General features: G+C 64.6%; 59 protein-coding genes and 5 pseudogenes (1 of these 64 running past the window's edge). 32 read left to right on the top strand and 32 right to left on the bottom strand.

Features of this window, described 5'->3' with window-relative positions:
• The 6 genes in view from LKE06_RS21030 to LKE06_RS21005 are tightly spaced (at most 53 nt apart) and all read right to left on the bottom strand, a layout consistent with a single transcriptional unit that may run on beyond the window.
• On the bottom strand, positions 1-488 hold the 5' portion of the coding sequence (locus LKE06_RS21030) for a hypothetical protein (protein WP_228001042.1). The gene continues 94 nt to the left of window position 1, outside the view; the window shows 488 of its 582 coding nt (coding positions 1-488); it begins with the start codon at positions 486-488; its stop codon lies beyond the left edge, outside the window.
• Positions 489-514: 26 nt separating this feature from the next.
• Entirely contained in the window at positions 515-997 is a 483-nt protein-coding gene (locus tag LKE06_RS21025; RefSeq protein WP_228001041.1) for a hypothetical protein, read from the bottom strand.
• A gap of 53 nt (positions 998-1,050) precedes the next feature.
• Positions 1,051-1,269: a hypothetical protein gene (locus LKE06_RS21020; RefSeq protein ID WP_228001040.1), complete on the bottom strand. Its 219-nt coding sequence runs from the start codon at positions 1,267-1,269 to the stop codon at positions 1,051-1,053.
• On the bottom strand, positions 1,262-1,597 hold the full coding sequence (locus LKE06_RS21015; RefSeq protein WP_228001039.1) for a hypothetical protein: 336 nt from the start codon (positions 1,595-1,597) through the stop codon (positions 1,262-1,264). The genes LKE06_RS21020 and LKE06_RS21015 overlap by 8 nt, the downstream gene beginning before the upstream one ends.
• Positions 1,594-1,836 (bottom strand): hypothetical protein, encoded by a 243-nt coding sequence (locus tag LKE06_RS21010; protein ID WP_228001038.1) that lies wholly within the window; start codon positions 1,834-1,836, stop codon positions 1,594-1,596. The genes LKE06_RS21015 and LKE06_RS21010 overlap by 4 nt, the downstream gene beginning before the upstream one ends.
• Positions 1,833-2,312, bottom strand: a complete 480-nt coding sequence (locus tag LKE06_RS21005) for a DNA-directed RNA polymerase subunit beta (RefSeq protein WP_228001037.1) — start codon at positions 2,310-2,312, stop codon at positions 1,833-1,835. Before LKE06_RS21005 ends, LKE06_RS21010 begins: the two co-directional genes overlap by 4 nt.
• Positions 2,313-2,784: 472 nt before the next feature.
• On the opposite strand from LKE06_RS21005, the gene LKE06_RS21000 reads away from it, so the two are divergent.
• From LKE06_RS21000 to LKE06_RS20990, 3 genes are all read left to right on the top strand, one after another.
• Positions 2,785-3,669 carry a helix-turn-helix domain-containing protein gene (locus tag LKE06_RS21000; protein ID WP_228001036.1) on the top strand — a complete coding sequence of 295 codons (885 nt, stop codon included), beginning with the start codon at positions 2,785-2,787 and terminating at the stop codon, positions 3,667-3,669.
• Positions 3,666-3,872, top strand: a complete 207-nt coding sequence (locus LKE06_RS20995; RefSeq protein WP_228001035.1) for a DUF397 domain-containing protein — start codon at positions 3,666-3,668, stop codon at positions 3,870-3,872. Before LKE06_RS21000 ends, LKE06_RS20995 begins: the two co-directional genes overlap by 4 nt.
• Positions 3,873-4,461: 589 nt before the next feature.
• Complete coding sequence (locus LKE06_RS20990; RefSeq protein ID WP_228001034.1) at positions 4,462-5,403, top strand: SLAC1 family transporter; 942 nt, start codon at positions 4,462-4,464, stop codon at positions 5,401-5,403.
• A 532-nt stretch (positions 5,404-5,935) separates the two neighbouring features.
• Here LKE06_RS20990 and LKE06_RS20985 read toward each other — a convergent pair.
• Complete coding sequence (locus tag LKE06_RS20985) at positions 5,936-6,385, bottom strand: hypothetical protein (protein WP_228001033.1); 450 nt, start codon at positions 6,383-6,385, stop codon at positions 5,936-5,938.
• Between the two features lie 571 nt (positions 6,386-6,956).
• On the opposite strand from LKE06_RS20985, the gene LKE06_RS20980 reads away from it, so the two are divergent.
• Both LKE06_RS20980 and LKE06_RS20975 read left to right on the top strand, forming a co-directional pair.
• On the top strand, positions 6,957-8,021 hold the full coding sequence (locus LKE06_RS20980; protein ID WP_228001032.1) for an IS110 family RNA-guided transposase: 1,065 nt from the start codon (positions 6,957-6,959) through the stop codon (positions 8,019-8,021).
• Positions 8,022-8,139: 118 nt separating this feature from the next.
• Positions 8,140-8,398: pseudogene (locus LKE06_RS20975) on the top strand (IS3-like element IS987 family transposase); the annotation flags it as partial.
• 103 nt (positions 8,399-8,501) lie between these two features.
• On the opposite strand, the gene LKE06_RS32660 reads toward LKE06_RS20975, so the two are convergent.
• Both LKE06_RS32660 and LKE06_RS20970 read right to left on the bottom strand, forming a co-directional pair.
• Positions 8,502-8,636, bottom strand: coding sequence for a hypothetical protein (locus LKE06_RS32660; protein ID WP_255649616.1), 135 nt, complete (start codon positions 8,634-8,636; stop codon positions 8,502-8,504).
• Positions 8,637-8,793: 157 nt separating this feature from the next.
• Entirely contained in the window at positions 8,794-9,360 is a 567-nt protein-coding gene (locus LKE06_RS20970) for a peptide deformylase (protein WP_228001031.1), read from the bottom strand.
• 46 nt (positions 9,361-9,406) lie between these two features.
• On the opposite strand from LKE06_RS20970, the gene LKE06_RS20965 reads away from it, so the two are divergent.
• Positions 9,407-9,949, top strand: coding sequence for a PadR family transcriptional regulator (locus tag LKE06_RS20965; RefSeq protein WP_228001030.1), 543 nt, complete (start codon positions 9,407-9,409; stop codon positions 9,947-9,949).
• 230 nt (positions 9,950-10,179) lie between these two features.
• Here LKE06_RS20965 and LKE06_RS20960 read toward each other — a convergent pair whose 3' ends face one another.
• Positions 10,180-10,674 (bottom strand): ribonuclease H family protein, encoded by a 495-nt coding sequence (locus LKE06_RS20960; RefSeq protein ID WP_228001029.1) that lies wholly within the window; start codon positions 10,672-10,674, stop codon positions 10,180-10,182.
• A 167-nt stretch (positions 10,675-10,841) separates the two neighbouring features.
• Here LKE06_RS20960 and LKE06_RS20955 point away from each other — a divergent pair, with 167 nt between their 5' ends.
• On the top strand, positions 10,842-11,924 hold the full coding sequence (locus tag LKE06_RS20955) for a Gfo/Idh/MocA family protein (RefSeq protein WP_228001028.1): 1,083 nt from the start codon (positions 10,842-10,844) through the stop codon (positions 11,922-11,924).
• A 151-nt stretch (positions 11,925-12,075) separates the two neighbouring features.
• Entirely contained in the window at positions 12,076-12,870 is a 795-nt protein-coding gene (locus tag LKE06_RS20950; RefSeq protein WP_228001027.1) for a M50 family metallopeptidase, read from the top strand.
• A 126-nt stretch (positions 12,871-12,996) separates the two neighbouring features.
• On the opposite strand, the gene LKE06_RS20945 is transcribed toward LKE06_RS20950, so the two are convergent.
• Positions 12,997-13,956, bottom strand: a complete 960-nt coding sequence (locus LKE06_RS20945; protein WP_228001026.1) for a helix-turn-helix transcriptional regulator — start codon at positions 13,954-13,956, stop codon at positions 12,997-12,999.
• Positions 13,957-14,017: 61 nt separating this feature from the next.
• Between LKE06_RS20945 and LKE06_RS20940 the strand changes: the two genes are divergently transcribed.
• The 4 genes and pseudogenes from LKE06_RS20940 (at position 14,018) to LKE06_RS33280 (ending at position 16,759) form a co-directional block, all read left to right on the top strand.
• A complete protein-coding gene (locus LKE06_RS20940; RefSeq protein ID WP_228001025.1) occupies positions 14,018-14,590 on the top strand; it encodes a DinB family protein in 573 nt (190 codons plus the stop codon).
• Position 14,591: 1 nt separating this feature from the next.
• The gene (locus tag LKE06_RS20935) at positions 14,592-15,029 is read left to right on the top strand and encodes a VOC family protein (RefSeq protein ID WP_228001024.1); all 438 of its coding nucleotides are present in this window, start codon (positions 14,592-14,594) and stop codon (positions 15,027-15,029) included.
• A gap of 154 nt (positions 15,030-15,183) precedes the next feature.
• Positions 15,184-15,828, top strand: a pseudogene (locus tag LKE06_RS20930) (IS630 family transposase); the annotation flags it as partial.
• Between the two features lie 457 nt (positions 15,829-16,285).
• Complete coding sequence (locus LKE06_RS33280) at positions 16,286-16,759, top strand: GNAT family N-acetyltransferase (protein WP_372477401.1); 474 nt, start codon at positions 16,286-16,288, stop codon at positions 16,757-16,759.
• A 261-nt stretch (positions 16,760-17,020) separates the two neighbouring features.
• On the opposite strand, the gene LKE06_RS20920 is transcribed toward LKE06_RS33280, so the two are convergent.
• Complete coding sequence (locus LKE06_RS20920; protein WP_228001283.1) at positions 17,021-17,848, bottom strand: class I SAM-dependent methyltransferase; 828 nt, start codon at positions 17,846-17,848, stop codon at positions 17,021-17,023.
• Positions 17,849-18,060: 212 nt separating this feature from the next.
• A complete protein-coding gene (locus LKE06_RS20915) occupies positions 18,061-18,654 on the bottom strand; it encodes a TetR/AcrR family transcriptional regulator (protein WP_228001022.1) in 594 nt (197 codons plus the stop codon).
• A gap of 167 nt (positions 18,655-18,821) precedes the next feature.
• Here LKE06_RS20915 and LKE06_RS20910 point away from each other — a divergent pair, with 167 nt between their 5' ends.
• Positions 18,822-19,766, top strand: coding sequence for an alpha/beta hydrolase (locus tag LKE06_RS20910; protein WP_228001021.1), 945 nt, complete (start codon positions 18,822-18,824; stop codon positions 19,764-19,766).
• On the opposite strand, the gene LKE06_RS33275 is transcribed toward LKE06_RS20910, so the two are convergent.
• The gene (locus LKE06_RS33275; protein WP_372477409.1) at positions 19,753-19,935 is read right to left on the bottom strand and encodes a shikimate kinase; all 183 of its coding nucleotides are present in this window, start codon (positions 19,933-19,935) and stop codon (positions 19,753-19,755) included. The genes LKE06_RS20910 and LKE06_RS33275 overlap by 14 nt on opposite strands.
• A gap of 298 nt (positions 19,936-20,233) precedes the next feature.
• Between LKE06_RS33275 and LKE06_RS20900 the strand changes: the two genes are divergently transcribed.
• Positions 20,234-21,154 (top strand): LLM class F420-dependent oxidoreductase, encoded by a 921-nt coding sequence (locus tag LKE06_RS20900; RefSeq protein ID WP_228001020.1) that lies wholly within the window; start codon positions 20,234-20,236, stop codon positions 21,152-21,154.
• A gap of 133 nt (positions 21,155-21,287) precedes the next feature.
• Positions 21,288-23,051 carry a serine/threonine-protein kinase gene (locus LKE06_RS20895; protein ID WP_228001019.1) on the top strand — a complete coding sequence of 588 codons (1,764 nt, stop codon included), beginning with the start codon at positions 21,288-21,290 and terminating at the stop codon, positions 23,049-23,051.
• Between the two features lie 9 nt (positions 23,052-23,060).
• Here the strand turns inward: LKE06_RS20895 and LKE06_RS20890 are convergent, their stop codons facing one another.
• A complete protein-coding gene (locus LKE06_RS20890; protein ID WP_228001018.1) occupies positions 23,061-24,875 on the bottom strand; it encodes an ABC transporter ATP-binding protein in 1,815 nt (604 codons plus the stop codon).
• An 85-nt stretch (positions 24,876-24,960) separates the two neighbouring features.
• Between LKE06_RS20890 and LKE06_RS20885 the strand changes: the two genes are divergently transcribed.
• The 3 genes from LKE06_RS20885 (at position 24,961) to LKE06_RS20875 (ending at position 27,545) form a co-directional block, all read left to right on the top strand.
• Positions 24,961-25,410, top strand: a complete 450-nt coding sequence (locus LKE06_RS20885) for a MarR family winged helix-turn-helix transcriptional regulator (RefSeq protein ID WP_228001017.1) — start codon at positions 24,961-24,963, stop codon at positions 25,408-25,410.
• 304 nt (positions 25,411-25,714) lie between these two features.
• Positions 25,715-26,476 carry an alpha/beta hydrolase gene (locus LKE06_RS20880; protein ID WP_228001016.1) on the top strand — a complete coding sequence of 254 codons (762 nt, stop codon included), beginning with the start codon at positions 25,715-25,717 and terminating at the stop codon, positions 26,474-26,476.
• Between the two features lie 166 nt (positions 26,477-26,642).
• On the top strand, positions 26,643-27,545 hold the full coding sequence (locus LKE06_RS20875) for a dienelactone hydrolase family protein (RefSeq protein ID WP_228001015.1): 903 nt from the start codon (positions 26,643-26,645) through the stop codon (positions 27,543-27,545).
• A gap of 101 nt (positions 27,546-27,646) precedes the next feature.
• Here the strand turns inward: LKE06_RS20875 and LKE06_RS20870 are convergent, their stop codons facing one another.
• A complete protein-coding gene (locus tag LKE06_RS20870) occupies positions 27,647-28,909 on the bottom strand; it encodes a PucR family transcriptional regulator (RefSeq protein ID WP_228001014.1) in 1,263 nt (420 codons plus the stop codon).
• A gap of 363 nt (positions 28,910-29,272) precedes the next feature.
• On the opposite strand from LKE06_RS20870, the pseudogene LKE06_RS20860 reads away from it, so the two are divergent.
• Positions 29,273-29,701, top strand: a pseudogene (locus tag LKE06_RS20860) (proline dehydrogenase family protein); the annotation flags it as partial.
• A 156-nt stretch (positions 29,702-29,857) separates the two neighbouring features.
• A pseudogene (locus LKE06_RS20855) lies at positions 29,858-31,293 on the top strand (amino acid permease).
• Here the strand turns inward: LKE06_RS20855 and LKE06_RS20850 are convergent.
• Positions 31,290-31,661: a hypothetical protein gene (locus LKE06_RS20850; RefSeq protein ID WP_228001013.1), complete on the bottom strand. Its 372-nt coding sequence runs from the start codon at positions 31,659-31,661 to the stop codon at positions 31,290-31,292. The pseudogene LKE06_RS20855 and the gene LKE06_RS20850 overlap by 4 nt on opposite strands.
• A gap of 413 nt (positions 31,662-32,074) precedes the next feature.
• Here LKE06_RS20850 and LKE06_RS20845 point away from each other — a divergent pair, with 413 nt between their 5' ends.
• On the top strand, positions 32,075-32,587 hold the full coding sequence (locus LKE06_RS20845; RefSeq protein WP_228001012.1) for an Lrp/AsnC family transcriptional regulator: 513 nt from the start codon (positions 32,075-32,077) through the stop codon (positions 32,585-32,587).
• Positions 32,588-32,593: 6 nt separating this feature from the next.
• Here the strand turns inward: LKE06_RS20845 and LKE06_RS20840 are convergent.
• The 7 genes and pseudogenes from LKE06_RS20840 to LKE06_RS20805 form a co-directional block, all read right to left on the bottom strand.
• Positions 32,594-33,270, bottom strand: a pseudogene (locus LKE06_RS20840) (alanine dehydrogenase); the annotation flags it as partial.
• A gap of 157 nt (positions 33,271-33,427) precedes the next feature.
• Complete coding sequence (locus LKE06_RS20830; RefSeq protein ID WP_228001011.1) at positions 33,428-34,009, bottom strand: LppP/LprE family lipoprotein; 582 nt, start codon at positions 34,007-34,009, stop codon at positions 33,428-33,430.
• Positions 34,010-34,013: 4 nt separating this feature from the next.
• Positions 34,014-34,466, bottom strand: a complete 453-nt coding sequence (locus LKE06_RS20825) for a hypothetical protein (RefSeq protein WP_228001010.1) — start codon at positions 34,464-34,466, stop codon at positions 34,014-34,016.
• Between the two features lie 215 nt (positions 34,467-34,681).
• A complete protein-coding gene (locus LKE06_RS20820; RefSeq protein WP_228001009.1) occupies positions 34,682-34,915 on the bottom strand; it encodes a hypothetical protein in 234 nt (77 codons plus the stop codon).
• A 49-nt stretch (positions 34,916-34,964) separates the two neighbouring features.
• On the bottom strand, positions 34,965-35,939 hold the full coding sequence (locus LKE06_RS20815; RefSeq protein WP_228001008.1) for an NAD(P)H-dependent flavin oxidoreductase: 975 nt from the start codon (positions 35,937-35,939) through the stop codon (positions 34,965-34,967).
• 57 nt (positions 35,940-35,996) lie between these two features.
• Complete coding sequence (locus tag LKE06_RS20810; protein ID WP_228001007.1) at positions 35,997-36,815, bottom strand: SAM-dependent methyltransferase; 819 nt, start codon at positions 36,813-36,815, stop codon at positions 35,997-35,999.
• Positions 36,815-37,039, bottom strand: coding sequence for a hypothetical protein (locus LKE06_RS20805; protein WP_228001006.1), 225 nt, complete (start codon positions 37,037-37,039; stop codon positions 36,815-36,817). Before LKE06_RS20805 ends, LKE06_RS20810 begins: the two co-directional genes overlap by 1 nt.
• A gap of 199 nt (positions 37,040-37,238) precedes the next feature.
• Here LKE06_RS20805 and LKE06_RS20800 point away from each other — a divergent pair, with 199 nt between their 5' ends.
• From LKE06_RS20800 to LKE06_RS20790, 3 genes are all read left to right on the top strand, one after another.
• Positions 37,239-38,807, top strand: a complete 1,569-nt coding sequence (locus LKE06_RS20800) for an amino acid permease (RefSeq protein ID WP_228001005.1) — start codon at positions 37,239-37,241, stop codon at positions 38,805-38,807.
• Between the two features lie 175 nt (positions 38,808-38,982).
• On the top strand, positions 38,983-39,204 hold the full coding sequence (locus LKE06_RS20795; RefSeq protein WP_228001004.1) for a hypothetical protein: 222 nt from the start codon (positions 38,983-38,985) through the stop codon (positions 39,202-39,204).
• 10 nt (positions 39,205-39,214) lie between these two features.
• Positions 39,215-40,633, top strand: coding sequence for an amidase (locus LKE06_RS20790; protein ID WP_228001003.1), 1,419 nt, complete (start codon positions 39,215-39,217; stop codon positions 40,631-40,633).
• A gap of 238 nt (positions 40,634-40,871) precedes the next feature.
• Here LKE06_RS20790 and LKE06_RS20785 read toward each other — a convergent pair whose 3' ends face one another.
• The 6 genes from LKE06_RS20785 to LKE06_RS20760 form a co-directional block, all read right to left on the bottom strand.
• Entirely contained in the window at positions 40,872-42,056 is a 1,185-nt protein-coding gene (locus tag LKE06_RS20785; RefSeq protein ID WP_228001002.1) for a cytochrome P450 family protein, read from the bottom strand.
• A gap of 571 nt (positions 42,057-42,627) precedes the next feature.
• Complete coding sequence (locus LKE06_RS20780; RefSeq protein ID WP_228001001.1) at positions 42,628-43,491, bottom strand: LLM class F420-dependent oxidoreductase; 864 nt, start codon at positions 43,489-43,491, stop codon at positions 42,628-42,630.
• 36 nt (positions 43,492-43,527) lie between these two features.
• A complete protein-coding gene (locus LKE06_RS20775) occupies positions 43,528-44,148 on the bottom strand; it encodes a GTP-binding protein (protein WP_228001000.1) in 621 nt (206 codons plus the stop codon).
• Positions 44,123-44,473, bottom strand: coding sequence for a DUF742 domain-containing protein (locus LKE06_RS20770; RefSeq protein ID WP_228000999.1), 351 nt, complete (start codon positions 44,471-44,473; stop codon positions 44,123-44,125). Before LKE06_RS20770 ends, LKE06_RS20775 begins: the two co-directional genes overlap by 26 nt.
• Positions 44,470-44,904 carry a roadblock/LC7 domain-containing protein gene (locus LKE06_RS20765; protein WP_228000998.1) on the bottom strand — a complete coding sequence of 145 codons (435 nt, stop codon included), beginning with the start codon at positions 44,902-44,904 and terminating at the stop codon, positions 44,470-44,472. Before LKE06_RS20765 ends, LKE06_RS20770 begins: the two co-directional genes overlap by 4 nt.
• Positions 44,904-46,397 carry an ATP-binding protein gene (locus LKE06_RS20760; RefSeq protein WP_228000997.1) on the bottom strand — a complete coding sequence of 498 codons (1,494 nt, stop codon included), beginning with the start codon at positions 46,395-46,397 and terminating at the stop codon, positions 44,904-44,906. The genes LKE06_RS20765 and LKE06_RS20760 overlap by 1 nt, the downstream gene beginning before the upstream one ends.
• Before the next feature lie 467 nt (positions 46,398-46,864).
• On the opposite strand from LKE06_RS20760, the gene LKE06_RS20755 reads away from it, so the two are divergent.
• Entirely contained in the window at positions 46,865-47,296 is a 432-nt protein-coding gene (locus LKE06_RS20755; protein ID WP_228000996.1) for a type II toxin-antitoxin system Rv0910 family toxin, read from the top strand.
• 15 nt (positions 47,297-47,311) lie between these two features.
• Here LKE06_RS20755 and LKE06_RS20750 read toward each other — a convergent pair whose 3' ends face one another.
• Positions 47,312-48,847, bottom strand: coding sequence for a DHA2 family efflux MFS transporter permease subunit (locus tag LKE06_RS20750; RefSeq protein ID WP_228000995.1), 1,536 nt, complete (start codon positions 48,845-48,847; stop codon positions 47,312-47,314).
• A gap of 94 nt (positions 48,848-48,941) precedes the next feature.
• On the opposite strand from LKE06_RS20750, the gene LKE06_RS20745 reads away from it, so the two are divergent.
• The 7 genes from LKE06_RS20745 (at position 48,942) to LKE06_RS20715 (ending at position 56,212) form a co-directional block, all read left to right on the top strand.
• A complete protein-coding gene (locus LKE06_RS20745) occupies positions 48,942-49,424 on the top strand; it encodes a MarR family winged helix-turn-helix transcriptional regulator (RefSeq protein ID WP_228000994.1) in 483 nt (160 codons plus the stop codon).
• A gap of 31 nt (positions 49,425-49,455) precedes the next feature.
• Positions 49,456-50,781 (top strand): FAD-dependent oxidoreductase, encoded by a 1,326-nt coding sequence (locus tag LKE06_RS20740; RefSeq protein ID WP_228000993.1) that lies wholly within the window; start codon positions 49,456-49,458, stop codon positions 50,779-50,781.
• A gap of 60 nt (positions 50,782-50,841) precedes the next feature.
• Positions 50,842-51,765 carry an LLM class flavin-dependent oxidoreductase gene (locus LKE06_RS20735; protein ID WP_228000992.1) on the top strand — a complete coding sequence of 308 codons (924 nt, stop codon included), beginning with the start codon at positions 50,842-50,844 and terminating at the stop codon, positions 51,763-51,765.
• A 147-nt stretch (positions 51,766-51,912) separates the two neighbouring features.
• Positions 51,913-52,056, top strand: coding sequence for a hypothetical protein (locus LKE06_RS20730; RefSeq protein ID WP_228000991.1), 144 nt, complete (start codon positions 51,913-51,915; stop codon positions 52,054-52,056).
• Positions 52,057-52,329: 273 nt separating this feature from the next.
• Positions 52,330-54,477, top strand: a complete 2,148-nt coding sequence (locus LKE06_RS20725; RefSeq protein WP_228000990.1) for a putative bifunctional diguanylate cyclase/phosphodiesterase — start codon at positions 52,330-52,332, stop codon at positions 54,475-54,477.
• Positions 54,478-54,695: 218 nt separating this feature from the next.
• Positions 54,696-54,917 (top strand): hypothetical protein, encoded by a 222-nt coding sequence (locus LKE06_RS20720; protein ID WP_228000989.1) that lies wholly within the window; start codon positions 54,696-54,698, stop codon positions 54,915-54,917.
• The gene (locus LKE06_RS20715; protein ID WP_228000988.1) at positions 54,917-56,212 is read left to right on the top strand and encodes a hypothetical protein; all 1,296 of its coding nucleotides are present in this window, start codon (positions 54,917-54,919) and stop codon (positions 56,210-56,212) included. Before LKE06_RS20720 ends, LKE06_RS20715 begins: the two co-directional genes overlap by 1 nt.
• Positions 56,213-56,220: 8 nt before the next feature.
• Here LKE06_RS20715 and LKE06_RS20710 read toward each other — a convergent pair.
• Positions 56,221-56,492: formylglycine-generating enzyme family protein (locus LKE06_RS20710; RefSeq protein ID WP_228000987.1), on the bottom strand; the 272-nt coding region annotated here is incomplete at its 5' end.

Raw genomic sequence — 56,492 nt, 5'->3', positions numbered from 1 at the left:
ACCAGCTCATACGCCCGTACCAGCTCCAATTGCTGAGAGGCCAGGGACTTACCTAACTTCATAGCGCGAAGTGCATCCTCGCGGGACACGACCACGTGCTGAAACTTGTCCTTGAAATCTCGGGACATGTCCCGCAAGTCTTGACGGGATTGTTCGGAGATCTTTTCACCGGCCACCGTTTCCCAATCGCTTCGCACCAGCTTACCGGCATCAAATCCGGCGCGCTCTTTACGCAATTGGACACGTACGTCCGCCTCATTGAGCCGACCCGATTTGCGCTCCTTTGCTTCGATCCCTCGGCCCACAGACCGTGCCGAATCCAATATGCGCGCACCGCGCTTGGTTTCTAACCTGAACTGCTGTACCCACCCGTTTTCGGGGGTTTCTCCTCGCTCGTGCGCTCTGCCGAGTTCGAAGTACAGGCCCTTTTCGTAGTTGGTCAGATTTCGCCGGAAATTGTCGTATTCATCGGGCACGGCTGCGCCCACCCCCGTAGGCGAAGAGAGCTAGAGCATTATGTGACAGATCTACGCGTCCACCGCGCGGCCTCTGTGATGCTGTATTCGATCAATCGAGGACCGTCGCTGTCGGACAGATCTTCCGCTATCGCAACCAAGCTGCGGGTATCGTAGCCCTGTACCGCTGGTCCGAAATCGGCGTACAACGGCAGACCCCACTCGGGGCGGTTCGTCCACTTCATACCGCCGCGCCGGACATAACATTCGCCAAGGAAGCGGATGAATTGGTCTACCGAGTCGCGGTTTTCCGGTGCAAAGAATGCGTCAGGGTCGCCGAACTTCTCTTTAGCCGCTTCCATGATGCGAGTCGACAACGGCGGCTTCCACCATATATCGGCGTAGTCGGCCATCCTCGGAAGCGTTGCAGCGAGGAACGCGCGTATCGCTGACTCCATGCGCTCGGGCGCAACCCAATCAAGAAATGCCTGTGTCTTATCATCGAATTCGATATCGAAACCGATCTGTTCGTCATTCCCCACGCCGATGCCTCCGGTTTTCTCGTCGCTGCCTATATCGGTGTCAGTCTCTCATCTCATGGGCGAAGGTAGAGCCGTTCGCAGGGGAGGCGTGGATAGCCCCTCGTATCGCCGAGGTCGACTGCGACGGCATCGGCGTACTGTCGTTTCTGGTGCTCGTGCGTGAAGATCAACGCGGCGGTAAGGCAAGCCGTGAAGTCGAATCGTGCACCGTGCAGAAACACGCTCAGGTGCACGTCCGGGTCGCCCGGTAGCGGGGAAGCCTGTTCACTCATAACTCGGCCTCGGTGATCGGTCGGTGCTGGTGCAGGCCACGAACTTGGTCGGTGTGATCAGGTCACACGCGAGAGCGATAGCCCGTACGCGGTTATTGACGTGGGCCATGCTGGGCGCGATGACCGCTACCGCTCCCTTGCCTCGTGCTGTCGAGACAATGAGCGCGGTCGGCATGAACGTGTCGTCACTGATGGTGACCAGCCCTGTGAGGGTGTAGCCGCGGCGCTGTGCCAACTCGGTGATGACCCGTTCATCCCGCAACAGGTGCGGGCCGGTCACGTCGAGTGAGAGAACACCAATTGCCTTGCTGGGCATGTTGTTTTTCATTGCGGCCATCCGTGCCAGCCGGGGGCGGGTCGTCGTGACGATTCGAATTCGTAGCTGATTTGGTCCCACAGGGCGCGCGGCATGGCATCGAAAGACTCGCCCAACGAGGGGGTGTCGGGTAGTTCGGTTTCGGTGCCGTCCGGTCGCCGCACGCTGGTGACATGGATGACGCCGTCACGCACGAACCAGGTGGCGGACGCGCCGCCTCGCACCGTCACCCGGAGTTCGAAACCGCTCACCGGTTCGCTCCCGGAGGGCGAACACCGACACACGCGCGAATCGCTTCCACGACAACCGCTCCCGGCGGCCGGAACATGTCGCGGGGTGGTTCGATCCAGACCCGCAGCCCGGCGTGTCTATCGGCGGGCGAGGGTAACGCGATCTGCGCACCGAATCGGGAGACAGTCACGTTGAGCCGGAACAACTCCGAGAACAACGGAACGTCGTCGGGCAGGTCGGGCCGGACCAGGAACGTCCATCGTTGTGAGCGCGGGTGGGAGATGATCGGGCCGACCGTACACTGCCGGGTCTGCATGTGAACCTTGACCGCTTGACCGAGGATGGCGGGCATGGTGATTGCGGATACGGTGTCGGCTCGCACCGTGATTCGGCCGAGTTCGGGTTCGATCCCGGCTGCCAAACCACAGATGTGCCGGTAGAACCGGCATCGACTGGTAGGTGTATCACCGAGTGGATCCGACGTCAGCTCACGCATCACTCACGCCCCGGTCCGCAACAGGTATCGACACCCCGGAAGGTGTGATGGCACCCGGTGGCGGGGGACACTCCACCCCGCCACCGGGGCGCATTTGGGTCATCCACTCGTACATAGCGTCGAGGTATTCGGCGAGCACCTCGACCGACATATCACAGCAGACTGGGCCGGTCGGCCCCATCGGCGGAACTCGTTGTGGAAGCGCGTTGTTCAGCATTGGCCGACCTCCGGGGCATCGACTGCGGATTGGGTGCGCCCGGCTCTGAGAAACCCAACCTCGATGCGGGAAGTAGGAGGGCTGTCTCTCCGGGTGCTTGTTCATCACATCAATGGACAGGCAGAATGGCATTGCCAGTTTGGACATTTGGCAGAACTGCCCTGAATCCCCAGAGCACTTGCCAGATTGGCCAGGCCGGATTGCCATAACGGCCACACCACATTGCCAGGATGAACACACATAGGAGCCAACGAGATGGCTGAGGATGCTCTGCGAAAGGCGCTCCCGCGCCGCCAGCTTGGCCGGTATCTGCGTCAGCAGCGCACCGCAGAGGGGTTGACTCTCGCGGAAGTCGCGAAGCCGATGGAGTGGAGTATCAGCAAGCTCGGTCGGATCGAGCGAGGTGAGGAAGGCAAGATCCGGAAAGCCGATGTCCAGCAGTTATGCGACATTCTCGGGTTCAGTGCAGAGCGGACGGCGGTCATGGTCGGGCTTGCCCAGCAGGCTGACGTGAAGAGTTGGTGGCACGCCTTCGGCGATCTCATCCCCGAGGGCTTCGTGATGTACGTCGACTTGGAGTGGACGGCGCACGGGATGACGATCTACCGGCCTGACCTAGTGCCAGGTTTGCTACAGACCGCTGCCTACGCCCGCGCGCTCGATCGGATTTACTTCCCCCACGACTCTGAGGAGGAACAGGAAGGCCGAGTTCAACTACGGATGCAACGACAGGCGATCATCACGCGCAAGACGAACCCGACGAAAGTTGATGTGGTCCTCCACGAGTCGGTACTCCACACCGTCGTCGGCAGTCCGGCAACCATGGCAGGGCAGCTCCGCCACCTTGCGGACATCAGCACCAAGGACAATGTGGGCATCCGCATCCTGCCGTACACCGCTGGAGTTCCGATCGGCGTTCCGATTGGCCCATTTGTGATCTTGGACTTCGTACCTGACAGCGAAGGCGTTACCGAGCCGACCGTGATCTACATCGAGAACTACACAGGCGACATGTACCTTGAACGTGAGCGGGATGTCGTGGGCTACCGTAGAGCGTCCGCGACGATCCAGCACGCAGCGTTGGACGCCGTTAGCAGCCGGACCAAGCTCCGGATGAAAGCAAAGGAGTACCTCCCGTGACCGTTGATCTCTCCGGGGCGCACTGGTTCAAGAGCAGCCGCAGCTCTGGGGGCAAGGAATGCGTTGAGGTCGCATTCCTCGATGGCGGGCACGTCGGGGTCCGTGACTCCAAGAACCCGACCGGCCCGGCGCTGGTCTTCACGCCCGGCGAGTGGGATGCCTTCACCACTGGTGTCAATGGCGGCGAGTTCGACCAACCGTAGGTACACAAGCAACCAACACCGAAACCCCCAGCGCACTGGGGGTTTCGCCGTTTCACCATCAATTCCGCATCCGGATGTGAGCGAGCAAGTTTCCAGGGCGGTTCGGATCACGGTGCAGGGCTAGGTTTTCCAGTCATACACGGTTGGGCGGCGCATCCACAGCTATGGTTCCTTCTGGTTTAGTCCGGGAGATAACTGCTGCCGAAGAGCGATTCGGAGATACCGTCAAGACCTACCTATCAGTGAGCGATGCCCAGGCGGCACGGACACCCGATCAAAACAGGGCTGAACGGTAGGTCTATCCACAGCTCGACGCCGACCGGCGGTGCATCGCTCACTAATCAAGTAGTTCTTGATCATTTCTCGATGGGCATCGAACATACGGGCGTAATAGACGGACCAATCAGGTCTAGCGGACGAAATCGCGGAAAGTATGCCAGAAACCGGTTCCGACCTCCCGGCGACGCGGACCAGCAGCAACTCCGGTCCACAAGCTGCGCAGATCGAATAATGCACGCAGCCACCTTGCCAAAAAACGATTGCTGTCTAGTTGCTTGACCCGGATGCGGTCTCGAGATGAGATATTCAGGTGGCGCAACGATGGTGGCAGCAGCTCCCGCCGGCGGCGGGCTCGTTCGTCATGGCCACCGCGATCGTATCGGTGGGTCTGCATCTCACCGGTTTCGAAGTGGCGTCGTGGATCGCACTCGGGCTCGCGACAGCGGTCTGGATCCGGCTCGCGGCCGACTTCGTCCTGCGGCCGTTATGGAAACGCCCCTGGCGGGAATCCGAAACCGCTGTTCCTGCCGCGCTGTCCGCGCTGGCCGCGACGACGGTGCTCGGCACTCGAATGGCGCTGCTCGGCTGGCATACCCTGGCCGGGGCGATGCTGGTGGCGGCAGTGCTCACGTGGCCCGGCTTGCTATTTGCCGTACTGCGCCACTGGAGAAGTCGACTACCGGGTGGTGCGTTTCTGATCTGTGTCGCGACCCAGGGTGTCGCGGTGCTGGCCGGCACTGTCGCGCGGGCGGGCATGGGCGACTGGCTCACGATCGTCGCGCTGGTGTTCTTCGGTCTCGGTCTGGTGCTCTATGTTGCGGCGTTCCTCCGATTCGAACTGCAACAGGTGTGGACCGGCCCGGGCGATCAATGGGTTGCCACCGGTGCGCTGGCCATGTCCGCGCTCGCTGCCGCGGAGCTTGTTGCCGACAACCAGTGGAGTGGCCCCACCCACGACACGCTCCGGGTGGCCGCGCTGGCCGCGCTCGGGCTCAACCTGCTCGTATACGTGATCCTCATGGTCGCGGAGGTCATCCGGCCGCGGCCCGGCTACGACATCCGGCGTTGGGCCACAGTGTTCCCACTCGGCATGACCGCGGTCGCGACCCTGTCCGTCAGCTCGGCCACCGACATACCCGGCCTGACCACGCTGGGCAACTTGCTACTGCTGGTGGCTGTCGGCGCCTGGGCATTCACCTTGGCCGTATTGCTCACCAACCAGACAACATTCGAAGCCGATCCGGCCGGCTGATCGAGCTCGACGAGGCTATCCCGGCATCATCCCGCAACCATAACCACAGAACAACGCGGAGCACGCTGGCGAATAGTCGTCTGGGATCGACAACATCAACGCCCGAGGCATAAGCGCTCACACAGCAGTCGGCGTAGACCGGCACAGAGATCCGGGAACCACGGATAGGTCATCGAGGTCGTGGCGCATCAGATCGTCGGCGAGGAGCTGCGCTGCCGCTCCCGGCGGTTGCGGCGTAGTCGATGATCGTGCCGGCAGGTTGGCATGCAGGCGCATATCCGGGCCGGCCGCCTGGGTGACGCTCATTCCCGGCCGGCGGAACGCCTGGATTCGAATTCATAGCGAATTTGGTCCCACAAGGCGCGCGGCACGCGGTCGAAACACTCCCCCAGCGGCAATGCGACAGCGAATCTAGTTGTGCTGCCCTCAGACTCGCGGCGAAAGCTCAAAACATGGATCACACCATCGTCATCCGCGTACCAGTTCGCCGACATACCACCCACCACCGTGGTTCGGACAGGTGTCGCGGCCATTATCGACAGCCTCGGGACACGCACTCCGTCAGTGCGGCAAGCGCTGTCACCATCGACGGACGAAACATATCACGCACCGGCGTTATCCACCCTCGGCCCGAATCACCCGGCGTCGGCAACACGATCGAGTGACCCGGCTCGACAAGAACCGAATCCGTCTGCCGCACAATCTCTTCAAATGCCCGAGTCCGATCCTCGTCGGGATACGCCCTGGTCAGCATGGTCAACCTGCGCACCGGATGCCAGATCATCGGACCATGTAAACACAACTCCCCCAACTCATCCCGCACCCGATAACCCCAGTACTCGACCATGACGAACGCTCGCACATTCCCGCCGATACGGACAGCGATCCGCCCCCGCTCATCGACATGAGCGGGAAGCCCACCCACGGTGCGGTAGTAGTGCAAGCGATGCATAACGTCTTCGGATACGGATGGCGCGGACATCGTGACCCCCTGGTCGCGGCAAATGGCTTGGGGCACACCCGGAACCGGTACGATAGCGCCACTCGACAGTTGGTGCCGGATGCCGCCTAACGTGTGGTTCGGAGTGAAGGCGAGGCGGCTTCCCGGTTCCGGGGTCCTTGACCATTAGCAACCAAAAATTGGATTGATTCGGAGTACTCCACAGCGATCTAGTACAAGATAAAATCACTCCGTGTTCCATTCAACCTGACGAGCGATGATCAAAAACTGTGGATGACTGGGAAGAGGTACCCCTTCCCAGTGAATCCTCTGTAAGTGTTTGGGGTGGCCGGCCCGGGGCTGGCTGACAGGATCGGTGTCGTTGCGACATCCGGTGTGACTCGTGAATCGCTTTGCCTCTTGGAGTGCACTTCCCGGGATCTGTCCACTGGTTGTGGCGGCGACGCCGGCCCGGTCTGCTTCGGTGGCTTGATCAGAAGCCTGCCCGACCCCGTTGGCGCGGGATCGTGGCCCATTACAGGCCTGCCTCGAAGTTCTCCTTCCGGGCCGACGCCGACCAACGACGTCGCCCATCGGAAGGACAACCGCCGCAGTGCCTATCGTCTCAGAACAGTACGAACTCGTCATCGGCGTCGACACCCACGCCGCCAATCACGCATTGTCGGTCGTCACCGCGGCGACCGGCGCCGCAGTCGATGCGGCGAGCTTCCCTGCCAGCGCGGCCGGGTTGGATCGGGCCGCGGCATGGATCACCCGTCGGGCCAGTGAACGAGCCACCCTGGTGGTCATCGAGGGCATCGGCTCCTACGGCGCCGGCCTGGCCGAGCGCCTGCACACTGCGGGAATGTCGGTGGTGGAACCCTCTGCGATGGCGGCCGTCGATCGGCGCGGGACCGGCAAAACCGACGAGCTCGACGCCATGCGCATCGCCAGATCGGTACTGGGGGTCGAGGTCGATCGGCTGCGCCGACCGCGTGCGGACGGGCCCCGGGTCGCGATGCGTGTTCTCGTGATCGCCCGCGAGCAAATGAGCTGCGAACGCACCCGTACCGTCAACTCACTGACCGCACTGGTCCGCACGGTCGATCTCGGGATCGATGCACGGAAAGCATTGACAGCCAAACAGATTGAAACAATCGCTGGATGGCGCACGCGCGCATCCGATGATGTCACTGCCCGAACCTGTCGGACCGAGGCGGTGCGACAGGCAACAAGGATCCGGGCACTGGACTTCGAGCTGCGCGGCAACCGCAAAGCTCTCGACACGCTGGTCGAAGCCGCCGCACCGGAACTGACCGCGACATCCGGAGTCGGGCCTGTTGTCGCCGCCTCCGTTCTGATCGCATGGTCACATCCCGGACGAGTACGGTCCGAGGCCGCTTTCGCCGCGCTCGCCGGAACCTGCCCCGTTCCAGCATCATCGGGAAATACGGTGCGACACAGGCTTAACCGCGGAGGCGACCGCCGACTGAACCGCGCACTGACCACCGTCGTCATCGTGCGGATGCGCATCGATCCCGCCACCCGCGCCTACGTCGCGCGACGCCGAACCCAAGGCCGCACGACCAAGGAAATCATACGCAGCCTGAAACGCTACATCTCCAGGCAATTCTTCCGGATCCTCACCTCGGCGCACCAAACACCCAGTACGGCTTGACAAATATAGAAGCATCCCGGAGAGTCCGGGGACTTCATCTTCTGTGCAGGATGGAGTCGTGTCGTCGAGGAAGTAGTACCCGGCCGAGCTGGTGAGCGGGCCGTGCGGATGCATGCCGACGGACGAGTCCGCCGAGTTGAAGCGACTGCGGCGAGCGAACGCGGAACTCTAGCGCGCCAACGCAATTCTGAAATCGGCGTCGATCTTCTTTGCGGCCGAACTGGACCGGCCACAGCACTAACCGTCAAATACATCAGCGAATATCAGGGCCGCCGCGGGGCGGTGGTCTGCGATGGAATGTCGAGTCGATCCGCGCCGTGCTCACGGAGCTCGGCGTGCAGATCACCCCATCGACCTATTGCGAATGCTTCAACCGGTCGATCATGGTTGTCATCGAGGCGGTGATGACTCCGATATACCGAGCCGAATTGCCGGGTTTCTTCTCGCCGTACCGGCCCCTCCGAGTCCGAGAAACGTACTCTAGCCCAACGGTTTCCAGCCATCCCACGGCCGCATGCCACGCTTGTTCCATTCGTCGATCCACACCCGCCGCGGCAGTTCGTTGACGTCGACCAGTCGACCGCCGACGGACTGATACTCGGCACGAAGCGTCACCTTCGACTTCCGCCAGGCCGTCGGGCATCGGTGGCGGTGGGGTTGACTTTGCGGGGTTGAGGGGCGGACCGCAACGTGCGGGATAGGGAGGAAGCGGCATCGCTCGACAAGTCTTCTACGGCCCTCTATAGACCGGGGCATTCGCGTGGAACACCGTTCACCAGCCGAATGGGTCGCGGTCCTCGCCGGGCAACCACGTGTTGCCCGGCGAAGACCATCCACGCCTTTTAATCATCTTGCCCGCGGCGCGATGGTTGCGGCCGATCAAGCGATCGAGGTAGAGGTGCCCGGCGAGGTGATCGGTTTCGTGTTGCAGGCAGCGGGCGAGATAGCCGACGCCTTCGAACGAGATGGGCTCGCCTGAGCTGTCGATGCCGGTCACCCGCGCCCAGTCAGCCCGGCCCGTGGGATAGCGCTCACCGGGAACCGACAGACACCCCTCGAGATCGTCAGGATGGGGCATCGTCTCTGGCAGTGGAGATGTCTCGAGCGTCGGGTTGATGACATGACCGCGGTGCCGACGCCCGTCGTCGATCAGGTCGAACACGAAGATCGCCCGCGAATCGCCGACCTGGTTGGCAGCGAGCCCTGCTCCGTGAGCTGAGGTGTTGGTCTCGTAGAGGTCGTCGATGAAGGAGCAGAGTTCGTCGTCGAACACGGTTACTGGCGTGGCCGGCGTTGTCAGTCTCGGGTCGCCGGCGATGAGGATCGGTCGAATAGCCACACAAAGGAGAGTACTCAAATATGAGTACTCGGGTAAAAATGAACGCATGAATCCCACTCGGCTGTTTGTCCTCGGCGCCCTCTCCAAGCGCGGACCCATGCACGGTCACCAAATTCGACGCGACGCGCGCCTGGATCGAGCGGAACTGTGGTCCCAGGTAAAACCGGGATCGCTCTACGGTGCGCTACACCGACTAGAAGACGAGGGTCTGATCCGTGCGATACGCACAGAGCAGGACGGGTCCATGCCGGCCAGGACCGTCTACGAGATCACCACTGAAGGCTCCCGAGAGCTTCGCGCGCTGCGCGACGAGGCATTCACCGAGTTCGAGCTCAAACCAGACCCGGTCGACCTCGCGCTCGCCGTGAGCGCGGACCTCGACCGCGAACTCCTGCGCGGCTACATCGAGGACCGCATCGCAGTCCTCGTGGCACGCGAGCAACAATTCGATCACCAGCTCGATCGGCGGTGGCCCGACCAGAATCTCGCCGACGACCTGATCGTCACTCACGCCAAGATGCGCATCCGAACCGAGATCGACTGGCACAGGAACGTTCTCGCCAACATCGACAAACTCGAAACGCGCTGACTCCTCATCGTCAACAACCTCATGACCCACAACAACTAGCGGACGCGGACATCCCGAATGACAACGACTGCGTGTGGTTGCTCGGCCACTATGACCACCTTTACCAGAAGTACACTGCGCGGCCGGATCCGCCGACGTTCAGCGGAGGTCCGCGAGACCGAACGCAACACGATGTTGACCCGGCCGTTCCAGGACTGGATGATCTTTCTCGACCCCGAACAGCGCAGCGATCAGATCTTCAGGCAGGTACGCAGTTCATCGCCGATGCCTCCTAATCCACTGAGGCGTACAGCATCCTTCGCACGGCTGGAGTTCTGCGGGTCCGACCGCATGCCAAGCGACTGGAACGATCTCGTGGACATTCTTGCCCTGGCGAGACGACTGCCGCAGTCCAGCCGCTCCCAAAGGTCGATGTTCTTCACCGCGGTTTTGTTGCTGGTCAGCCAACCATTGGCCCGCCACTTGGCGAGGGAGTTCTTGGCACCCAGCACGACATACTTGCTGTCGGATGACAGCTGGACGGTGGAAGGCCGCTTCAGCGATTCCAATGCGCGGATTGCCGCCATCAACTCCATCCGATTGTTGGTCGTCGATGGGTCGCTGCCGTAGAGCTCCTTCTCGTGATCCCCATACCGGAGAATCGCTCCCCAACCGCCGGGGCCTGGATTGCCCAAACACGCACCGTCGGTGAATATTTCGACGATTCGTTCCCCACCCTTCGTCATGCCGCCACGATACGCGTAGGTCGAAGAGCCGTGCGAGCGCACAGGCTCGCACATCGGCGGCGTCCGCTGCGGCTCTAGTGGACGTGGAGGTGGTGATTACTCGCAATCACCAGCGGCCGACGCCGAAAATCCGGGGTGGTGCAGGCGACGCCGGTAGTTTGGCAAGGATGAGCAGCCTCGAGGTCGCGATTGTCGGGTATGGGTTGGCGGGGTCGGTGTTTCATGCGCCGTTGATTGCGGCCGAGCCTCGGATGCGGGTGGCGGCGGTGGTTACCAGGTCGCCGGAGCGTGCTGCGCAGGCACGGCGGGAGCATCCTGGCGTGCGGGTGGTGGCCGATGTCGAGGAGTTGTTCGCGGGTGGCGGCGGGCTCGATCTCGTCGTGGTCGCGACACCCAATCGGACGCATGCGCCGTTGACTCGGCGGGCGCTCGACGCGGGGGTGGCGGTGGTTGTCGATAAGCCGTTCGCGGTCACTGTGGCCGAGGCCGAGGACCTCCTCGCGCGTGCGGAGCGCAACGGAGCGGTGTTGTCGGTTTTTCAGAATCGACGCTGGGACGGCGATTTCCTGACCGTGCGAAAACTGATGGCCGAGGGCAGCCTCGGGGCGGTGCGGCGGTTCGAATCGCGGTTCGAGCGGTGGCGGCCGGTGCCGAAGGGCGGCTGGCGAGAGGTCGGCACCGCAGCGGACGGGGCGGGGCTGCTGTTCGATCTGGGGAGCCACCTCGTCGACCAGGCACTCACCCTGTTCGGGCCGGCGCGCTCGGTGTATTGCGAATTGGATCGTCGGCGCGACGGGGTACAAACCGATGATGACGCGTTCGTGGCGCTGACCCATGAGTCGGGTGTCCGTTCCCACTTGTGGATGAGTGCCATAGCACCACTGCTCGGACCCCGGTTCCGAGTACTCGGCTCCGAAGCCGGTTATATAACGTACGGTTTGGACCCGCAGGAGGCGGCGCTGCGCGCGGGACGCCGCCCCGACGATGGCGAAACCGCTTGGGGCACAGTCGAACCCGATCAGTATGGCTCGCTCGGCACCGATCCCGGCGCGACTACGTACCCGACCGTCGCAGGCGACTACCCCGCGTTCTACACCGCGATGGCCGCCGCACTGCTCGACGGTGCCCCAGTGCCGGTGGACCCGCGAGACGCGATGGCGACACTTCGAATCCTCGATGCGGCACGCGAATCCGCGACGACTCACGCAACCGTCACAGGCTGCGCTGAGCCCGCCCTGGATGCCGGGTAGACCCACGAGACGCGGCTAGCAACACTCCGAACCCTCGACACAGCACACGAATCCGCAGCGACTGGAACACCCGTCACAGCGTGAACTGACCCGGGCCATACCGGGGAACAAGCGATGGGCGCGGCCGTCGCCGGACGGATAGGGTGCGGCGGTGGATACAGCGAAATTCGTCGAACGCGGTGCCTCCATTGCGGATCGGCTGACAACGACCCAGGAGCCGCCGCCGTGGTGGCTGGTGGTCGCGACCGCGTTGGTCGCGCTGGTGCTGGTGGGTTACGGACCCGTTTGGCGGTTGACTCGCAATGTCGTGACCATCGCGCACGAGGGTGGGCACGCGCTGTTCGCCCTGCTGACCGGGCGCAGGCTCAACAGCATCACGCTGCATTCGGATACCTCGGGTTTGACGGTGTCCAGCGGTAAGCCCTACGGGCTTGGCATGATTCTCACCGCGATGGCGGGATATCCGGCCCCACCGCTGCTCGGCCTCGGTTTCGCCGCGCTGCTCGGCGCGGATCGGATCACGCTGATGCTGTGGACCGCGATCGCCTTGCTCGCCGCGGTGTTGATCAAGGTGCGCAATATCTATGGCCTGATCACTGTCTTCGGGCTCGGCGCTTTGGTATTCGCGGTGTCGTGGTTCGGAACCGACACGCTCCAAGCGGGTTTCGCCTATCTCGGCGCCTGGTTCCTGCTGCTGGCCGGAGCCAGACCCGTCATCGAATTGCAGCGCGGCCGAGCACGCCAGGTCCGCAACTCCGCAGGCGCCGATTCCGACGCCGATCAACTCGCCCGCCTCACCCACCTACCCGGCCTGCTGTGGGTGCTGGTGTTCGGCGCGATCGCGGTGGCCGCCCTGGTAGCCGGGGGCGCGCTGCTGCTGACAGAAGCAACCGGGGTGTGCATCACGAATGTGTCCACCGCGAACTGCCCTACACCCGGCACCTAGATATTTCCGGGCACGACATTCTGGACGGCGTCACCCGCGACCGCGTCAGGGTTGACCTCGACGCGAAAAAGCGGGACGCGGGACGCGGGACAACCGGACCGGTGTCGACCAGAACTGATCGGGCCGTCAGCCGGTCCCTGCCATCGCCGCGACACGGCGGGCGAGCAGCGCGGCGGCCTCTCGCAACTCCGGAGGTTCCAGCACCTCCGCCTCGAAGCCGAGCCGGGCCACGTGCACGGCGAGCCAGTCCAGGTCCTCCCCGCCGACGATGAGCACGCACCACCCGTCGCGATCGTCCTCGACGCGCCCCACCTGCGGCGGCACCAGCTCCCGTACCCGGTCGGGCGGGGCGTGCACCCGCACCCGGGCCAGATACCGGTACGGCGCCTCGGTCACGGATCGCTGCACGTAGGCGACCGGGTCCGGATGTTCCCTGGCTCGGAAGCGCCAGGTCGTCGCCACCACCTCGCGCATCCGGTCCAGCCGGAAGGTGCGCCAGTCGTCGCGGTCGACGTCCAGAGCCATCAGGTACCAGCGGCGGCCGGTGGTGACCATCCGCACCGGCTCGACCGTGCGCTCGCGCTCCTCGCCGACGCGGCCGGCATACCGGAACCGCACCCGCACGGCATCGCGACAGGCTCGTGCGAGCGTCACCAGCAGCTCCGCGTCGATCTCGATCCCGGGGCCGACGAGGGTCGCTGTAGCTCCGTGCACTGCACGCACCTCGGCGCGCAGCCGGGGCGGCATCACCTGATCGAGTTTCGCGAGCGCGCGTAGTGCCGCCTCGCCCGCCCCAACGACCGTGCCGCCCGACGCCAGCCGCAGGGACACCGCTGTCGCGATCGCCTCCTCGTCGTCGAGGAGTAGCGGCGGCAGCCGGGCGCCCGCGCCGAGCTGGTAGCCGCCGCCGACGCCCGCCGTCGCGTGCACGGGGTAGCCGATAGTGCGCAGCCGCTCCACGTCACGGCGCACCGAGCGATCGGTGACGCCCAACTCTACGGCGAGCTCGGTGGCGGTCCAGGACGGCCTGCGCTGCAACAGCGCGAGCAAACGCAACACCCGCTCGGTTGTCCCCTCGACGGTCACCCGATCATCATTTCACAGATCACGGAACGATCCTGTCCGCTATATGCGAGAGCCTGGAACCATGACCGACCAGACCTGGAGTCCCCTGCTTCGAGAGCAGTTCAATTGGCACTGGACCAACCAGCTACGCGATCGCCTCGACGGGCTCACCGACGACGAGTATTTCTGGGAGCCGACGCCCAGCTGCTGGAATGTGCATCCACGCGGCACCAGCGTCGCACCCGTGCAGGCGGGGTCTGGCGCGATGACCATAGATTTCGCGATGCCGATGCCCGACCCGCCACCGTTCACGACGATCGCCTGGCGACTCGGGCACGTGATCGTCGGCGTGCTCGCGATGCGCAATGCCGCGCATTTCGGTCGCGCGTCCACCGACTACCAGTCATTCGAGTACGCCCCGACGGCGACGGCGGCACTGGCCCAGCTCGACGCGGAGTACGCCATCTGGCTGGCCGGGGTCGAATCCCTCGGCGAAACCGGCCTCGCCCGACCGTGCGGGGCGGCGGAGGGGCCGTACGCCGAGCGCCCGCTGGCAGCGCTGGTGTTACATATCAACCGCGAGCTGATCCACCATCTGGCCGAGGTCTGCCTGCTCCGCGACCTCCACGCGCACACCCATAAGGAGGCGAGCTGAGATGGCCCGCGAAGTACAGATCACCTTCGATTGCGCCGACCCCGCCGGCTTGGCGGCGTTCTGGGCCGAGGCGCTCGGTTACCAACTACAGGACCCACCCCAGGGTTTCGAGTCGTGGGAGCAGGCCCTCGAAGCGATGGGCGTGCCGCCCGAGAGCCGCAATGACGCCTCGGCGGTGATCGACCCCGAAGGCACCGGACCACGGCTGTTCTTCCAGCGGGTGCCCGAGCCCAAGCAGGTCAAGAACCGCGTGCACCTCGATGTGCGAGCCGCCCCGGGGCTAGCGGGCGACTCGCGGATGGCGGCGTTGGAGGCGGAGGCCGAGCGGCTCGTCTCCCACGGCGGCACCCGGCTCCAGCGCTACGAGCCCGCTGCACCGCTGGGCGCCGGTCACATCGTGATGGCCGATCCCGAGGGCAACGAGTTCTGCCTCGACTGACACCTGGACGCGGGGATCCTCGCCCACGATCGGAGTCCATGCGGCGTTCGAATCACGCAGTGCCGCAATCGCTTCCCGCACCAACCGCGCGGGATCTTCGGTCGCATCGAGCACGATCCCCGCCTCGTCGACCGACAGTGGCTCCAGCGCCGCCAGTAACGATCCACAGTTCATCGACAAGGTCCGCGACGTGGTCGGACTGTATCTCGATCCGCCCGAGAAAGCGCTGGTCCTGTGCGTGGACGAGAAATCCCAGATCCAGGCACTGGGCAGGTCGGCACCGGTGCTACCGATGATGCCGGGCATGCCGCAGCGACGCACCCACGACTACATCCGTCACGGCATCACCACATTGTTCGCCGCCCTCGACGTAGCCACCGGCGAAGTCTTCGGCTCGATCCACCGTCGTCACCGCGCGATCGAGTTCAAGAAGTTCCTGACCAAACTCGACACACAGGTCCCCGCCGAACTCGATGTACATCTGATCTGTGACAACTACAGCACCCACAAAGCACCCGCCATCGTGAAATGGCTTGCCGCACAACCCCGCTTCCACATGCACTTCACCCCCACCTACTCCTCGTGGCTCAACCAGGTCGAACGATGGTTCGGGCTACTCACCGACAAGAAACTCCGCCGCACCGCCCACCGATCCCTTTACGCGTTGGAGAAAGACATCCGTACCTGGATCGCGAACTGGAACACCGACCCGAAACCGTTCACCTGGACCAAGACCGCCGACCAGATCTTCGAACGACTCGCCTCATATCTTCAACGAATTCCCGGTGCAGGACACTAGACCCTCGGCGTGTATACGCCCTGTTCGCGTTACTCGGGTCAGGGCAGTTCACATAGCGCACCGCGTCACCCGACGAGGGGTGAGGCGGTGCGTTTGCCTTCGCGGTCTCGCCATATTCGGCGAGGCGGGCCGCGCGGTTCTCCGCAATGTCGTCGCGGGCGCATTCCCCGTCCCCGGCCAATTCTTCGTACAACCCTTCCGGAGCGGTGTAGTCGTCCTCGGTGCCGGCCGGCAGTTCGGCCGCCCGCACCGCCGACGGAATGCTGCTGTCCGGCGGGCCGGCATAATTCGATCGCTGTGGCGGTCGCCGTTTACTACAGTCCGGGCCGTGGACACACTTGAACTGCTCGCGCTCGAAGCCCGGACCACATGGGGATGGACCGACGGCGGTCTCGCCGGTAACACTATTGCTGCTACAGCAGTCAGCGTCGATGGACGATCCGTCACAGTTTCCGGAATGACACGACCGGCCCCGGCAGAGACGATCGCTGTCGCGATCTCGCGCTGCTGGCGACTGAACGCCACGAACCCACGGAGAGGACTACCCGCCGGTCTCCGCCTCGTGACCGCGCCGGTCCCACTGGAACCGCCGGACGGATGGACAGCCGGGCAATGGGGCAAACTCATGAGCGGCAACCACGGCCCCTGGGCAGCAATCACCGACGGTGATCGTGCGGTCAGCCTTGCCCACTGCGCGCGCCTCACCGACCGCGCCGCTGAAGTCGGTGTAGAAACAAATGAAGCCCACCGCGGCTGTGGCCTCGCGGCAACGGCCGTGAACGCCTGGGCGGATCAACTCGCAGCCCGGGACTTGATCCTGTTCTACAGTGCCGACGAGGACAACATCGCCTCCCATCGCGTCGCGCAAAAGTGCAAGGCGACGCCGCTCGGCCATCTCATCCACATCACCCCGGCCGTGACAGCCGATTAGCCTGTGTATCGAGGTCGGGTGGAGGCCGATTCTCACCTGTATGGGCCCATTTGATGGACTGGTCGGGTGGTTTCTTCGCCACCCTCCTTATCCGCACCCGGGTCCGTCGAGCGCGGGGTCCAAGGAACTCGCGTCGCCGCGGTGAACCGAGCCCTCCCTGCATCGCTGCGGAAACAACCGATCCCGTCCGGCTGCGGAGCAACCGGTACACACTCGGGCAAAGTCGCGGGGCACGAGCCGGGGAGGCCGGCACCGGTGGATTCAGAATGCATAGCGGTGGTATTGAGCCATCATCCGCACCGCGGGAGCCAGCGACATCAGTTTTCCGGTCAATCGGTAGCCGCCGGAAACGCCGCGGCGGAACGACTCGGAATCGAACACCGAGATCGCGTCGAGCCGACGTAGACCGGAAACCTTGGAGACTATGTCGTCGGGGCCGTTGATCGCCCAGTGCAGTGTTGAACCGGAACGCCGGACGATGGTGTTGATCTTCTGGGACCGGATCCCCAGGGAGTTGAACACGTCGAATTGAAGTTCGCCGCAAGGGAAGTGCTCAACCACCGCGCGGAAGAGGCCGATGCCCTCGGCTTCGGTCAGGTACATGGTGAGGCCCTCGGCGATCAACAGCACCGGTTGGTCCCCGGCGATGTTCTGCAGCCAATCCGAACTCGTCACAGAGGCCGGTACACGGTGGTAGTGCTCGCGGGAGGGATACAGCTTCTCGTGAAGATCGATCACCTCCGGGTAGTCGACGTCGTACCACTCGACCCCTGGCCCGGGGTCCAGCCGGAATACGCGGCTGTCCAGCCCGCAACCGAGGTGCAGCACCGTAGCTCGCTGATGCCGGGCGAGGAATTCCCGCGCCCAGAGGTCGAAGTGCACCGTGCGGCTGGTCACGCCGGATTGGTTGCGGGCCGTGATACTGGTGCGGTGCCAGTCGTAGTCGATACGGCTGACCGCATCCCTGGCCCAGATGTCGCGCAACATCGAATTCTCGGCGCCGGCGTCGAGCGCCTTGGCATACAACGTCGCAAGCATCGTCTGAGGCGCCCCGCTCATGTCGACATGGATCTTCTCGCCAGCGGGCAGACCGCCATCCGTTGAACACATGATCAACATATTAAACACTCGTTCAGCGTTTTTTGTAATCTCGGCGGCCGAGTCATCGAACAAGTTCATTCGCTGCCCCGGCGTTCGGTCATGATGGACGCGAATTCGGTTACGAGCCTGGCCAAGTCGGTCAATTCGGTGCATGTTGCGAGGAGCCGGTCGTGACGCGAATAGCAATCCGATGATTGATATCAGGTCCGCAGTGCCGTCGTTGCGGCGTGCAGAGCGGTGCGCGCCGATTCGAGAGTGTGGCGTCCCATCAGCACCTGGATCATCAGTCCATCAGTGATGGCGATGAGTTCGTCAGCGATGCGGTCGGCGTCGACACTCGCGGCGATCTGTCCGTTCTGCTGTCCCAGCGTCACCAACGATCTCAGCCCTTCGGTGAGTCCGCGGTAATGCTCGCGCTGGGCGGCGGCGACGGTGGGATCGACGGCCGCCTGCGCGGTGAAAGCGATCCAAACTCGTGCCTCGACCAGATCCTCGTCACACACGAGCAGCGCGGTCAAGATTTCCTCGACCATGGTGACGACAGACTCCGGGTCAAGTGATGCCGCGATCCGAGCCTTCGCGCGTTCGGCAATCCGCTGGTTCACGTGCTCTTGCGCGAAGATCAGCATCTGCTGCCGAGTCTGGAAGCACCGCTGCACCGCACCCATCGAGACTCCGGCTTCGGCCGCCACCTCACGCAGCGTCGCGGCCTCGATACCCTCCCGGCCGACCAGTCGGCACACCGCTTCGGCGACCAGCCGGCGACGACTATCGTGATCCACCTTTCTCGGCACTCCGACATCATACCGATGCAACTGCATCGAAACGATGCTAGGGTTTCGATGCAGTTGCATCGAAAAAGTTTCCAGAAGGAGGGGTTGGCATGTCGAGACAAGCCGGCTCGCGGTGGGCCTCGGTCTTGCGTTCGGTCAGTCTTCGGGGCGGCGAAAGGAATCCAGCGGTGCCTGACCAGTCACGCAGGTGGCTCCTTACCGCGGGAGCGCTGGGCGCCGGCACAGTGGTGGCCGGATGCTCCACTCGTAGTGGAGCGCATACCGGACGTGAGCCACGGACGTTCGTGATCGTGCACGGCTCCAACGGAAACGGCGCTGCCTACACCACGCTGCAGACCGCGCTAGTGCTCGCCGGTCACCGCGCGGTGGCGGTCGACCTGCCAGGACACGGCCCAGCGGCTCGGTTTCCGCTCTCATACCAGGCACCCCAGGATCTGGCCAGGCTGGCGAACGAACCGTCGCCGCTGGCCAAGGTGCGATTGGCCGACAACGTCGAGCACGTAGCAGGTGTGGTACGCAGAGTCGCCGAGTACGGACCGGTGGTGCTGGTGGGGCACAGCCTCGGCGGTGCCACCATCACCCGAGTCGCCAACGAAATCCCCCACCTCATTGCACGACTGGTCTACTTGACCGCCTTCTGCTGTGTCCAGCTGCGCAGCGTGCTGGACTGCCTCCTGACGCCGGAGGTGGGCGAGTCGTTCGGGTCGGCGATTCCCGGTCTCGGTGATCCGCAGAAGACCGGCGTGACTCGAGTCAATTGGCGTTCAGCCGACCCCGAGTTCCTGGCAGCCGCGAAAACCACCTTCGCCGAGGATTACGACGACGACACCTTTCGTTCAGCCCTGAACATCCTGGAGCCCGACGAATCAGTGGCGGTCGGGACGGATGACGCCCGCGGCAACCCATCCACCTGGGGTCGGATTCCGCGCAGCTACATTCGGTGCTCCCGGGACCGCCTCCTGCCCCTGGCACTGCAGGACCGAATGATCCGCGAAGCGGACGCGGCCACCCCCGGCAACCGATTCGACGTCCATACACTTGACGCACCACACTTCGGCCCCGCCGATCCCCAGCCGATAGCCGATATCCTGCTGTCGATCACGAATCGCTAGACGAAACCGATCGGCTGATTGAGGTGGTTGCTGAGCGTTGTTGTGGCGCTGATGGTTTCATGAGCGGCTGTGCGTGATGATGGAATTCGTCGCCCTCCGCGTACTCGACCGGCAGTGCCTGCGCCAGCAGCTTTCCGACGGTCGACTTCCCGCAGCCCGAAACACCCATTGCGACAATCAGTGGTGCATCGGTCCGCTCGGTCATCGCGCTCCTAGGCTGTCGGTCATCGATCGCGGCCACGCGGAGGCGACGCCGCTCGGCCGTCCGGATCAGACACTAGCCAAGGCGCGGGCCCGGCTTCATCGTTCGGGTCCCGCGCGCTATCTCTTCATCGAGTAGGGCGTTGCCAGGGCTACGTACTACCGTCGGAGCCGGACCCGATACCAGAACTCGTCGCGAGTGTCACACGACCGATTGGTGACCGCCCGGCGCGACGGCAGTGGCATCCTCGGGCAACATAACAAGCATGGAACTACGTATCTTCACAGAGCCGCAGCAGGGCGCCGACTACGACACCCTGCTCACCGTCGCGAAGGCCGCCGAGGATTTGGGATACGACGCGTTCTTCCGCTCCGACCACTACCTGCAGATGGGCTCGGCCGACGGCCTGCCAGGTCCGACCGACGCCTGGATCACCCTCGCGGGGCTGGCCAGGGAAACCGAGCGGATTCGCCTCGGCACCCTCGTCACCGCCGCCACCTTCCGACTGCCCGGCCCACTGGCCATTCAGGTCGCCCAGGTCGATCAGATGTCCGGCGGGCGCGTCGAACTCGGCCTTGGCAGTGGCTGGTTCGCCGAGGAGCACGCCGCCTACGGAATTCCATTCCCGGACAACAAGTTCGATCGTCTCGAGGAACAACTCGCGATCATCACCGGCCTGTGGTCGACCAAACTCGGCGACACCTTCGACTTCACCGGTGAGCACTACCAGCTGACCGACTCCCCCGCGCTGCCCAAACCGGTTCAGAACCCGATTCCGGTGCTGATCGGCGGTCAGGGCACCACCCGCACCCCGCGTCTGGCCGCCGAATACGCCAACGAGTTCAATATGCCGTTCTCCTCGGTCGAGAGCAGCGCGCAGCAGTTCGATCGGGTCCGGGCGGCTGTGGAAGCCCGCGGGCGGCAGGCGGACGAAATGGTCTACTCGAGCGCTCTGATCGCCTGTGTCGGCACCACGGACGCCGAGATCGAGCGCCGCGCCGAGGCGATCGGCCGCGACGTGGACGACTTGAAGTTCAATGGCCTGGCCGGGTCGCCGAACCAGGTCGTCGACAAGATCGGACAGTACGCCGAGATCGGCGCCTCCCGGATCTATCTCCAGATTCTCGACCTCGCCGACCTCGATCACCTCGAACTGATTGCCGCACAGGTGAAATCGCAGCTCTGAACCGGTCCGGGCGCACGGCACCGGTAGCAGAGCGCCTGACCGGCCCCGCACATCGACGTAACCGAACGACCCGATCGGCCGGTGGGTAGCCTTTCGGGTGTTCTGACTCGATGCGAAGGGAACCATCGTCGCGATGCGACCGCTTGAAATGGACGATCCGGCGTGGATCGGGGACTACCGGCTTCTGGGCCTGCTCGGCTCGGGTGGCATGGGCCGGGTATACCTCGGACGCAGTGCGGGCGGCCGCACGGTCGCGGTGAAGGTCATCCGGCCCGACCTGATAGGCGACACCCAGTTCCGTGAGCGCTTCCGGCGGGAGGTCACAGCGGCGCGGCGGGTCGGCGGGCAGTTCACGGCCGCGGTACTCGATGCCGACGTCGACGCCGATCCGCCGTGGCTGGCGACCGGTTACGTCGCGGGGTTCTCGCTCACCGAGGCTGTCGACCAGTTCGGCCCGTTCACCGAGAACGCACTGCTGGTACTCGCGCACGGACTCGCCGAGGCGCTGATCGCGGTCCACGGGGTCGGCGTCGTGCACCGCGACCTGAAGCCGTCGAATGTGCTACTGGCCATCGACGGACCCAAGGTGATCGACTTCGGCATTGCCCGCGCGATCGAGGACAGCGCGCTCACCACCACCGGCAGTGTCATCGGCTCACCGAGTTTCATGTGCCCCGAGCAGGTGCTCGCCTCGCCGGTCGGCCCGGCGGCCGACGTGTTCGCGCTCGGCGGGGTCCTTGTGTTCGCGGCGACCGGGCACGGTCCCTTCGGCGTCGGCGACACAGTGCAGATGCTGTTCCGCGTGGTCTACGAGGAGCCGCAGCTCGATGGTGTGCCGCAGCGGCTGCGTCCATTGATCGCCGCCTGCCTGGCCAAGGACGCCGCCGCCCGCCCGACGCCCGATCAGCTGCTCGCCGCGCTACAGGACATCGGCGTCCCCCAGCGCGCGGGCTGGCTACCCGCCCCGGTGCTCGAAGAGGTGAGCAGAAGGGCGGTGCAACTGCTGGACCTGGACTCCGGTCCGGTCCGGGTGCCCGATTCATTGCGCGGGCAGCCGATGGATCCGTCGCGGTCGGACCCGACGATCTCGCGGCTGGAACAGGGCTACCTACCGACGATCCAATCCCGGACGCGGGACGCCGGACATTACGGGGCACCCGCGCAGTCGGTCGGCTCGCCTCAGCCCCCGCTGTCCTATAGCGACGAGGCGACGCAAAGCAGCTGGTCAGGGCAGCATGACGCGCCCCAGCAGTGGTCCGGATACCAGCGGGCAGCCATGCCCGGACCGCCCCCGAGTGGAGATTCGCCGCCGCCCGCCGCGCGGCCGGAAAAGAGCTCGGGCGGGCGTCGCGTTGCCTTGATCACCGGCGCGGTGGTGGCCTGTGTGGTTGTCGCGGGCGGCGCATTTGTTATCGGGGGCCAACTGAAGGGCGACTCCACCGCGGCGGCGGACACCACGCCGACCGCCGCCGCCACCTCGCAGGTGCCCGCATCCTCCGCCGCCGTCGAAACATCCTCCGCGACATCCACCACCACCGCCGCCGATGATGGCGCGTCGGTACCTTCCGCTTTCGTCGGTCACTGGACCGGGGTCGCCAGAGACGTGATCGTCTCCTTCGACATCGACCTGAAAATCCGCGACGGAAAGACCGGTGAGGAGATCGGGAAGTCGTCGAACACCGGTTCGGTCGCGCACGAAAAGTGCACTCGCGTCGAGAGTTTGAACACCGTGGGCACCAACGAGATAACCCTGATAGCACAGTTGGTCAACAGCTCGACCAACTGCATGGACAACGGCTCGATCTCGACGCTCACCCTGCGCCCCGACGGGACGCTCAACTACAGCATGCCGGGAATTCTCGGCCCCATCACCGGCGTCCTCACCAAGAAGGACTGATCACCGCGTCTATTCGGCCTTCTCGAAAACCACTGCGGGACCGAGCAACTCGATATCGGACGCGGCCAAATCCGAGTCGAGGTCGCCATCGCGGGCGAGAAGATCGGCGTAGCGGCCGTCGAGTTCGAGTAGTTCATGGTGGGTTCCGCGTTCGATGAGCCTGCCGTGATCGAGGACCACGATCTGATCGGCGGCACGAATAGTGGAGAGGCGGTGGGCGATGGTGATCGTGGTGCGGCCCGCCGACAATGCGTCGATCGCGGCTTGGACCTCACGTTCGGTGCGGGTGTCCAGTGCGCTCGTCGCCTCGTCCAAGACCAGGATCGGCGGATTGCGCAGGATGACCCTGGCGACCGCGAGCCGTTGCTTCTCACCACCGGAGAAGCGATAACCGCGCTCGCCGACCAGGGTGTCGTAGCCGTCAGGCAGGCCCGCGATATGGTCGTGGATCTGCGCGGCGCGCGCGGCTTCGTGCAGTTCCTCGTCGGTGGCATCGGGTTTCGCGAAGCGAAGGTTATCGGCCACGGACGCATGGAACAGGTAGGTCTCCTGCGAGACCACGCCGACGGCGGCGGACAGGTCGGCGAAGGACAGCTCACGCACATCGGTTCCATCGATGGTGACTCGTCCCGCGGTCGCGTCGTAGAGCCGTGCCACCAGATAGCCGAGAGTGGTCTTGCCGGAACCGGTTTCGCCGACCACCGCGACACTGGTCCCGGCCGGAACGGTGATGTCGATGTCGCTGAGCACATTTCGAGTTCCCGGCCCGTAGGTGAAGCCGACGTGATCGAAGCGCACCTCCCCCTCGGGGTTCGGCAGCGCTTGCGGCCGTAGCGGTTCCTCGATATCGGGCTTCAGGTCGAGGTACTCGAAGATCCGTCCGAACAGTGTCATCGAGCTCTGTACCTCGACACCCGTGTACAGCAGTTGCACCATCGGCCGCAGCAGGCTGTTCTGCAAGGTGGTGAACGCGACCAGCGTGCCGATCGAGACGAGCGGATGCCCGGCGGCGACGGTGAGTCCGGCGACCCAATAAATTACAGCGGGCATCGCCGACATGATGATCTGGATCGTCGACTGCCGCCAGCGTCCTGCCATGCCCGCACGAATCTCCAGGTCGACCAGTCCGCGCGACTCCCTGGCGAAATTGTCGATCAGTGCGGGTGACCGCCCCATGGTGCGCCCGAGCAGGATACCGCTCACCGAGAGAGATTCCTCGACGATCGCCGACATACCGGCGAGCTTCTGCTGTCGTTGCGCGGTGATCTTGCGTCGTTCGTCGCCGACACGGCGGCTCACCCATACGAAGAACGGCAACATGATCAGCGAGACCGCGGTCAGCCGCCAGTCCAGCGCGATCATGGCGATGATCGAGGCGACAACGGTGGTGAAGTTCGAGACCAGCGAGGTAGCGGTCGAGGTGACCGTCGACTGCATGCCGCCGATGTCGTTGGCGATGCGCGACTGGACCTCGCCGGTGCGGGTGGTGGTGAAGAACGACAACGGCATTCGCTGCAGTTGGGTGTAGACCGCCGAGCGCAGATCGTGCATGACCTCCTGGCCGACCGCGGTGGACAGATAGGTCTGGAGCACGCCGAACACGCTGGTCGAAATAGCGACGGCGACCATGCCGGCCGCCAGCAGAGTCAACAGGCCGGTTCGGCCGTTGGGCAGCGCCTCATCGAGGACACCACGCAGCATGAACGGCGACGCGAGCCCGACGATCGAAGACAAGCCGACCAGCGCGGCAACCAGCGCCAGGCGGACACGATATGGCCGGAAGAGCCGCATGATCCGGCCGAGTTGAGATCGTGGGGGCGGCATAGGCGCCCTCCTTTCGCAGAAACTATTCCTAGAACTGAGTATGGCTCATAATTATTCCACTGAATAATGAGTTAAGCTCAGACCCGTGGATTCCGCTCCCGAAAGTGACCTGCCCGAGCTGTTTCTGCGCGCCGCCAAACGGATACGCCGCAATCAGGCGACCCGGCTCGCGCCGCTGGGCCTCACCCCCGCCCAGGCTCGCGCGTTGCGCATCATCGCAAGACAGCACGAACCGCTGCGCATGGCCGCGCTGGCCGAACGGCTCGAGATCGTCCCGCGCTCGGCGACCACCGTCGTCGACGCACTCGAGTCCGCAGGCCTGGTGACCCGCACCGCCGACCCGTCGAACCGTCGCTCCACCCTGATCACCCCCACCGAAGCAGGCCGCTCAGTTCTGACGCGAATGGCCACCACTCGTCGAGAGGCCGCGACAGAGCTATTCGCCGCCCTCTCCCCCGAACAACGCGAAACGCTCCGCGAGTTACTCGCCACACTCGATTCGGTCGACGAGCACCCAACCGAATCGGTTACCTGAGCAGCTGCCGGCCGAAACAATCCGTGCGGCAATGTGTTTCGCGAACGATCGTTCCGGCCCTCCTTGAACCGCGCGGTCGGTGGCGGATAAGCGTGTCGACAGCCGGTCGAGTCGGTGGGCAAGAAATAGGATGGACGGGATTCGGTTCGGCTTGATAGCGTGCGCGAGACCGTGACATCACGCGAGGAGGTGAGACCCATGAACGCAATAACCATGTGGGTGCTCCCACTCGTGTTCACGGTTCGGCGATTGACGTAGGTGTCGCCGGGAGCGCCTCGACAAGGCAATCCCGAAAGGCAACACCATGCATTTCACCTCTGAGACATCATCGAACGGTGTCATCGAACGTAACTTCACCCTGGATGAGATCACCGGCGTGCTCTGGTCGCCCACATCCGGAACCGTTGGCGCACCGCTGCTGCTGTCGGGGCACAGCGGCGGCATGCACAAGAAGGCGCCGGGGCTGGTAGCCGGTGCACTCCACAGCGTGACCACCTATGGGTTCACCGTCGCCGCCATCGACGCGCCCGGACATGGTGACCGGCCGCGAAACCTTCAGGATCAACAGTGGGCCGAGGCGATCCATCAGGCCCGGGCGGCGGGCGAGCCGATCGCCCCGATCGTCATCGACTACAACATGTCGCTGGCGGAGCGTGCGGTGCCGGAATGGCAGGCGACCCTGGACGCCCTGCAGGCGCTGCCCGAGATCGGCGCCGAAGCGCCGATCGGCTACGGCGGCATGACGTTGGGCGTCGTGACCGGGCTGCTGTTGACGGCGGTCGAATCCCGGATCGCCGCCCTGAGCTTCGGTGGGGTTTTCGTGGACGACGCTCTGATCGAGGCGGCAAAAAAGATCACCGTCCCGGTCGAGTACCGGATTCCGTGGGACGAGGAGGAAATGGACCGCACCTGCGGGGTCGCGTTGTTCGACGCCTTCGCCTCGAAGGAAAAGACACTGCACGCCCACCCGGGCAGGCACAACCAGGTGCCCGAATACGAGCGCGACAGCTCGGCCCGGTTCTTCGCCCGCCACCTCGGCCGGGCCACCGACACGGCTTCGGACTGACGTGACCGGTATCGGCGTCCGGCCCCGCGCCGAACGCCGATACCGCCATTGCCACGATCCTGCCGGCCAGGATCAGAACAGCGTGTCGCGTACGCGCAACGGCCGGTAGCCGGTGGATGCCGCCGAGTTGGCATACCGTCCGGCGTGACAGTCCTAGGCTGAGTCCATGACGCCGTTGCAGCGCTACATCGTCGAGGAAATCGCTGCCGATCATGCCGACGGGTTGTTGACCAGGCGCGAGGCTTTGCGTCGTCTCGGACTGCTCGGCCTGGGCGCCCCGGCCGCAGTGGCGGTACTGGCGGCCTGTTCGAGTGACAATAAGACCTCGAGCCCGGCGCCATCGGCAACCGGATCAGCGGCCCTCGCCCCGCCGGGCACGAGCACCGCGCTACGTACCTCTCCGATCACCTTCCCCGGCCCCGACGGTCGCACCTTGCAGGCCGCGTGGGCGGCGGCCGAACAGCCACGCGGCGGCGTGCTCGTGATTCACGAGAATAAAGGGCTCACCGACCACATTCGCTCGGTCGCCGGACGTTTCGCCGGCGCCGGATACTCCGCCCTCGCGGTCGACCTGCTCTCCGAGGTGGGCGGCACCACGACCTTCACCGACCCGGCGGCCGCCACTGCCGCGCTCAGCAATATCTCCCAGGATCAGTTCAATGCCGATCTCGCGGCAGGTGTCGATGAACTCGAGCGACGAGTGCCGGGAAGAAAGCTGGGCACCACCGGCTTCTGCTTCGGTGGCGGACTGGTGTGGTCACTGCTGGCGTCGGGCGCACCGAAGTTGGCCGCGGCGACGCCGTTCTATGGACCATTCCCGGACAACAGCGATCTTGCCGGCTCGAAGGCCGCAGTGCTCGCCGTCTACGCCGCGCTGGACGCGCGCGTCAACGCGTCCCGGCCCACAGCCGAGGCGGCATTGCAGCGGGCCGGGCTGCCCTACGAGGTTTTCGTGGCTCCGGACGCCGATCACGCGTTCTTCAACGACACCGGGCCCCGATACAGTGCCGCCGCCGCGACCGAAGCATGGCGACGCGTGCTGGACTGGTACGGGACCTACCTGAGTTGACCAACTATCGGTCGCCGACACGCGAGTACGTCACAGGCAACGAACCGCACACCGGTCGAGACGCCCACGCCATGGCATATCGGTGAACTCGACCGCTCCGATCAACTCTTCCCGGTGCTGCGCCGATGCAAGGCGAGTTGCAGGTCCAACAGCAGGCGGTCGGCGTGGTCGTCGAGGTGCATGCCGAGAATTTCTTCCACCCGCCGGATTCGATAGCGCAGAGTGTTGGGGTGGACCTGGAGTGCGGTCGCGGAATTGCGCACGTCGCCGTGTTCACGCAGATACGTCTCGACGCTTTCGCGCAGGTTGGCGGAGTGTTTGCGGTCGTAGGCCAATAATTCGTCCAGGCGCGGGTCGTGCAATTCCGAATGGGTGCCGAGGACATCGAGAACCTCGCCGAGCAGTACCGCCGTGCGGGATTCGGCCAGCGTGGTGACCCTGCCTCCGGGGTAGGACGTCACGGTGCTGTCGAGCACCCGATCGACCTCGATGCGGGCACCGGCGACGTGGGCGAGGTCGACGACGGAATGCGCGATGGCCGCGCGCAGCACGAATGAACCTTTCGATTCGAACTGCTCGACCAGCTGTCGGGCCCACGCGGTGACCGCGCGCTCGGATCGGTAGCGGGGCAGCAGAACGTACACCCGATCATCGAGCGCGGTGACTACCGCGTCACGCCGAAAAGAGCTGGCGTGCAAGCGAAGCATGCCCGCCAAGCCGGGTCCCTCGGTCGGCCGTTTCGCCACGCCGGTGACCGCGAATCCGACCACCGCGGCCGGACCGGTCACCGGAATATCGAGCGCGCCGGCCACCTCGGCCATATCGATGCCGCCGCCACCGGCTCCGAACAGCCGATGAATCAGCCGAGTCCCAGCCGAAGGCTCATCGAGGCTGCGGGAAATGACGCGGGCGGCGATGGCCGATGCGCCCCGCAGTATCTCCGCCGCATCGGATTCGAGCGGTCGGTCGCCCTGCTGTAGCCAGATCGCGCCGAGCACCCGGGGCGCACCACCGCCGCGCGGCAAACGGATGCTGACGACCAGTCGTCGTTTGATGCCCAACTCTTCGTCCGCGGGCACATCGATCACGTCATCGGTGCGGCGCAGGCGGTCGAACACGCCACGCTTCTGCAGCACCCGCAGATAGTCGCGCGGGCCCTCGCGGCCGAGGATCGATAGCACCCGTAGCTGATCGGCGGTCCCGTCCGCGGCGGAATAGGCCAGCACATGCGACTGCGGGTCCTCGATGGACACCATGCCGCCCGCGTTCTTGGCGACCATCTGGGCCAGGCCGAACAGGTCGATATCGGTGGTGACCACCTCCCGCAGCGCGACACCCGCTTCGATCTCACTCTTATTCGCCACGACCTGCCTCCGTTCACGCACCTGCGCGTTGTGTTCGGCCAACCGGACAACGCACACATCCCATCTTTGTCCGGTTGGCTCATCCTCCGGGCACTTTTCCGGTGTTGACTTCGGACCTGACCCGAAGAAAAGGAGGAGTAACCATGGACGCTATCGTGACCACACCGCAGCCGCTCAACGAGCCGGTGGGCGCGTTCGCCCCTGGCAGCGCCGAACGCGCCGGGCGCGCGCTTCGGGCACCGACGACAAGGCGGGATCGGCCCAGAACCTGATGCGCTGGATCTCGGCGCGCACCATCAAGGAGACCTTCGTGCCGCCGACCGAGCACCGATACCCGCACCAGGCAATGGAATCGGAGGACAGCTGACGCGGGCCGAAGCCGACTGCCGCGACCTCTCCGGCCCCGATTCGCGAATTCGACTGCGCAAGGGCGCATATAAGCAACCAGCGTCGGTCGCGTTTCAGGCGAAGGCCGAAGTCGACGAATCCTGTCTGCGCGGCCTTCACATCCTGGTCAACGGTGCGGGCTATCCGATGCTTGCCATCCACGACCCCGCGATCATCGAAGCCGCGTGCCACGACATCGCGGCGGCCGGGCGAAGCACCGACGGGTCGAGTTCCAAATGCTTTACGGCATAAGGGATATCGAGCAGCGGCGGCTCGCCGAACAGCAACACCTGCGGGTCTACCTGCCCTTCGGCGACCAGTGGTACGGCCATGCGCAGGCCGGCCGAACGTCCGGCCAATCTCGGCTTCTTCCTGCGCGCGCTGGTTCCCGGCAACCAGCGCTGAGGCCCGGCTGTCGTTCAATCGGACAAAGGCACCTGAACGTTATTTATCCAACTCGCCGATCACACCGGCGCTGTGGTCGTATTAGCTAGCTCCAGACGAAAAGTGTGATCTGGGTTACTGGCTCGCGGCAGTGGCGCAGGGGACGAAAGGATGCCTATGTCCATCGCGGAGTTGCGCGGTCAAATGCTGCGCCGTAAACCCATCGGCCGCGTCGAGGACGACGAAGCTCCCGCCGACGAACAGTTGGCACGATCACTCGGGCTGTGGCAGCTCACCGCGATCGGTGTCGGCGGCATCATCGGCGCGGGCATTTTCACCCTCGCCGGTTCTGTCGCGCATTCCGTGACCGGACCGTCGGTACTCATTTCGTTCCTGATCGCCGGCGTCGCCAGCGCGTGCGCGGCGCTCTGTTATGCCGAATTCGCGGGCATGATCCCGAAGGCCGGTTCCGCCTACACCTACGGCTACGTCTCGCTCGGCGAGCTGGCTGGATGGTTCATCGGCTGGGATCTGCTGCTGGAGTACATCGCGGTGGCGGCGGTCGTCGCGATCGGGGTATCCGGATACTTCCGGTTCCTGCTCGGGCAGTCGACATCACCCCGCCCGACTGGATGATGGGCGCGTCCGGCACCGGAAACGGCCATGTGATCGACGTTTTCGCGGTGCTGTTCTGCCTCGGCACAGCGTGGTTGCTATCGCGTGGTATCCGCAGCGTCGGCCGGTTCGAAACCGTCGCGGTCGGCATCAAGGTCGCGCTGGTGCTGCTGATCATCGTGCTTGGTGTCTTCCATATCGACAGCTCCAACTACACCCCGTACTTCCCGTTCGGCACCGGCGCGGTCTGGACCGGCGCCGCGACGGTGTTCTTCGCCGTCTTCGGCTATGACGCCATGAGCACCGCCGCCGAGGAATCGATCGAAGGAAAGAAGCATCTGCCCAAGGCGATCATCTACTCCCTCGGCATCGCGATGGTGCTCTATGTACTGGCCACGCTGGTGCTGACCGGCATGCAGAAATACACCGAGATCAGCCCGACGAGCGGCTTCTCGACCGCCTTCGAGGCCGTCGGCATGCCGAGTATCGCGAACATCATCGCGATCGGAGCGATCGTCGGCATCGTCACAGTGGTGCTCACCTTCATGCTGGGCGTCACCCGGGTATGGTTCGCCATGAGCCGCGACGGGCTGCTGCCCGAATGGTTCGCCAAGACCCATCCGGTGCGGAAGGTGCCGACCCGGGTGACCTGGATCGTCGGTGTCGGCGCCGCGATACTCGCGGGCGTGCTGCCGATCAACACGGTTGCCGAGCTGACCAATATCGGCATCCTGATGGCGTTCATCGTCGTTTCGGTTGCCGTGATCGTATTGCGGCGTACCCGCCCCGACGAGCCGAGGGAGTTCCGGCTGCCGCTCATGCCGGTGATTCCGATCATCGGCATCGGCTTCTCGATTTACCTGATCTGGTCGCTGCCCTGGGAGACATGGGTGCGATTCGTGGTCTGGCTGATCGTCGGCCTGTTCGTCTACTACTTCTACTCGCGCACCCACTCGAAGCTGAACGCGGGCACGGCCGAGACGTCTACGGCGATTTAGCGAATTCCGAAGGGACACAGACGGATCGGCGCCATCTCACACCAGCACACCAACGGCAGGCGCTCACCGAGTACCACCACTGCGAGCAGTGTCGCGACGCCGGCCTCGGCGAGGGGGGCACCGAGCCCGCGGGTGCTCGGACGACCGTGACCGGTGAGCCAGGCGAGCAGACCGGCGGATACCGGCGCACTGCCCAACGTGATCACCGTGGCCACAGCGACACCTACATAGGTGATGGCCGGATAGAAACTGAGCGGATAGCCCGCCACCGCGATCGCACCGAGCAGCAGCAGACCTCGCTCGGTACGGGTGCAGCTCAGGCGGGCACCGCCCGTGGAAACGAACAGCAGCAGCCCGCCGATGGCCACGCCGGCGAGCCGATGGCCGCTGTGGGCGGGGCGGCGGGGCAAATGAGCTGGAGTGCCCCTCGTTCCCCAGGCCACAGCGGCGGCGAGGACAGGCATCGGTCCGGTGAAAAGGCTTGATTTCGGCGTTCTGGAGGACCTGGCGACAGCCAGTGAAGTGGTGCCGATTCGGCACAGTCGTGAACTTCCGTCGTCGAATTCCGGGTGAAGTTGGATTCGAAACGGGCGCACGACAGCACACCTCGACCGCGCGACGCGTCAGCCGGGTAGTCGGTCAGAAATTCAGCAGGTGCGCCCGATCAGGCGCATGGAGGCGGAGTGACGGTGTGCCAGGAAGTGTTCACCGGTCGAAGGTATACCGAGGCCGACACCCATCGCCTTCGAACAACGTTGCCGGTAAGGCGATCCGATGAACCATGTTCTGTAAGGTCGGAATCGTGGCCACTGCGTCGAAGCCGTACCAAAACACTCCGATCGATGATATCGATCGAGTGCTGCTCGATCAGCTCGCGCGCGACGGGCGCATGACGAACAATGCGCTCGCCGCATTCGCGGGCATCGCCCCCTCGACCTGTCTCGGCCGTGTCCGATCATTAGTCGAGCGTGGTGTCATCCGCGGCTTCCACGCCGATATCGACCCGGCCGCGCTCGGCCGGAATCTGCAGGCCATGATCGCGGTCCGCGTGCACGGCAACGCGCGCGCGCATCTCGCCGAGTTCGGGGAGCAGCTCGCCAAACTGGACGAGGTGCTGAACGTCTACTTCATTGCCGGCGCCGACGACTATCTGATTCACGTCGCGACCGCGAACACCGACGAGCTGCGGGTGTTCGTGCTCAACAATCTGAGCGCGCACCCCGCGGTCGCCTCGACGGAGACGATCCTCATCTTCGAGCACGTGCGACCGAGGAATCGCGCCGTCACCCCTTGACGACCGTTATGCCACCAAGCGCTGTGCACGGTAATCATGTGCTGCCGCAACGGATTCCGATAGCAACATGCCATGGTGGGTGCTGAGTCCGTTCGCCAGACCCTGATCGGCGTCCGTTGCCTCGCGCCAGCCGCGCTCGGCCAGCGAAATCACGTACGGCAGTGTGGCATTGGTAAGCGCGACCGTAGAGCTGTATGGCACCGCCCCGGGCATATTCGCCACGCAATAGAAGACGGTCTCGTGCACCGGGTAGGTCGGATCCGCATGGGTGGTCAGTCGCGAATCCTCGAAGCAGCCCCCTGATCGATGGCGATGTCGACCAGTACCGCGCCCGGCTTCATCTGCGCGACAAGGTCATTGGACACCAATGTCGGCGCTTTCGAGCCCGGCACCAGAACCGCGCCGATGACCATATCAGCATCGCGCACAGCGGTCTCCACCTCCAGCGCGTTGGAGGTAATGGTGCGTATCCGGCCACCATAGCGGGCATCTAGATCACGAAGGCGAGAGATATCCAGGTCGAGCACGGTCACATCCGCGTGCATCCCGACCGCGATGGCGACGGCATTACCGCCCGCCACGCCCACCCCGATCACCGCGCCGCCGCAGCGGGCAATCTGCCGCTCAGCCGCCCCATCGACGTGCTGGCCGCCACCATGCACTGCGACTTCAACCTGACCAGCGAACATCACGTATTCATCGACCTGCCAGTGGTTTTCGATCCGAACATCGCGAAATCCGTTGTCGGAATGCCCTTTCGGTGAAGCTAGGGCTACCCGGCGCGGCTCGATGGTTCCCCAATTGGCTCGCCGACGAATGGCGGGCGAAGCCCGGCCGACATCAGTTGGTGAGACCGCCGATCATCTGGACTCGGCTTCCGTCCCAATGGAATCGAACATCGGTGAAGTTGCCGTCGGTACAGGTGTCGCAACTGGGCGAGGACCGGTAGCTCAGGCCGACGGTGTCATCGTTGGTGTGTTCACGGTCCAAAGTGATGAAGCGATAGTTCTCGCGGGTCGCGGCGCCGATGTAAGCGCTCTGGTGAAACAACAGTGCCTGATTCGTCGATTCGGCCGTCGCGCCGTCGATCGTGACGATGACCGTTGTCAGCGTCACGCACGGGTCGAAGTTGCCGACGAAGGTGCGCGGATCGGTCGACCACAGTGAGCGGGTGCTCTCCTCCATCGGCAGGGTGGCGACCGCGGACTGGATTACCGGCGAATTCAGATCGACTCCACACAGTCGCGCTGACACCGCGGTCGAAGCCGCCGATGCCGAGGGCGGTGTGGCGGGCAAGATGATGTTCGCGGGCGGCGACACCGTGATGGTGGGGCCGACGACCTCCGTGGTCGACCCGCACGCGCTGCCTGCCAGCGCCAGGCCGGCGAGGGCGACAGATAGCGCGGGCCGCGGGCTGTTCATCGTGTCAGCTGCCCACGACGACGCATGCCCATCCGACCGGGACGCCGGTCGCCACCCGGATATCCACGGTGGCGACGATATCGTTGTTCGGTAGCTGGAGCGCGGAAAGCGTATGGACGCCCGGGGTGGTCGGCGACCACGTGTAGAAGGCGACCCCACCCTGCGGGGCGGTGCTGCCGAGCGGGACGCCGTTGTCGTAGAAATACACCGGATCCACGGCCTGAGTGAGATTGGCGCGCAACGTGTAGTGGCAGCCGGTCCCGTAATTCGTGGCCAATCCGTAGCTGTTCTCCGGGAACACGCCGAGCTGTCGCACCGCGGCGCCCGCACTCGGCGTGGCGACGGCGATGGCGGCCGTCGTGGCCGCGAGGGTGGCCGCCGTGGCCATCGCGCGCAGGCGCCACCGCCGGGCCGTAGATGCTTCGACGGTGTCGGTGCCGGTATTGCCGCAGCTCATTATTGCGTCCTCGTCGTTCGACAGCAGGGCCCGAGCTTCAACAAGATCGGTGAATCGTCGATCTACCAGGGCGAATGTTGTGCGGAAATCACCAAGCAGCGCCCCATCGGGGCCGTGACCCGCTGCGCATGATGATATCGGCTCGATCCCGCGGCGATCCTCGGATCAGCCGAGCGATTCGACCGAAAGCGCGGGTGCGTATCGGCCGCCGTTGTTCATTCGGGTCTCGGCGGCTCGATAGTCGCCGGCGCGGTGGCCGGGGGCGTCGTGACCGGAGTCGTGGTCGGCTGCGCCGGCCGGACCTTGTCGCGCGGGCCCACAACCGAAAACAGGATCGCGAAGGTGACCAGTAGCGCGCTCGCCACCACAACTATGACGATGCGAGCGCCGACAACCCAGTTCCGCAGGCGTCGGCGCCGCGCCGCGCGTTCGTATCGAGCGGTACTCATGAGAACCCCTTCTGACCCGCTGAGCCGTCGGTGGTCGATGCGCCGCTGCTCAGCGGGGCGTGTCCACGCATTGCTCGGCGGTACGCCGCAGGACCGCCTCGGCGTCGTGGCCGATGCGCCGGACCACCTCGCCTGCCGACTCGAGCTGGTCGATCAGGTCGACCGACTCCCCCGCCCATACCGGCACGTAGTCGAGGTCATCGCGTGTGGCTGCGTCCCGAAACTGTTGTAGTGCAATGGAATCGGCAATCATTTCGGCATCACGACCACGCCATCGATCCAGGAAGCCATTGCGGAGGGTACGGGCGGGATACTCGGCGGGCCATGCGGAGCCGCGCGCGATGTCGAGAGTCCGGTTGCGTTCGGTGTCGCCCGCCCGCGCGGCCACGATGGCCTTCGCCGCGTGTGCCGAAATCAATGCCTCGTGGGTTGCCTCGAAGCGCGTCCCGATCAGCGCGCCGGCGGCGCCCAGCGTCAACGCGGCGGCGAGTCCGCGCCCGTCGGCTATACCGCCCGCGGCCAGCACCGGGGTCGATTCGGCCATATCGACGACGCTGGGTACGAACGGCAATGTCGCGCGACCACCGCAGTGCCCGCCCGCTTCGCTACCCTGCGCGATGAGCACATCCGCCCCGGCATCCAGCGCACGAGCGGCCTCGTCGGAATCTGTCACCTGTACGAGCAGGCGGATTCCAGCGTCGCGGATCGCGGCGGCATAGGGGGTGGGGTCGCCGAAGGACAGCACGATCGCCGACGGCTTGCGGTCGATGACCCATGACACCGTGTCCGTGTCTATCCCCCAGATCAAAAGGCCGATACCCCAAGGCTTCCCGGTGCCCGCTGCGGCGAGCGCGACCTCCCGGTCCATCCACTCGCGATCACCGAGACCGCCGCCGATCACGCCGAGCCCGCCCGCCTCGGACACCGCGGCGGCCAGCGCACCACCGGCCACACCACCCATAGGTGCCAGCACAATCGGATGTTCGATTCCGAACATTCCCGTGAGAGCGGTCCGCAATGTCATGGCAGCTCCTAGTTCATGTCGCATTTTAGTTGCCGACGACCCTTGTCAGGCCGCCGGTCATGGGATTCGGGCCACCGCACCGAGCATCGAGACGGCCTCGGCACGCGGGTGCGCGCGCCATACCCCCGGCCGCCAGTCGATGACCGAACTGATTTCCGGTGGCACAAGGTCCAATCCCGTGAAGAACTCGGCGAATTCGGCGGCGGAACGCAGCTGGAAGGGGATTCCACTGCGCCGATCGCGTTCGATCGCCTCGGCGAGATCCTCCGGCGTGAGATAGTCGCCGGTAGCGTGGGTCATCACCAGATAGCTGCCCGAGGGCAGCGCTTCGCACAGCTGCCGGACCAGTGCGTAGGGCTGGTCATCGTCGGTGATGAAATGCAGGACGGCAACCAGAATCAGTGCGACCGGCTTCGTCAGGTCGAGCGTCGCGAGCAGGTCCGGATGAGTGCGGATGCGCTCGGGTTCGCGCAGGTCGGCGTCGATATACGCGGTCGCACCCTCGGGGCCGCTGTCGAGTAGGTCGCGGGCGTGCGCCAGCACGATCGGATCGTTGTCCACGTATACGATTCGCGACTCGGGCACGATGTCCTGAGCGATCTCGTGCACATTGCCCGCGGTGGGCAGGCCGGCGCCGATGTCGAGGAACTGCCGGATCCCCATCTCCGAGGCCAGGGCGGTCACCGCACGGCGCAGAAAGTTCCGATTTTCCATGGCCGCGAGGCGGATGCTCGGAAACGCTTCGGCGACAATGTCGGCCGATTCCCGGTCTGCCGGAAAGTTGTCCTTACCACCGAGCCAATAGTCGTACCGGCGAGCCGGATGCGGCTTGGTCGTGTCGATCCGTGTTACCGCCGATTCCGATTCCGATTCCACTACCCCTCGATTCCTATCGATTTTTTGTCATCATGCCAGGTCGGGTCACCGAACACTGCCGGTCTGCCGGTTCGATGGTTGCCCGGGATGGCCGCAGGTGCGATCGCCCGGAACAGGGCGAGCACGTCCAGCACGAAATCTGTTCGGGACAGGCCCAACCGACGCAATGCGTGACCGTGGTCCGCGGCGACCACGATCGCGGCGCCGATCAGTAACACCACCATGCCGCCAGGAGGCAGACCCGAGCGGGCCGTGCGAGGTTCGCGAAACCCGCGCACAGGCGTTGGCGCGGCTCAGGTCACCGGCGTGGGTCGACCACGAATCCACCGGGTTTCCATGTTTTCCTGCAATTGACCCGCGATCACCTCACACTTATCTTCTGCAAACGCCGTATGAGGGCAGCGTTTTCACCCGGGAGCACAAATGAGCCAAGCCCAAGCACCATCCGACGACGAACGCAGGCTCGCCGAACTCGGTTACAAACAAGAACTATCCAGATCCTGGTCGGGTTTCTCGAACTTCGCCATCAGCTTCACCATCGTCTCGATCCTCACCGGCGGGCTCGCCAGTTATGGGATCGGGCTCAGCAATGGCGGGCCCATAACCATGGCATGGGGTTGGCCGCTGGTCTCGGTGATGGTGCTGTTCGTGGGGCTGGCGATGGCCGAATTGGCGTCTGCCTACCCGACTTCCGGCGGCCTGTACTGGTGGGCCTCCGAGCTCGGCGGGCCGGCGTGGGGCTGGTTCACCGGATGGTTCAACCTGATCGGCCAGATCGCGGTGACCGCCGCGATCGATTACGGCGCGGCCATCTTCACCACCGCCGTACTCAATGTGATCGGCATAGATATCGGCACCGACCGCACCGCAATATTTTTGGTGTTCATCGTCATTCTGGTGCTGCACGCGGTGCTCAACGCGATCGGACCACATCTGTCGGCGGTGATCAACAATATCTCGGCATGGTGGCATGTCGGCGGCGTCGCGATATTCGTCGTCGTGCTCGGGTTCGGCGCGAGCCACCACCAGAGCGTCGGATTCGTATTCACCGAAACCGTCGACAACAGTGCGGTCGGCTTCGGTGGGGTGGCGTTCAGTTTCCTGCTCGGACTGCTGCACGCCCAATACACCTTCACCGGCTACGACGCCTCGGCCCACATGTCGGAGGAGACACACGACGCGGCTCGCACCGCCGCGAAGGGCATTATCAATACGATCATCGTTTCGGCGGTAGCGGGATATCTGCTCATTATGGCGGTCACCTTCGCCATACCGAATCTCGACGACGCGCTGGATCCCGAAAAGAACAGCGGCTATCCGGTGATCTACATACTGGAGAACTCGCTGAATTCCTTCTGGTCCGGGCTACTGCTGATCATCGCCGCCGCCGCCCAATTGTTCTGCGGATACGCCTCGGTGACCTCGGCTTCACGCATGCTATTCGCGTTCTCCCGCGACGGCGCGGTGCCCGGATCGGCGCTCTGGTCAAAGCTTTCCGCCCGCAAGGTACCGGTGAATGCCGTCGGGTTCATCTCGTTCTTCGCGTTCGTGCTGCTGATTCCATCGATGCTGGTTCCCGCGGCGAACGCGCCGACCGCCTACGCCGCCGCCACCTCGGTGGCCACCATCGGCCTCTATATCGCCTACGGCATCCCTATCCTGCTGCGACAGCTGCACGGCGGCCGATTCCACACCGGCCCTTGGCAACTCGGCCGGTGGTACCGGCCGGTCGGGATCATCGCCCTGATCTGGATCGTGTTCATCAGCCTGCTGTTCATCCTGCCGACCGACGATCACGGCTACCCATGGAACAGCGAATTCACCTGGAACACAGTAAATTACGCACCGATCACGCTCGTCGTGGTGGTCGGGGCGATCGGCATCTGGTGGTTCGCCTCGGCGCGGGAGTGGTTCACCGGCCCGAAGCGAACGGTCGCGCAACCGCCGCCAGGCGAAGGGGCGACCGAGGACGAATCGGCGGTCGACGCCTGATCGCGCTGTCCGGAATCATTGCTGTCGCTAGCCATCGACCTAAATATTCTGGATAACCATCGGTTAACAGAGGGCGCGCAGCTCGGTATCAATATTCGAGGACGACCGTATTTCGCATGGACGGCGAAATACGCCGTAGCCTGACTGGACGGGCACTTCGACAGGACCATCAACCATGACCGACAAACAATTCGGCGACCACGCAGCGCTGGACGCGGTCGCGGTCCTGCGCCGCTGGCAGGATTCGGGGGCCGTGTGGTGGGTGATCGGTCGGCACCCGGGGCAGGTCACCGTGGGGTTATTCCAGTGCACCGGCGGCGAGGAGGTGGACCGCATCACCTCCGCCGATCCGGCGCTGCTGCGGTTTATCGGAGATCGGCGCGGTAGCGAGGATTGAGAGGTACGCGATGACCGAGACCATGAGTTCGCGCGAGGCGGAGTGGGCTTTCACCGGGGTGGTGGGGCAGGCGGCCGCGATTCGGGCCGGTCGGGTCTCGGCGGTCGAGTCGACCGAGCGGAGCCTGGCACGCATCGAGCGGCTACAGCCTCAGTTGAATGCGTTCACTCGGGTGCTCACCGATCAGGCATTGACGCGAGCTCGCGCACTCGACGAGCGCCAGGCGGGCGGGGAGCGACTCGGACCGCTACACGGCGTTGCGATGGCGATCAAGGACGAGATCGATATCGCCGGTGTGCCGACCACCTTCGGTGGCGCGGGCAATATCGCCCCGGCCGACGCCGATAGCGAGTTGGTGCGCAGGCTGCAGGCCGCCGGAGCGGTCATCGTCGGAAAGACGACCCTGCCGGAATTCGGGACCTGGCCGTTCACCGAATCCGCGGCACACGGCTACACCCGCAACCCGTGGAACCCGACCCGCACTACCGGCGGGTCGAGCGGTGGCTCCGCGGCGGCGGTCGCGGCAGGGATAGTCGCGGCGGCGACGGGCGGCGACGGTGGCGGCTCGATCCGGATTCCGTCGGCGTGCTGCGGTCTGTTCGGCCTCAAGCCGCAACGGGGGCGGGTCAGTACCGCGCCGAACCCCGATCTGTGGCGGGCACTGGGCACCCTTGGCGTGCTCACCAGATCGGTCGCTGACGGTGCCCTGCTCTACGAGGTGATCAGCGGTACTACCGCCACCGATCGCTGGCAAGCCCCCGAAACCAGCTTCGCCACAACCGAACCCCCGAGCCCGCTGCGCATCGCGGTCTCGTTGCGGCCCGCGGTTCGCGGTATTCGCCCCGATGCGGAATGCGTTGCGGCTGTTCGGGAAACGGCAGATACCCTAGCCGCTCTCGGCCATAATGTCGAGGACTTCGAACCGAAATTTCCGGATGCCACCACCGCCTTCTTTCCCCAATTCCTCGGTGGCATAAGGGAAGAAGCCGACCGAATGGACCGCCCCGACCTCCTCGAGCAGCGAACCCGCACGATCGCCGCCGTCGCGCGCCGGATCGCCCCGGAAGCCGTCCTACGATGGGCCGAGCACCGTGGCGAACAGGTCGCCGCCACGGTGAACCAGCTCTTCGACCGCTATGACCTACTCCTGTCCCCCACCATTGCGCACCTCCCGCCACCGATCGGCCGCCTCGACGGCGCCGGAGTCCTGCATGCCCTACTACGCAGCCTGCCCATGACCAGCTACACCGCCCTCTGGAACGTCACCGGCAACCCCGCCGCCGCAATCCCCGCGGGCTGGTCCCCCACCGGCCTCCCACGCAGCGTCCAGATCGTCGGACGCCCCAACGCGGAGGCCGAAATACTTTGTCTCGCAACTCAACTCGAACAATGCCGCCCCTGGGCCGATCGCCGGCCGGGAATTTCCTGACCACAAACGTGCCGTCACCCAGGACCTGTTCACGCTCATCGAGTGCACGTCCGGGGAACGACTACAGACCGCGGAGGTCAACCTCGACTCGGTCAACACCGACGAACATTCCTCCGCCGTCCCCGGCATCGACCGAGGCGCCGCCCTACTCGTGCTGCAACGGCTGACGCGATTCGCCGACGAGCGCCCGACGACCGTCGGGTTCGACGGCCCTTTGGTTCCCCTTGAACTGGTCCCCTTAAACAGGATTCAGCGGAGGGGATGGAGGAAATGTCACCGGCAACGCCGCCAGGGCACGATGGAAACCACCTGGTCGCCACTCCAATTGCTCGGCGGGCACCGCCAGCCGGATTTCTGGCAGCGCATCAAGCAACTGGTCGAGCGCTTCCTGAACAATGACCATGGCGACCGACTGGGCCGGGCACGCACGCGGACCCGCACCCCACGCCAGATGCGATCGGTTCCCGGTGCGGTCACCACTCACCGTTGCGGGATCGTTGTTGCACGCGGCCAAGCTGATCACCACCGGCTGATGCTCCGGCAACCAGGCATCTTCGAATATTTGCGGCTGGCGCGGGTAGCTGAAACAGAAGTTCGCCAACGGCGGATCGGTGAACAGCACCTTGCCGATCGCGTCCGGGATGGACAGCGATCCCCCGAGTAGCTCACCCCGGAACTCGTCGTCGGTCACCATCAACAGCAGCGTGTTGACGATCAGGTTCCACGTCGGTTCGGTACCCGTCATGTACAACATGGTCGTCTGATGCGTGATCTGCGCATCGTCGGCAGCGGGGTCCTGCGCCAACAGCGAGGACATCACGTCCGCGGCCGGGGCCGCCCGTTTCGCCGATATCGCTTCCCGGATCGCCGAGGTGAGCAGCTCACTACCCTGCTCAGCCGATGTCGCGTCGGCCGCGTTGCGCAGCACCGACATCGCGGAGAACGCCTGCTCCCCCGCCTCCGGCGAGAACCCGAGCACATCGTTGAGCACCCGCACCGTGAGCGGCATCGCGAACTGACCGAGCAAGTCCGCCGAACCGGTTCCACAAAAACTGTTGATCAGCGGTATCGCGATTCGTTCGACCGCACCGCGAAGCGCGTACAGATCGATGGTGTCGAGACTGGCGGTATAGGCGCCCCGGTATCGGGCATCTTCCTCGTCATTGGTCGCGGAGGTAGCGGGCCGGTCCTGCATCATCGGCAACACCGGGCACTGCGCTGCGACGGTGGAGCGCCACGCCCGCGGATCGGACGGAAAATGAAATGGGTCGGCCAGAATGCGCAGTGCCTCACGGTAGCCGATCACCAATGTCGCGGGCACCCCAGCCGCGATCTCGACCGGAACCAGCGAACCATAACGGTGCCGCATATCGTCGTAAGCGCCATGCGGATCGGCCGCGAACTCGAGCGAATGCAGCCTCACCAGCGTTGACCTTCGGTATCGGCCGCCACCGATAGGCCACCTAGCGGCTGTGTCGACGAAAGCGCCGGGAACGGGTACATGATGAAGAAACTACCTCCCAAGAACGAATCGAAATTGACTGCGAGATGCGTCTGACTGCATGGTCTTTCGCCTACCCGGATGCGCTTGTATACGTGTAGCCCGATGGGCCACTGCCGGAACGCTACGACGGGACGAATACCGATGATCCGCAGGCCGATACGGCCGCAACGTGTTCTGATCCCCAGGGGCTCCAGGTCGGTGCGATGGCCTAATACGCCATCGGGTACCCCGCTGTACACCAAATGCGTTTGACCTTAACAGGCTTCGAGCACATCAGCCGATCATACCCACCCGGGCATCGAAGATCGCAGCCGAACCTATCGGTAGCAACACCGCCGCAGCCTGTCGCAGACACGATATACCGGGCTTGGCATTCGAGATATTTCGACAATACCGAGGTGAGCTGGCAAACCTTCCGATCGACTGGGTCGCTGTAGGTCGAGCTACCAGGTGAGCGAGCGTCCGACAGTGAGGTTTACGACAGCGTGGTTCACAGCGATGCGACCTGCGGCACCAGTCCGGCAACCTGCTCGGCGAACTCGATCGGATTCCGGTCGGGCATCAGGTCGAGCTCCTCGATACCAAGGGCCGCAAACTGTTGCGCCGCCGCCAGGAAGGTCTCCGAGCCATCGAGGACCGGCTCGGTATAGACCGCGGTCTTCCGAATAGCGTCGTAATCACGGCCTTCGGCCCCGCAATGCCTACGCAGTACCTCGAGCTTGTGCGTAACCTCGGCAACGCTGGAGGCGAACAGATTGCAGGCATCCGCGTAACGCGCCACCAGCAGCAGGGTCTTCTGCTCGCCGCCACCACCGACCAGAATCGGCGGTCGGGGCTTGCTCAATGGCGCGGGCACACACAGTGTTTCAGCCAGTTGGTAATGCTTGCCATGGAACGGGCCGTTGTTGTCACTCCACATCTGCAGGCAGATTTGCAGCGTCTCTTCCAACCGTTCGTAGCGCTGCGCCATCGGCACCACCGGAACCCCGAGCGCGAGCTGCTCGCGCTCATACCAGGACGCGCCGATACCGAGCTGCGCGCGCCCGCCGGACAGCACATCCAACGTGGTCACGATTTTCGCGAGCAGCCCGGGGTAGCGGTACATCACGCCGGTCACCAAAAGCCCCAGGCGCATTCGCTCGGTCACCGCCGCGAGGTAGCCCAGCGTTGTATAGCCCTCGAGCATCGGCTCGTCCGCGGTGCCCCGGTGCTCCATCTGGAAGTAGTGATCCATCACCGTGAACTGCGCGAAACCGGCCTGCTCGGCGATCCGAGCAGTTTCTGCCAGCGTGTTTGCCATCAGTTCTGATTGCGCCGGATGTGAAAACGTCCAGTAGTGCAGTCCGAGTTCCATATCGTCTCCTCATCCGTGCGCGTCGGCGGCCGATCCCTACTGGTGCGTCGTGAGCAGACGTGACTCCAGACGCTGGAACAGAAATTCGACAAGGGTGATCATGGCCTGGATGCACGTCTTCCTATTGCGTGCGTCCAGGGAAGACAGCGGCGTCGCGGGATCCAGGTCGAGGGCATCCCGGATCTCTTCGAGCGGATAGCGTTTGGCGCCCTCGAACTGATTGACCGCCACCGAATACGCCACGCCGCGTTCCTCGAGCACCGACAGCACCTCGTCGGCCTTCTCGATGCGCCGGGTATCGACGAGCACCAGCGCGCCGAGCGCGCCGCGTGCCAGTTCCTCCCACAGCGGGACGAATCGCTTCTGCCCCGGTGTGCCGAAAAGATACAGCGCCAGTTCGGGATTCAGCGTGATACGGCCGAAGTCCATCGCGACGGTCGTCTGCGACTTGCCGGGCAGGCCCGCCATATCGTCGATACCGACGCTCGCCTCGGTGATCGTCTCCTCGGTGCGCAGCGGCTTGATCTCCGAGATGCTGTTGACGAATGTTGTTTTGCCGACACCGAAATTGCCGGCGACCAATAGCTTGACCGACCGGGTGACAGTGTCGGACACGTACTCGACAGCGCGCTCAGGCTGGGAGAGCACGGAGCCCATTGAGCACCTCCTCCAACAAAGAGATTTCCGGCAGAACCGCCACCGGAGTAGGAATTACCAGGTGCTCGGTGTCGAGCAAATCGGAGACGACGATTTTCACCACCGACGGTGGCAGATCGAGATAGGCAGCGACCTCGGCGATCGAGAGTGCGCTGCGGCGGCTGCACAAGGCCAGCACTCGGCGGGCGTCCGGAGAAGCTCCGAGAAGTGGGTCCTTCGCGGCAAGAACCAAAGTGACCAGGTCCAATTCGCGACTGGCACGCGTCCGCCCGCCGGTCCGCACATACGCGCGGACCAGGTCGGGATCACGCCGCGCGCCCGTCATGTCAGGCCGCCGCTATCAGTCCTCCCCCGCGGCTGGCTTCCGAGCTCGTGCCCAACCCGCGCGGCCAGCTCGTTCATGCGGTGCACGACTAAACCGACATCGGTCTCCGCCGTGGTGGAGACACCGAGTAACGCGCCATCACCGGCCGCGGTGATGAGGATCATGCCGTCGTCGTACTCCGTCATGTTCTGTCGCACACCGTTGCCCGCGCCGCCGCAGAACTCACCGAGCGCCTTGCCCAAGGACCGCAGGCCCGAGGCCGCAGCGGCGAATCGCTCGGCGTCATCCTTGGACACCCCACCGGAATGCGCGATACGCAGACCGTCATCCGACAGGAGGACCGCGAATCTGACACCGGGGGCATTCAGATCCTCGAGTAGCCAGCCCAGTCGATTGGCACTGTCGGCCCCCGTTGTAATCGGTGTGCCCATCAGGATGTCATCCCTTCGGTGTGATCGGATCCTGTGTTGATGTTTCGAACGGCGGGAAAACCGTCGCCAGCGGTGTTCGTTTCTTCGTCGGCGGCGGCCCGCCCACTCTTGGAGCCGATCTGCCATGCCGCGGCGATATCGGGCCGGGCCAAGCCGACCTCGGGTTCGGTCCGGATGATGCGCGGTCCCGCCGGTGCGGGCAGCGACGTCGCCCTGCGACGCCGCTTGGGCAGCCCGCCGCTGGTGATCTCGTGCACCGAGAACGGCTCGTTCTCGATCGACTGATCACGCATCCCTGCGGACACAGGTACCGGTGCCTCCTCGCGTCGCGGCTCGGGGACGGGCGTGGCGGCCGGCGTGCCGACCTCGTCGCCCGCGGGCGCCGCGATGAGCAGCGCCTCGGGGATATACACCATGGCGCGCATACCGCCGTACACGTTCGGGCCGTCGATGTAGACGGTGAACCCGTAACGGCGAGCCAGCGCGGCGATACCGGGGAAGCCGACCTTGGGTGACGGGCCGAGCTGATGGATGTCGACCGGGCGCTCGTGCGCGAGCACCTGCCTCGCCTCCTCCATCTGCTCGGCGTTCATCCGCACACCGGCGTCATCGATGATGACGGTGACGCCGTGGTGGCCCTCTTGGAAGTTGACATCCACGAACGACGTTGGCGGGGAGTAACGCAACGCGTTGTCGAGCAGCGTGGCCAGGGTGTGCACCAGCGGTTCGACGGCCCGGCTGATGACGACACGATCGAGCTGGCCTGGCCGCACGCGCAAATAGTCACGCACACGGCCGGTGGCGCCGCCGACCACGTCGGTGAGCAACTGCGCGGGCCAGCGACGACCCGGCAGGCCACCACAGACGATGACGTAGGACTGCGCCTGGCGCAGCATCTGCTGGACCGTGTGGTCGATGCGGGTCAGGGTCGCGTAGACCTCGTCGTCGCGATGCTCGCGCAGCGCCGCGCTGACCACCTGACTGACGTCCGCGCCCAGGCTCACCACCGAGGTACCGAACGAGCGCACGGCGGCGCTGGTCGCGGCCCGCGACGACGACTCGACCTCGGCGCGGGCATTCTCCCGTGTCGACTCGAGTGTCCGGCGTGCCTCGTCCTCACTCGCCGTGACCTTGTCGTCAGCCTCGCGTAGCGCGGACTCTCGCGTCTCGGCCTGGATCATCCGCAGGTCGTCGGCCCAGCGCTCGGAAATCCACCGTAAGCACTGGGCGAACAGCGAATGTTCCATTCCCACTGGCACTTCGACCACCGGCATCGGAACATCAGGGTGCCGAACCGATTCCGACACGGCGGGCAAGGTGTTGGCGGCGAGATGTTCGACGGCCTCCTCGAGTGCCCGATTCTGCACCGTCAACGCATCAGCGCGGGCCCGTTGGGCTCTGCCGGATTTCAGTGCCCACACCAGCACCGCCACGGCTAACACGAGAGCGGGGGCAAGGATCCATAAAAGCACCACGGCGATTTCTTGATTCATCAGCTCTCTCGTCGTTGGCGGTCGGACGCTACGACGTACCTCGTGATGACACAGCCTGCAGCCACAGCGCTTCGTCTCACCTTTCTCGGCGCGCCGACCATGAGTAACCCTCGTCGAATGAGGTCCGCGTCGGAAACCGGACTCCGGCAAGCACCGGAGACCCACGCAATCGACCTCACAATGCCTGTAGGACAGGCGATTCCAAGATCAAACCGCCAACCGAACCAGCGAGCCCGAACAGAACCCAGGACCCGACGACTCGCCCACCCTAGCAGCATTGCTTCGAAGTATCTCATGATCGGCGGCGGTTGGATGAGCGTCGAACCGTTACCGCCAGAGACGATTTCGTGCTCGGGACTGTTCAGGCCGCTCAGCGGTAGCCGACGGTGGATTCATCCGCGACCGGCGGCGGGCCGCTCCGCCGGTGAGGCGTCGGTGGAACCGCGAGTACCGGATACCATTCGCGCATGGCAAAGCTGAAGGTCACCGTCGAGGTTCCGATCTCCCCTGACGCGGCGTGGTCGCACACCTCCAACCTCCACGAGCTCGACAAGTGGCTCACCATGCACGAGGCCTGGCGCAGCGAGGTGCCCGACGAGCTGACGGTAGGGACCTCTCTGGTCGGCGTCGCCTCCGCCAAGGGATTACGCAACCGGGTGACCTGGACTGTGCGGGCCGCCGAGCCGCCGCGACGGCTGGCACTCACCGGCGCGGGCAAGGGTGGAACCAAATTCGGGCTCGAGATGCTCGTCGCGCCGAAGGGCGCCGGTTCCACAGTTACGGTCAGTATCGAACTCGGCGGCGCGCCGCTGTTCGGGCCCATCGGCTCCGGTGTCGCCCGCGCGTTGAAGGGCGACATCGAACGCTCCCTGGACCGCTTCGTCGAACTGTACGGCTGACCGATATCCCGGCACCTACACCAGCGCCGAGGACACCGTCTCGGCGTCCTTCAGATCCTTCGGGCGCGATCGCGGCAGGAAGAAGGCCGGAATCAAGGTCGCGACGATGAGCACCAGCGCCACGATGTAAGTTTGACCGAACGCTGTCGCTGCCTGCTCCAGCCCTTGTTCGATCATGCCGGGCGGGACCTTCTGCGCGATGCTCGGATCGAAGTTCGACGCGATCGCGGGCCCGGCGAGCGGCTGGTTGCTCAACATGTTCGTCAGCACCACCGACATGGTCGCGGTGCCGATCGACCCGGCGGTCTGGTTGATGATGTTCATCAGCGTCGAACCCCGCGCGACCTGTTGATGACTCAGCGTCTGGATCGCCGCGGTCATGATCGGCATCATCGTGCAACCCATGCCAAGACCCGTCACGAACAGGGCCACACACATGGCCACATATGAGGTGTCTGCATGCAACTGCGTGAAGAAGGCCATGCCGACAGCCAGCAGTGTGATGCCGACCAGCACGATCTTGCCCGGACCGATCTTGTCGACAAAACGGCCCGCGATCGGCATCGTGAGCATCGCCCCCAAGCCCTGTGGCGCGATCAGCAGACCGGCCTGTAGCGCCGATTCACCGCGCACCTGCTGCAGATAGGTCGGCAGCAGCAAACCGGCTCCGAAGAACGCGCATGCGAACAGCACCATGGTGAGCACCGAGAACGTCAGCGCCTTGTTGCGGAACAGATGCAGATCGATGAGGGGGTGTTCGGTCCGCAGCGCATGGAACACGAACGCGACCATCAGCACCAGGCCGATCGCCATGGACACCAGTACCTTCGGCGCGGCGACCGTGCCCTCACCGGGAATCGACGACACCCCGAACAGGAACAGGGCGAGGCCCGGCGAGGCAAGCAGCATGCCGAGGAAGTCGAACGACTCCGACGGTTCCGGTTTGTCCGAGGGGAAGACGATGAAAGCCAGGATCAGCGCGACAATGCCGATCGGCAGGTTGATCAGGAAGATCCAGTGCCAGCTGAAGCTTCCGATCAGCCAGCCACCCAGAATCGGGCCGGCGATCGGGCCGAGCAGCATCGGGACGCCGAGCACCGCCATCACGCGGCCGATGCGCTGCGGGCCCGCCGCGTGGGTCATGATCGTCATACCGAGCGGCATCAGCATGCCGCCGCCGATGCCCTGGATTACGCGAAATGCGATGAGCGACTCGATATTCCAGGCCGTGCTGCACAGGATCGACCCGAGCACGAAGAACGTCAGCGCCATCATGTACAGCCGCTTGGTGCCGAACCGATCCGCCGCCCACCCGGTGACGGGGATGACGGTGGCAAGGGCCAGCGTGTAGCCGGTCATGGTCCACGCGGCGATCGCGTAACTGGTGTCGAATTCGCGCTGGAAGGTCGGAATCGCGACGCTGACTACGGTGATGTCCAGGATCGACATGATCGCGCCGAGCACGACCACGCCCGCCACCTTGAACACGGCCGCGTCCAGCTTGTCGGTCGTCGGGTCGGGCCCCGACGTCGTATCCGGAGGATAGGTCACCGGTTAAGCCTGTCACCTCTTCACTCAAAGAACCAGTACATTCACCTGGCCAGTTATAGTTGCTTCATCGAATCAATTAATTTACGATTGTTTCATGCACGCAAATACAGAGCAGGTCGCCGCGCTGGCCAGGACCACCGAGCGCTTCGCCGAGGCGATGCGCACCGGCATGTCGAAGGCATTCGACCCGGTCCGCGTCGGCGTACTTCAACTGGCCGCCGAACACGGTCCACTGCGGGCGGGCGAGGTCGCCGAACGACTTGACGCCCTCCCCTCCTCGATCACCAGGCACATCAAGGCACTGGCCGACGCCGATCTGGTACGCACCACCGCGGATCCGGTGGATCGCCGCGCGGTGCTACTCGAGGTGACCGACGCGGGCCGGGCCGAGCTGCGGCAGTTCCTCGATGTCGGCAACCAGGTCTTCGGTGCGGTGATCGCCGACTGGTCGGCCACCGACGTCGTGACACTGACCGGGCTGCTGCAGCGGCTGATCGAGTCGTGGGCCGCCAACGGCACGGCGCAACAGCAACGGGCCGGTCGCCGGAGCAGGCCCTTCGACTGGAGCCAGAGCTGAGTCTCAGCACACGAGATCGGAAGGAAACGCCGTGTCCGCTCACAAACCACTGCACGTGATAATCGCCGGCGGCGGGATCGGCGGCCTTGCCCTGGCCAACGGCCTGCGCAAGGCCGGCGTCAGCGTCGCCGTCTACGAACGCGACCGCCACCGCACCGACCGGCTGCAGGGATTTCGCATCCATATCAGCCCGCAAGGCAGTCGCAGCCTGCACGAACTGCTGCCCGAACAGATGTACCGCGCCTTCGTCGCCAATTCAGGGAAGGGCGCGACCAAGTTCGGCTTCGTCACCGAGCAGATGAGGGAACTGCTCAACCTGGACGCGGATGTCATCGAGACTGGGCCGCGCGACGAAATCGATCGCAATTACGGAATCAGCCGGATCACGCTGCGCCAGATCCTGCTCGCCGATCTCGGTGCGGTGGTGCGCTACGACAAGACCGTCACCGGATACCGGGAGTCTCCCGACGGCCGTGTCGAAGTACATTTCGCCGATGGCGGCACGGCCACCGGCGATGTGCTGGTCGGCGCGGACGGTGGCACATCCCGCGTGCGCGCGCAACGCCTGCCGGACGCACGGCGCGTAGAAACCGGAATCGTCACCGTGGTCGGCAAATTCGGCCTCACCGACGAGAGCCGACACCGAATCGCGCCGAAGTTCCTCGAATCGCCACTGAGCGTGATGCCGCCGACGAGCTGCGGAATGTTTATCGCGCCACATGAATTCGACCGGCCCGATTCACGATTCGGCGGCATCGGCGGCAATGACGACGCGGCGGCCTCGAGCCCCGGCGCACTGCTGGACAACACCCAGCCCTATGTGTTCTGGGCATACGCCGCCAAGCGCGCGGACTACCCCACCGATGTCGCGCTGGAATCGTTGCGGCCGCGACAACTGCACGAGATGGTGAATGCGATGACCGCGAGGTGGGCACCACAGCTGCGTGAACTCATCGGCGGCACCGACACCGAGACCGTCACGCTCATCTCGATTCGTACCTCGACTCCGGTGTCGGCTTGGGAGACGACGCGTGTCACCCTGCTCGGCGACGCGATCCACAGCATGACGCCATTTCGCGGGATCGGCGCGAATGTCGCATTGCGCGACGCCCGGCTGCTGTGCGAGAAACTGGTGGCCGCCGATCGTGGCGCGCGGCCGCTGCTCGCCGCGATCCACGACTACGAGGCACAGATGATCGACTACGGCTTCAAGGCCGTGCGCGATTCCGCGACCGCCGCGAACCAGGCGGTATCCGACAGCCGGGCTGGGCGGACGATCGGGCGCATGGTATTCCGAGTCGCCGAGGCGGTTCCTTCGCTCAAGCGAAAGATGTTCTCGGACTTCGGCTCCGAGTGATCATCGCCTGCAACACCGCCCGCGCCCGACCGCCCATACGCCACCGGCTAGGGTCGAATGATGCGATTCGCGATCTCGCTCCCGCAGCTCGTCCCCGACGCGACGTTCCAGCCCGAGGATCTGCGGGCCTACCTGAATCGAGCCGAGGAGCTCGGCTTCGAGAGCGCGTGGACGACCGAGCAACTGCTCGGCTCGGCGCCCAATCTCAGTCCGATCGAACTGCTGACCTTCGCCGCTGCCGTCAACGAGCGATTGCGCCTCGGGTGCGCGGTATTCGTCACTCCCCTGCACAATCCCGTCCATCTCGCCAAGCGGATAGCCACGCTGGATCAGCTGAGCCGGGGACGGCTCGAGATCGGCGTCGGCATCGGTGGACGCGGCCGGCTGTTCTCCGCATTCGATGTCGACCCCGCCGACAACCTGGTCACTCGTTTCAACGAGGGGCTTCAGGTCATGAAGGCGCTCTGGACCCAGCCGACCGTGGATATCGACGGACAGTTCTGGCAGCTGCGCGACGCCACCTTGGCACCCAAGCCGTTCCAAAAGCCTTATCCGCCACTGTGGTTCGGAGGCAGCAAGTCCGCCGCGCTGCGCCGCGCCGTGCGGCACGGCGATGGCTTCTTCGGCGCCGGATCGACGACGACGGCGAAATTCGCCGATCAGGTTCGGACAGTCCGCGCGGCACTGGCAGAAAAAGGTAGCAGCGACACATCGGACTTCCGCATTGCCAAACGCGTCTACCTGGCCGTGGATGACAACGCCGACCGTGCCCGCGAACGGATAGCCGCCCGGCTGATCGAATTCTATGGCGACTTCGGGAAATCCCTGCTGCCTGTCGCTGTCCACGGCACACCGGCGGACTGCATCGAGGGCCTGCGCGCGGTAGTGGCCGCCGGAGCCGAAATGATCCTCGTCAACCCGCTTTTCGAGGAGGCCGCCCAAATGGAACGCCTCGCCGCCGAGGTGCTGCCGCACGTCGCGTGAGGCGCTAGGCCCGGCGCGCGCGATACCGCCGTAGGCCCCGGACTGTTCGGGGTCGGAGACGAATCCGGCGGGATCGTCGGGACGCCACAGCGGCAGGTGCACGAGACCCGGTTCGACCAGCCATCGAAATAGGCGGCGATCTCGTCCTTGGATCGCAGCACGATCCCGGTCGAGGCCTGGCGCGACCGCGGCCCGCAGGCCTGCGACACAAGCCGCCGGATCGGCCTCGTTGGCGACGAAATGCAGCATACCGAGCAGCAGCACCGCGCCCGGCTTCTCGAATCGGAGTGAAAGCCTCGATCTGGCACGCCAATTGCCGATCCATCTCGAAGTTGTGCATGCCGCCGACGAAGTAGTCCTAGACCCTCGACGCGCTGGGGCGGTCGAGATCGATTCCCTCGGGAGCCCAACTCGGTCTGGTCATGGATCCTGAAAAACTTTCGCACCACGCGCATTCCGGTGGCACTCGGATAACAACTCGACAGGCGCGGCCATCGTATCCCAGCGGCCCGCGATGCGCCGTGGTACGCGTCCATCCCCCGGGGCCCGTTAGGATTGGCACCCATGGGTTGGGATGCCGGGCCCGGATCAGGCGATAATGCTTTGCACGCCGATCTGACCGCCCGCTGGACGGCCGCGCTCGGCGAAGGGGCTCGCGATCACGTGGTGCCGATGAGCGCGGACGAAGCGCGCCTACTGCTGACCGAGTTGGCTCGCGAACTCGAAGTCGCCGCTCACACAAAAGAACCGACCAACCAGATTGTCGAGCTGGGTGCCGAACTGGCACAAGCGCATTTCGTCGGAGACGAGGTGCTCGGACGCAGCATCGCGGTGCTGTGCGCCCACCTGGGCGACACCGGCATCCCGGTGGATCGGCTGGCGGAATTACTCGGCGCCTTCACCAACGGCTACATTCGCGCGTTCCGGACCTGGCTACTCGCCGAACAGGAGAGCGTACGGGCCGCCGACATCGTCGCGCGTCACACCGCCGAACGACAGCTACGCGAAAGCGAGGCGCGGCTGCGCGCAGTATTCACCCAGGCCGGGATCGGCACCGGGCTTTTGGATATGACAGGCAGAATCGTCGAGGTGAACACTGCGTTCGCCACCATGCTCGGCTACGAGCCCGCCCAAATGTACGAGCTCGCGCTGACCGATCTGGTTCATCCCGACGACGAAGCCGGTATGTGGGACCTCTACACGGCCTTACTGCGGGGCGAACACGACAGTATCCAAGTCGAAAAAGCCTACCCGCACCGTGCGGGACACACAGTGTGGACCAACCTCAATTTCTCGCTCATTCGCGACGAGCACGACCGTCCGCAATACACGCTGGTGCTGGTAGAAGACATCTCCGAGCAACGCGCGCTGCGGGAGCGCCTACAGTTCCGCGCCCACCACGATCAATTGACCGGCCTGCCGAACCGCTCCCGATTCATCGACGCGCTCACCGACGCGTTCGCGGACGCCGGATCCACCTTCGGCCTCTGCTATGTCGACCTCGACAATTTCAAAATGGTCAACGACACCTTCGGACACGCGGTCGGTGACGAGCTGCTCATTCAGGTCGCGCGGCGGCTGCGCGACTGCGCCGGGCGGCCCGATCAACTGGTGGCGCGCATGGGCGGCGACGAATACGTCGTGCTGGTCCCGCAATTCGATGGCTCGGACACCGCGGCGGAATTGGCGCAGACCATGCTCGACACCGTTGCCACGCCCTTCGACATCGACGGCCATAATCTCACCGTCACCGCGAGCATCGGCGTGCTTCAGGGGCGCTGCGAGCACGCCACCGCCGACGAACTGCTGCAGGCGGCCGACACCACGATGTACTGGGCCAAGGCCGCCGGACGCGGTCGATACGCGGTGTTCGACGCCGACCGTGGTAGGCAGGCCCACGCCCGCTCGGAGCTGTCGGCGGCTATGCCAACGGCTTTGGGTCGCGGCGAACTCTTCCTCGATTATCAGCCGATCGTCGGTCTTGCCGATGAGCGAACAATGGCCGTCGAAGCGCTGGTTCGCTGGCGGCACCCGGATCTCGGAGTGCTTCCGCCCAGCCAGTTCGTGGAACTCGCCGAAGACAACGGTCATATCGGTGCACTCGGCGCACTCGTGCTCGAGCGGGCCTGCGCTGACGGCCGCGACTGGTACGACCGATTTCGTGAGGACGCACCGATCGTCAGCGTGAACGTCGCCGCCACAGAGGTGGCCGACCCCACCTGGCTGGACCGCGTGCAGGAGGTTCTCACCGAAACCGGCTTACCACCGGACCGGCTGCAACTCGAACTGACCGAGCGCGCGTTCATGCACACCACCGGACGGCCGTTGCAGGCGCTGCGCACGCTCGCGGAGTCCGGTGTCAACATCGCCATTGATGACTTCGGCACCGGATACTCGAATCTCGCTTATCTCGGCCAGCTTCCGCTAGACGTGGTCAAACTCGCCGGGCCCTTCATCCGCTGTCTGCGGACCCCGCAATCGCCGAGTACGGCCGATCTGCTCATCCTGGAAACGATCATCGAACTCACCCACGCGCTCGGCTGCGTCATCACCGCCGAATGCGTGGAAACCCAGCACCAGGCGAACCGGCTGCGCGACCTCGGTTGTGACACCGCACAAGGCTGGCTGTTCCACCGCCCGATGCCGGTTCATCAGGTGACCGAGTTGCTCGTCGACCGATCTGCCACATCAGTGGGAGGCCCGGCGCTGTAGGGCCCCGACTCACCAGAGTCGGCCGGCCCACCCTCGACGTGGTCGCGGCCTGGCATCGCGGATCTCGCGTGACCGGCGCCGACTGTGACAATCACCAAAATATATGGGGCCGTTCGGGTCTCGATTCCTCGATCCGAACGAGGTACACGCCCCTATGATTCAACGACCACCATCGAGGGTAATCGGAGCTGCCGGGCTCGAATAGAACGAGGAGCAGTATGACCGCAAGAACCGACCTCGAACAAGAACTGCACGGCCCACTGGCGGCATGCGATCAACTGTCCGATCATGAGGCCGCTGACCTGCTGATGCTGTTCCGAGCGGCCAGAGCACACGAGAAGACCACGCTGATCGGCTCCATCGAACAGATGACCGGCGCCTTACCCAGACCATTACGCGCACCGACAAGAAAGATCATGTTCGGGCGCCATCTCGACTGATGACTGACCTGGTAACTCGCGCACAGATCATTCTGCTGGCGCGCACACTGCATGTCCCCGCGCAGCGATTGGCCCACCTGGAGCGGTTGGGCGCCGCGCATCTGCACGAATTGCAGCAACGTATGGCCAGCATAATGTTCGATCAGCACGCCGAAGTGTTCGCGCGAATCAGCAAGCTGGTACCGATCATTCCGCTGACCATCTCGATGCCACTGGTGCAGCGGATCGTGCCCCCGATGATGACCGGTCGCGCCGCGGGTGCCGTCGGTGTCGACCATCCGAAGAAGGCGGCCGATACGGTCGCGCTGCTCGGGACGGCGTATGCCGCGGACTGCGCGCCGTATATGGATCCGCGAACGGTCGGCCAACTCGCCGATGCCGCGCCGCCGGACCCCATCGTGCTCATTCTCAACGAGATACTGCGCCGCAGGGACTACATCACGGCCGGACCGTTTCTGGCGTATGCCACTGCGACCCTGATCGACGCCGTGGAACAGGGCGTGCACGATGACGCGGGCCTGATCTTCTCCGCGGCGTACGCGTTCTCGGCAGAGAGCGTCAGCGCCATCCTGCGCCAGCTGCTCAACGGCCGGTGGCAACGGATTCCGCGGATCCTGCACACCGTGCTGAACGGTTCGCCTGATCTACAGCTGGCGGCACTATCGGCGTTCGCGCGCTGCGACGACGATGTGATGACCGCCGTCGGTGACATCCTATTCGCCGTCGGGACAAGTGAATCCATCAGCAATCTCATCGTCACCGCCATTCGCGTCGGCGCGATAGCCGAACTGCTGACCTTCACCGGCCGCATGAATCCCCAGGTCCTCGACGCGATGGCCGCGAACCCGGTCATCGGCGACGAGGCGGCGTTGACCGCGATCATCGGCGCACTCGACCACCGTTACGAACCCAGCGTGTGGCGCGGACTACTGCTGCTGATACAGCGCAGCGACACCGGAATTCAGCAAATTGTCGCACGCCTGGTCGCCGACCTATCGGACTCGTCCGTGGCCACTCTGCCCTCGATCGCTGCCGAAACCGGCCTATGGCCGCAGCTACTCCAAGTGCTCGCCAGCGGCGACACCAGCGTGCACACCCGAATCGGCGCGGTATGGGCCCGACTGCCTCCCGAGCGCCGAGCCGGTCTGGAACTGCACATCCACGAACTCCAACTCGATACTCACATGGCCGCGATCACGTCCCAGATCCCCACGATCTCGGTAGAGGAGGTCTTCTTCAGAAGACGCCAAATGCGCCGCCACCGAGGCACTTCCGATAGCTGGCCCACCAGATGAGCCGTTCGTCACGGCCGACTTCGCGTCGCGTGCAGACGGGTGTGGCAGTTGCTGGAAGTCGGTGACGGGCAAGTCAGCGACCGGGCGACGCGGAACCCCACATCGTCGATTCGGAAGGTGGGATGGCTGCGACGGCGGACCGACGCGCGGCAGCTCCACTGCTGGTCGGACCATCCGCCACCGCGCAGTACCCGGTATTCGCCGTACACCTCGGCGTCGTAGATATCCCAGCACCAATTCCATACATTGCCCAGCATGTCGTAGAAGCCCCACGCATTGG

The sequence above is a fragment of the Nocardia australiensis genome (assembly GCF_020733705.1).
Taxonomy (GTDB): domain Bacteria; phylum Actinomycetota; class Actinomycetes; order Mycobacteriales; family Mycobacteriaceae; genus Nocardia; species Nocardia australiensis.
Note: the sequence above shows the minus strand (reverse complement) of the source record. Positions and strands in the feature narration are given on the sequence as shown.

Bases quoted from the DNA above. Each gene is read 5' to 3' on its own strand.
- LKE06_RS21020 (WP_228001040.1), bottom strand. From the start codon at position 1,269: ATGAGTGAACAGGCTTCCCCGCTACCGGGCGACCCGGACGTGCACCTG.
- LKE06_RS21015 (WP_228001039.1), bottom strand. From the start codon at position 1,597: ATGAAAAACAACATGCCCAGCAAGGCAATTGGTGTTCTCTCACTCGAC.
- LKE06_RS21005 (WP_228001037.1), bottom strand. From the start codon at position 2,312: ATGCGTGAGCTGACGTCGGATCCACTCGGTGATACACCTACCAGTCGA.
- LKE06_RS21000 (WP_228001036.1), top strand. From the start codon at position 2,785: ATGGCTGAGGATGCTCTGCGAAAGGCGCTCCCGCGCCGCCAGCTTGGC.
- LKE06_RS20985 (WP_228001033.1), bottom strand. From the start codon at position 6,385: ATGTCCGCGCCATCCGTATCCGAAGACGTTATGCATCGCTTGCACTAC.
- LKE06_RS20965 (WP_228001030.1), top strand. From the start codon at position 9,407: ATGAATCCCACTCGGCTGTTTGTCCTCGGCGCCCTCTCCAAGCGCGGA.
- LKE06_RS20960 (WP_228001029.1), bottom strand. From the start codon at position 10,674: ATGACGAAGGGTGGGGAACGAATCGTCGAAATATTCACCGACGGTGCG.
- LKE06_RS20955 (WP_228001028.1), top strand. From the start codon at position 10,842: ATGAGCAGCCTCGAGGTCGCGATTGTCGGGTATGGGTTGGCGGGGTCG.
- LKE06_RS20940 (WP_228001025.1), top strand. From the start codon at position 14,018: ATGACCGACCAGACCTGGAGTCCCCTGCTTCGAGAGCAGTTCAATTGG.
- LKE06_RS20935 (WP_228001024.1), top strand. From the start codon at position 14,592: ATGGCCCGCGAAGTACAGATCACCTTCGATTGCGCCGACCCCGCCGGC.
- LKE06_RS33280 (WP_372477401.1), top strand. From the start codon at position 16,286: ATGACACGACCGGCCCCGGCAGAGACGATCGCTGTCGCGATCTCGCGC.
- LKE06_RS33275 (WP_372477409.1), bottom strand. From the start codon at position 19,935: ATGGGTGTTTCGGGCTGCGGGAAGTCGACCGTCGGAAAGCTGCTGGCG.
- LKE06_RS20900 (WP_228001020.1), top strand. From the start codon at position 20,234: ATGGAACTACGTATCTTCACAGAGCCGCAGCAGGGCGCCGACTACGAC.
- LKE06_RS20895 (WP_228001019.1), top strand. From the start codon at position 21,288: ATGCGACCGCTTGAAATGGACGATCCGGCGTGGATCGGGGACTACCGG.
- LKE06_RS20890 (WP_228001018.1), bottom strand. From the start codon at position 24,875: ATGCCGCCCCCACGATCTCAACTCGGCCGGATCATGCGGCTCTTCCGG.
- LKE06_RS20880 (WP_228001016.1), top strand. From the start codon at position 25,715: ATGCATTTCACCTCTGAGACATCATCGAACGGTGTCATCGAACGTAAC.
- LKE06_RS20875 (WP_228001015.1), top strand. From the start codon at position 26,643: ATGACGCCGTTGCAGCGCTACATCGTCGAGGAAATCGCTGCCGATCAT.
- LKE06_RS20845 (WP_228001012.1), top strand. From the start codon at position 32,075: ATGTTCTGTAAGGTCGGAATCGTGGCCACTGCGTCGAAGCCGTACCAA.
- LKE06_RS20830 (WP_228001011.1), bottom strand. From the start codon at position 34,009: ATGAACAGCCCGCGGCCCGCGCTATCTGTCGCCCTCGCCGGCCTGGCG.
- LKE06_RS20825 (WP_228001010.1), bottom strand. From the start codon at position 34,466: ATGAGCTGCGGCAATACCGGCACCGACACCGTCGAAGCATCTACGGCC.
- LKE06_RS20820 (WP_228001009.1), bottom strand. From the start codon at position 34,915: ATGAGTACCGCTCGATACGAACGCGCGGCGCGGCGCCGACGCCTGCGG.
- LKE06_RS20815 (WP_228001008.1), bottom strand. From the start codon at position 35,939: ATGACATTGCGGACCGCTCTCACGGGAATGTTCGGAATCGAACATCCG.
- LKE06_RS20805 (WP_228001006.1), bottom strand. From the start codon at position 37,039: ATGGTGGTGTTACTGATCGGCGCCGCGATCGTGGTCGCCGCGGACCAC.
- LKE06_RS20800 (WP_228001005.1), top strand. From the start codon at position 37,239: ATGAGCCAAGCCCAAGCACCATCCGACGACGAACGCAGGCTCGCCGAA.
- LKE06_RS20795 (WP_228001004.1), top strand. From the start codon at position 38,983: ATGACCGACAAACAATTCGGCGACCACGCAGCGCTGGACGCGGTCGCG.
- LKE06_RS20790 (WP_228001003.1), top strand. From the start codon at position 39,215: ATGACCGAGACCATGAGTTCGCGCGAGGCGGAGTGGGCTTTCACCGGG.
- LKE06_RS20780 (WP_228001001.1), bottom strand. From the start codon at position 43,491: ATGGAACTCGGACTGCACTACTGGACGTTTTCACATCCGGCGCAATCA.
- LKE06_RS20775 (WP_228001000.1), bottom strand. From the start codon at position 44,148: ATGGGCTCCGTGCTCTCCCAGCCTGAGCGCGCTGTCGAGTACGTGTCC.
- LKE06_RS20770 (WP_228000999.1), bottom strand. From the start codon at position 44,473: ATGACGGGCGCGCGGCGTGATCCCGACCTGGTCCGCGCGTATGTGCGG.
- LKE06_RS20765 (WP_228000998.1), bottom strand. From the start codon at position 44,904: ATGGGCACACCGATTACAACGGGGGCCGACAGTGCCAATCGACTGGGC.
- LKE06_RS20760 (WP_228000997.1), bottom strand. From the start codon at position 46,397: ATGAATCAAGAAATCGCCGTGGTGCTTTTATGGATCCTTGCCCCCGCT.
- LKE06_RS20755 (WP_228000996.1), top strand. From the start codon at position 46,865: ATGGCAAAGCTGAAGGTCACCGTCGAGGTTCCGATCTCCCCTGACGCG.
- LKE06_RS20745 (WP_228000994.1), top strand. From the start codon at position 48,942: ATGCACGCAAATACAGAGCAGGTCGCCGCGCTGGCCAGGACCACCGAG.
- LKE06_RS20735 (WP_228000992.1), top strand. From the start codon at position 50,842: ATGCGATTCGCGATCTCGCTCCCGCAGCTCGTCCCCGACGCGACGTTC.
- LKE06_RS20725 (WP_228000990.1), top strand. From the start codon at position 52,330: ATGGGTTGGGATGCCGGGCCCGGATCAGGCGATAATGCTTTGCACGCC.
- LKE06_RS20720 (WP_228000989.1), top strand. From the start codon at position 54,696: ATGACCGCAAGAACCGACCTCGAACAAGAACTGCACGGCCCACTGGCG.
- LKE06_RS20715 (WP_228000988.1), top strand. From the start codon at position 54,917: ATGACTGACCTGGTAACTCGCGCACAGATCATTCTGCTGGCGCGCACA.